This window comes from Alkalilacustris brevis, assembly GCF_003350345.1.
GTDB classification, from domain to species: domain Bacteria; phylum Pseudomonadota; class Alphaproteobacteria; order Rhodobacterales; family Rhodobacteraceae; genus Alkalilacustris; species Alkalilacustris brevis.
Genome location: NZ_QNVJ01000100.1, coordinates 1 through 43,613, shown reverse-complemented (window position 1 = coordinate 43,613; position 43,613 = coordinate 1). Strand labels below are relative to the sequence as shown.

Genomic DNA, 43,613 nt, shown 5'->3' with positions numbered 1-43,613 from the left:
CCCCGGCGGGGCGGCGTAAGCCCCCGGAATGGCAGGCGCTGCCCGGCGTTGCCGCCGGGCGGGTCATTTGCCAACGTGCTGCGTTATACAGAGACCTTGACCGGGTAATGGAGATTGGCGCACTACACTGTCGGGCGAAGTGGTGCGTCGCTCCGGGGCAGGTCCGGGCGACCAGCCTGGGCAGCGTATGCCTGCCCTGACCACACGCACGCCCCTTCCACTTGCACGTCCGCAAGATATGTTTCACTAAGGCGCCAGGATCGGAACACGCCCCGGCTGCTGATCGGGCGCGCCTGCGACGAGGACACAGATGGCCGACGGAACCAATCAGCTCCCCAGCAAACCCACCGAGGAAATCTCGGTCAGGGATGTCTTCGGGATCGACAGCGACATGGTCGTGAAAGGCTTTGCCGAGCGCACCGACCGGGTGCCCGACGACGACCCCACATACAAGTTCGACCCAGACACCACGCTCGCGATCCTCGCCGGGTTCCAATATAACCGCCGGGTCATGATCCAAGGCTATCACGGCACCGGGAAATCGACGCATATCGAGCAGGTGGCCTCGCGGCTGAACTGGCCCTGCGTGCGCGTCAATCTCGACAGCCATATCAGCCGCATCGACCTGATCGGCAAAGACGCGATCAAGCTGGTCGATGGCAAGCAGGTCACGGTGTTCCAGGAGGGCATCCTGCCCTGGGCGCTGCGCAACCCCACCGCCATCGTGTTCGACGAATACGACGCCGGGCGCGCCGATGTGATGTTCGTGATCCAGCGGGTGCTGGAGGCCGACGGCAAGCTCACCCTGCTCGACCAGAACGAGATCATCCGCCCCCACCCCAGCTTCCGGCTGTTCGCCACCGCCAACACCATCGGGCTGGGCGACACCACCGGGCTTTATCACGGCACCCAGCAGATCAACCAGGGCCAGATGGACCGCTGGAGCCTGGTGGCCACGCTCAACTACCTCAGCCATGACGCCGAAACCGCGATCGTGCTGTCGAAGAATCCGCATTACAACAACGCCAAGGGCCGCCAGGAGATCAGCCAGATGGTCGCGGTGGCCGACATGACTCGCTCGGCCTTCATGAATGGCGATTTGTCCACGGTGATGAGCCCGCGCACGGTGATCGCCTGGGCCGAAAACGCGCGCATCTTCCGCGATGTGGGCTATGCGTTCCGGCTGACCTTCCTGAACAAATGCGACGAGTTGGAGCGCCAGACCGTGGCCGAGTTCTACCAGCGCTGCTTTGACCAGGAACTGCCGGAAAGCGCGGTGAGCATGAGCCTGGGGTAAAGCGGGCGGCGCTCGCCTCTCGCATTGATCGGCCTCGACCACTTCCAAACAGAGGGCATGCGCCCGGCCGAGGTGGGCGCGAATGCGCCCGCCTGGGGGGCGGGCGGGCGCATGCCCGGGCCGCAAGCGGCCCAGGCGGGGTGATTATCGCTTCCGGCGCCTTGTTGTTCGTCGCTGCCCAACAGCCATTCGGCAACTTTTCCAGTGTGTCGGCGTCCAATCGTTCAATGGGCTCCAGGCTGGAGCTGAGCCTCTGCTTGACCGAACCAAAAACGAAAAGTGTCTGACTGTTCTTCACTTGCGGCGTTTCGTTACGAGGCTGATGGCAGGGCTAGGCCTTTTTCCCTTCCAGTCGCGAGAATTTGGCTCCATATGAGGAATATGACCAAACCCAACGACAACCCCGCCGATCCGTTCAAGAAGGCGCTGGCCGAGACCACGCGCACCATGGCGCATGACCGCGAGCTGACGGTTTCCTATTCGGTCGATCCGCCGGGCATGTCCTCGGACGCGGTGCGCCTGCCGCAGGTCACCCGCCGGATGACCCGCGAGGAGGTTCTGCTGGCGCGCGGCACCGCCGACGCCTTCGCCCTGCGCCGCCGCCACCACGATGACCGGACCCACGCGCGCTACCTGCCGCAAGGCCAGATGGCGCGCGACCTCTACGAGGCGATGGAGACCGCCCGCTGCGAGGCGATGGGCGCGCGCGAGATGCCCGGCTCGGCCTCGAACATCGATGCGCGCATCGCGGTTGAGGCCGACAAGCGCGGCTATGCCCAGATCCGCGAGGCGGCCGACGCGCCGCTGCCCGCCGCCGCCTCCTACCTGATCCGCCACCTTGCCACCGGCCGCACGCTGCCCGAGGGCGCGCAGAACGTCATGGAGCTCTGGCGCGGCTTCATCGAGGAAAACGCCGGCGATACCCTCGGCGATCTGCGCGAGGTGCTGGGCGATCAGGCCGCCTTTGCCCGCTTTGCCCGCCGGATGATCGAGGATCTGGGCTATGGCGACCAGCTTGGCGACGACCCCGACAGCGAGGATCAGGGCGACGATGCCGAGGATGACGACAGCCCCGACGACGCCCCCGAAAACGCCGACAAGCAGGGCGGCGAAAGCGAGCCCAGCCAGGACGAGGACGACCAACAGGACGAGCAGACCCAGGACGCGTCCCAGGCCGACGTGACCTTTGACGAAAGCGCCGACGAGGAAATGTCGGAAGAGGCCGAACTGCCCGAGGGCGAGGCCCCGCTCGACCCGCCTCCGCCCGCGCCCCATTCCGAGGCCGATCCGGGCTATGCCGTCTTCCTGACCGATTTCGACGAGGAAATCGGCGCCGCCGACCTGGCCGAACCGGCCGAACTGGAACGCCTGCGCGCCTATCTCGACCAGCAGCTCGACCCGCTCAAAGGCGCGGTGTCGCGGCTGGCCAACAAGCTGCAGCGCCGGCTTCAGGCGCAGCAGAACCGCAGCTGGGAATTCGACCGCGAGGAAGGCATCCTCGATGCCGGGCGGCTGGCGCGCGTGGTCGCCAACCCGACCATGCCGCTTTCCTTCAAGATCGAGAAGGACACCGAATTCCGCGACACGGTGGTCACGCTGCTGATCGACAATTCCGGCTCCATGCGCGGGCGGCCGATCTCGATCGCGGCGATCTGCGCCGATGTGCTGGCGCGCACGCTGGAACGCTGCCAGGTCAAGGTCGAGATCCTGGGCTTCACCACCCGCGCCTGGAAAGGCGGCCAGAGCCGCGAGAAATGGCTGGCCGCGGGCCGCCCGCAACAGCCCGGGCGGCTGAACGACCTGCGCCACATCATCTACAAGCAGGCCGACGCGCCCTGGCGGCGGGTGCGCAACAACCTTGGCCTGATGATGAAAGAGGGGCTGCTGAAGGAAAACATCGACGGCGAGGCGCTGGAATGGGCGCATCGCCGGCTGATGGCCCGGCGCGAAGCGCGGCGCATCCTGATGGTGATCTCGGACGGCGCGCCGGTGGACGACTCTACGCTGTCGGTGAACCCCGCGAGTTACCTGGAAAAACACCTGCGCGACGTGATCGCCATGGTGGAGCGCCGCCGCGCGGTGGAACTGCTGGCCATCGGCATCGGCCATGACGTGACGCGCTACTACAACCGCGCGGTAACGATCACCGATGTCGAGCAACTGGCCGGCGCAATGACCGAACAACTCGCCGCGCTGTTCGACAACGACCCCAGGGCAAGGGCACGCTTCGTGGGGATCAGGCGGGCCGTGTGAGGGGGGCGACGGACGTAGGCTGTAGATACAGCACAGACTGACCAGAGCGGCGGCAATGCGCAGGGAGCGGGCTTTGCAAACTTGGGCCGTTTCCCGTGAGCGGCCATTCGCGTGGAGTGCGGAGAAGGTGTCAGAAGAGCCCGTTGCAGACTGCCAGCCAAGTCTCAGATGCTGCAGATGCAGCAGGCTGGTACCCGCCCTTTCCGATCAACTGATGTCGATTCTAACACGGCATTTCACCAGACGACGTCGATCACCCTCCCGTCGCTGTGCTGACACACACCAACGCCACCACTGGTCGTGAAGCCGCTTGAGTCCGCGTACTGGAGTTGGCAGGACAAGGACGAACCGCGTGAGCCCAGCAAGACAGCAACGAAATCTCCGGTCGAGCTAGAACCGACTATCGTTGTGGTGCCGAATGCGCTGGCGCCACCAGACCATGCAGTGCCGAAACCCGTACCAACGGTGGTCCTGGCCCCTCGCATGACTGACTTGCCCTCGAAAGCCTCGCCATCGATCACCGTCCTGAGCGTATCACTGTCCATGCCCTGCTCATAGGAGAACTCGACTGGTTCGCCCGATCCTCGCATCACGCCCTGCATCGTGCCCGAACACGCCATAACCAGGCTGACCGCGCCAATTAAGAAAATATTGCCTGCTACCTTCATGATTGCGTTCCCCCGCGATGCCGCAGCCATTCGTTGTATTTTTCGGAAATCAGTCGACAACAAACTGGGGCAAAGGGCAACCCCGGCAGAAGTCGCATCAACTCGCTCATGGCAGCCCTGCCCCCACACGGCTCTGTTGCCACTCAGGTCGGCCCAAGCTGCACATACAGCAAATGTCCGGAAGGTCCGCAATCTTACCAATTCGCGATCTGCGCCGCGAAGGTCAGCTTTCGCAGATCCGAGCCCGAGGGCTGTGGGTCCGCTCTGGGCTGCCCAGTCGGCTGCACCTGCAGCATCTGAAACTGGCACCTATGACCCCACCGGGCGCGATCCCTGCCGCTGGGGCCCGGTCATCCGAATTGTCAGAAGGCGGCAATGCTCAGCGGGCGTTCCCGCGCGTGGCGGTCGCGCAGCAGGAGGGCCGTCGCTGCCGGAAGGGCGGCGGTGCCGAGAAACATCGCCCCGGCCCCGAACGCATCCGCTGCGACGCCGGCGAGAGCCGGCCCCGCAATGCTGCCCGCCGCCGTGGCGAGAAGGGCCGTCGTGAAACCAAGCGACGGCAACGAAGGAAACAGGCGCTCCGACCAGAAGGCCAGGACCGCGCTTGTCATCATGACATGCAGGCCCTGCAGCCCGGCCGACAGGGTCAGCCCCGTCCAGCTGCCCGGCAAGGCAACGACCAGCGCGACCGAAACCGCCGCGGCCAGCATCACAAGCCGCAAAAGCCACAGCAGGCCGACGGCCCCCTTCACCCGCCCGGCGAAAAGCCCGGCCAGTCCAAAGAAACCATAGAATATGAAGATCAGGGCCGGCGTGGCCGCGAGGGGCACGCCCGGAACGCCGCCGCCGGCCTGCATGTGGTCGGCCGCAAAGGAAATGTAGATTGCCGAAGTCGTCCCGTAGACGAAGGCGATGGCAAACAGGGGCAGCGCCCCGACCTGCAGAACATTGTGCCACCGCCGCTCCGGGCTGGCTTCGGGGTCTTTCTCGACATCACGCAGGGCCGTCCAGTTGGCAATCAGCGCGGCGGCCGCGGCGATCGCGAAGAACGCCCAGCAGGCCCGCCAGGACAAGCCTGTCAGCACCATGGCAAGCGCCGCGAAGCCGGCTGCGGCGACACCAATACTGGTGCCGGTGCTGATCCGCGAAAGTGCCGTCGGCCGGTCCACGTCGCAGACCTTGCGGTGCACTGCGTCGTTGAACGGTGTCCAGGCGAAGCCGGCGCTCGATGCTGTCAGGAACACGCCGACAGCCAGCACCACCAGGTCAGGTGCGAGGGCGACAATCGTCATGCCGACCGTGGCGGCGAGCAGGCCAGACAGCACCGGCGCCGCCGGCCCCCGCCGCTTGAGCAGGACCTGCGCGACCAGAAGCCCGAGAAAGAATCCGAGGAAGCCGAGACTGGACACGAACCCGACCGCCGAGGTCGACATCGAGAATGCCGACCTGAACTCCGGCACGAAGAGGCCGAAACCGATGCGCCCGGGGCCGAAACCGATGGCGGTTGCGGCGAAACCGGCGGCGGAAAGGCTGTAGAAATAGGTGATGACATTCCTCCGCGTTTGCCCGGCGACCCATCGGCAAGGTTCCTGACTCCAGTGTGGGTTCGCTTGCCATTCCGGGCAATGGGGCGGCCAGCGAATTACCGGCTTCGCCCCCCTGTGCGGCGGGCCTTTGCGCCGCCCGTCAGGGCCAGGAGGCAAATGAGCCGGGCTCGTCGGGGCGCCGGACATCCTTGTTGGCCTTTCGGAACCGGCCCGGCGGCAGGCCCGCGCGCTGCCGGAAGAACCGGTTGAAATAGGCCGGGTCGGAAAACCCCAGCAGAACGGAGATCTCGTCGGTCTGCAGGGCGGTGTCCAGCAACAGGCGACGGGCCTCGGCCATCTGCCGGCTGTGGATCAGCTGTTTCGGCGTCATATCGAACGCCCTGAAGACCGCACGGTTGAGCCGGTCGCGCGTCACGCCGAGCGCGTCGGCAATCTCGGCCACGGTTGGCTGGTCGCGCAGCCGCAGGTCGATCTCGACCCGAAAGCGCTGGGCAAGGTTTCCGGTCGTGGCGCCCGCGCGTTCGGGGTCGTGCTCGCGCATCATGCGCCACAGGGTGATCGTGATCAGCCTGATATGCGAATCGATCTCCTCGCGCGCGCCGGGCTATTCCGGCGGTGGGCCTACCTTTCTTTGCGATGGAGCAGGGCGAGGTGATGTCCACCACGGCCGAGCCCGCCAACCTGCTGGCAAACAAATGGCATCTGGTCGAGTCGGGAGAAATCTCCGTTCTCGGCTTCCTCGGGCTTGAGACCGTGGCAGGGCTTGAGGACTACCCGAACCTTCTCGACCTGATCGACGAGGACAACCTGGCCCGCGGGCAGGCCCTGGCCGTGGCACAAGCGGCCGGTATCGGGCTGTCGCTGATCGCGCCTCCGGGCGTTCCGGAAGACCGCGTCGCCTATCTGCGCGGCGTGTTCGAGGCGACGATGAACGACCCCGACCTGATCGCCGAACCGGCCGAGCGCAGCATCCCGGTCAACTACGCCTCGGGCGAGTGGCTGCAGGAATTTCTTGCAAGCGCGATGGAAGTCGATGACTCGGTGCGCGAATGGTTCGCCAGCCTGGTTGACTGAGAACCGGAACTGACAAATGCCTGGTGGGGGGGGCGTTTCCGCCCCCCTTTCCTGCCCTTCCGGCGCAGCCTTCAACACCTTGCGGGAGTTCGATCTGTGACCCCTGACATCCTTCAGGCCATGGGCGACGCGGTCGCCACGCTCTTTCAGTGGTGCATGTTGTCCTATCTGTTTCTCGGCGCGGTGATCGGCACGCTGCTGGCCGTGCTTCCAGGTGTGGGCGGGCTGATGGGGCTGGCACTGCTGCTGCCTTTCACCTTCTCGATGCCGGCGGGCGAGGCCATCATCTTCATGATCGCGGCGCTTGCGGTCATGTCCACCGCCGACAGCATGGTCACGGTGCTGGACGGCTACCCGATGGCCAAGAGGGGCGAAGCGGGGCGCACAATGGGGGCGGCCTTCACCTCATCGGTGCCGGGGATCATCCCGGCGGTCGACCCGACGGTGATACCCAGGCTGGTCTATTCCTACAGCACGATGGCCACGCGCGGCAATAGCAGCTTCGGGCAGGGCGACGTGCGCGGGGTGATCGCCTCGGAATCGTCGAACAACGCGACCGTGGGCGGCGCACTTCTGCCCACCGTGGCGTTGGGCGTGCCCGGTTCGGCCCCGACTTTGCCGCCATTGCACGGGCCTCGCGGGCGCTAGGCCTGAAGGCCACGAGCCACGAGGAATTCAAGGCGGCGCTGGCCGAGGCGCTGGACCACGTGCAACACAGGCGCGGCCCGGCGCTGATCGATGCGGCCATCCGGCCCGAATGAAACCTGGCGCTGGCCGTGCGGGGCAAAGGCCATGCGGAGCAAGGGACGGGCGGGGGCAAAGGCCAACGACCGGCGGCACCTGCCCGCAAGCCCCCGCCACCACCTGACCTAAGGGCAGGCAGGCGTAGCTTTGCTTGACAGAAATCCGAAATAGGCGAAGGGTGAAAGCATTGGCCGGGCGCCGGAAATTTCCGGCCCGAGGGCCTCCCCCACAGCAAGGCGGCCTTGCGTAAATGGCCGGTTTCGACAACAGGGAGATTTCAATGTCAGTAGCTTCCCACTTCTTTGCCCCCACCCGGCTGCGCACAGCCAGCCTGATGGCCGGCGCCGCGCTTGCGCTTGTGCTCTCGTCGGTCAGCGTGGATGCGGAAACGCTGCGCTGGGCCCGCGTGGGCGACGCGCTCACGCTTGACCCGCACGCCCAAAACGAAGGGCCGACGCACACGCTCAACCACCACATCTATGAAACGCTGGTGGGGCGCGCCATCGACGGCTCGCTCGTCCCGCGTCTGGCGACCGACTGGTATATCGACGAGGCGGACGACACGGTCTGGGTGTTCGAGATCCGGCAGGGCGTGACCTTCCACGAAGGCCAGCAACTGACAGCCGAAGACGTGGCCTTTTCGCTCGACCGCGCGCGCACCACGCCATCGGGCATGGCGGCCCTGCACGCCGCCGTGCAGGAGGTGACCACCGATGGCGATTACACCGTGCGTGTGCGCATGGCCGGCCCCGCGCCGCTTTATGTGCAGAACCTGACCAACACCTTCATCATGAGCCGCGAATGGGCCGAGCAGAACGCGGTGGAAACGTCGCAAAACTTTGCCGCGGGTGAAGAAAACTACGCCGTGCGCAACACCAACGGCACCGGCCCCTACCGCATGGTCGAGCGTGACCCCGAGGTGCGCACCGTGCTGCGGGTGTTCGAGGACCACTGGGACGACGCGCCCGAAGTGACCGAGATCATCTACACCCCCATCACCGAGGCCGCGACCCGCGTTGCCGCGCTGCTGTCGGGCGAGGTCGATCTGGTGCAGGACGTGCCGGTGCAGGACATCGCGCGGCTGGAGCAGACCGACGGTGTGCGCGTCGTGCGCGGCCCCGAGAACCGCAACATCTTCTTCTCGTATGACATGACGTCGGAACAGCTCGCTTCGGCCAGTGTCGATGACAACCCCTTCGCCAAGCCAGAAGTGCGCGAGGCAATGGCGCTGGCCATCGATCGCGACGCGATCCGGCAGGTGGTGATGCGGGGTGAATCGCAGCCCTCGGCCGCGCCGCTGCCGCCCTTCGTCAATGGCTGGACGGAAGAGATGCACGCCTATGGCGCGCCCGACCAGGACCGCGCGCGCGCGCTGATGGCCGAGGCGGGCTACGAGAGCGGCTTCTCGGTCGATCTGCACTGCCCGAACGACCGCTACCTCAACGATGAAGGCATCTGCCTCGCGCTGGTGGGGATGCTCGGCCAGATCGGGATGGACGTGAACCTGGTTTCGCAGAGCCGGACGCTGCACTTCCCGCTGATCGAGAACTGGGAGACCGACTTCTATCTGCTGGGCTGGGGCGTTCCGACCTTCGACAGCCAGTATGTGTTCGACTTCCTGGTGCATTCCCGCGGGGGCGCCTATGGCGCGTTCAACGGCTCGCGCTATTCCAACCCGGAGTTGGACGCGAAGATCGAGGCGCTGGCCACGATGACCGACCTGGACGCCCGCGACGCGCTGATCGCGGAAATCTGGGACGAGGTGATGGAAGAACGCATCTTCCTCAATGTCCACAACCAGGTGCTGGCCTATGCCATGCGCGACGGGATCAACCTTGCGGTACATCCCGAGAACCAGCCGCGCATGACCGAAGTCAGCTTCGACTGAGCCCTGGGCTGTAACGCCGGCCCGCGCGCCTGACTTGCGCGCGGGCTTCCCGGCGGCGCGGCTGCCGCCAATGCCCGGACCGCCAGAGGCACCACTCATCCAGATCGGGGGCCACCGGCAATGCTGGCCTATATCCTGCGCAGAATCCTGCAATCCGTCATCGTCATGCTTGTCGTGGCGCTTGTGGCGTTTTCGCTGTTTCGGTTCGTGGGTGATCCGGTCTCAACCCTTGTGGGGCAGGAAGTCACCATCGCCGAGCGCGAGACACTGCGCGACCAGCTTGGCCTGAACGACCCGTTCCCCATGCAGTTCGCCAGTTTCATCGCGCGCGCGGCGCAGGCGGATTTCGGCATTTCCTACCGGTTGCAGCAGCCGGTGATGGAACTGATCCTCGCGCGCCTTCCCGCGACGTTGGAACTGGCGCTGGTCTCGGGCCTCTTCGCGTTCTTTTTCGGCGTGACGCTCGGGGTATATACGGCGCTGAACCGACGCGGCTGGACCTCCAGCGCGATCATGACGGTCTCGCTGATCGGCGTGTCGCTGCCCACCTTCCTGATCGGCGTGCTGCTGATCTGGGTATTCGCGGTCGAGCTTCAGTGGCTGCCCAGTTTCGGGCGCGGCGAGGTGGTCGATCTGGGCTGGTGGCGCACCGGGCTGCTGACCCCTTCGGGGCGCGCCTCGCTGGTGCTGCCGGCGATCACGCTGGGGCTTTACCAGCTCACGCTGATCATGCGGCTGGTGCGCGCCGAGATGCTGGAGGTGCTGCGCGCCGATTACATCAAGTTCGCGCGGGCCCGCGGCCTGTCGAACCGGGCGGTGCACTTCAGCCATGCGCTCAAGAACACGATGGTGCCGGTCATTACCATCACCGGGTTGCAGCTGGGCTCGATCATCGCGTTCTCGATCATCACCGAAACCGTGTTTCAGTGGCCGGGCGTGGGCGCGCTGTTCATCAACTCGGTGCGCACGGTCGATGTGCCGGTGATGGCGGCCTACCTCATGCTCATCGCGCTGATCTTCGTCGTCATCAACCTGATCGTCGATCTGCTCTATTTCGCGATCGACCCGCGGCTGCGCATCGACAGAAGCGCCGTGCGGCACTGACGGAGGATTGACCATGCCCCGACCCGGCCATTCAGACGCGCCTTCGGACCAGGCCACCGCGCCGCAGCCTTCCGGCACCACCCAGGCACGCCCGCAAGACACGTTGCGCCGCGCCTGGGACAGCGACCTTGCCTATTCCTTCCGCACCTCGCCGGTTGCGCTGGTTTCGGGGGTCGTCGCGCTGCTGATCATCCTCGCGGCGGTCCTTGCGCCCTGGCTTGCGCCACAGAACCCCTACAGCACGCGCGATCTGATCCTGATGGATGGCTTCACCGCGCCGATGCAGCCCTCGCTGCTGGGTAATGTCTATCTGCTGGGCACCGACGACCAGGGCCGCGACGTGCTTTCGGCGATCCTTTACGGCGCGCGCATCTCGCTTTTCGTGGGCTTTTCCGCAGTGCTTTTCGCGATGGTGCTGGGGATCACGCTGGGGCTGGTCGCCGGGTATCGCGGCGGCTGGGTGGACGGGCTGCTGATGCGGATTGCCGATGTGCAGCTCACCTTTCCGTCGATCCTGCTGGCCCTGCTCATATTCGGGATCGCGCGGGGGATGATCCCGCCCGCCTACCGCGAGACGATGGCGATCTGGGTGCTGATCGTCGCCATCGGCCTGTCGGACTGGGTGCAATATGCCCGCGTGGTGCGCGGCGCCACAATGGTTGAGAAAAACAAGGAATATGTGCAGGCCGCGCGCGTGATCGGTGTGCATCCGGCGCGGATTCTCACCCGTCACATCCTGCCCAACGTGATGGGGCCAGTTCTGGTGATCGGGACGATCGGGCTGGCCCTGGCCATCATCGCCGAGGCGACGCTTTCGTTTCTGGGCGTCGGTGTGCCGCCGACCACGCCTTCGCTGGGCACGCTGATCCGCAACGGGCAGAGTTACCTCTTCTCGGGCGAGTGGTGGATCCTGGCCTTTCCGGCGGCCGCGCTGCTGGCCCTGGCGCTTTCGGTCAACCTGCTGGGCGACTGGCTGCGCGACGCGTTGAACCCGAGGCTGAGATGACGTTGTTCCGATCGCCCCATGTTCCGCCCGTGCCGCAGGCAGGGGCAGCGCCCGACCGCCCCTCCGGGCGGGCGCTTCGCTTCCGCCCGCGGGCGGGCGCCGCCTGTGCGACCCGCAAGCTTGCGCTGGGGGGGCGCCGACGGGAGCCATGCCCATGACCGAACCCCTCCTCTCCGTCCGCGACCTTGTCGTCGAATTCCCCACCCGCCGGGGCACCCTGCGCGCGCTCGACCGGGTGTCCTTCGACATCGAGGAGGGCGAGGTGCTGGGCATGGTCGGTGAATCGGGGGCAGGCAAGTCGATCACCGGCGCGGCCATCATCGGCCTGATCGAGCCGCCGGGGCGGATTGCCGGCGGCGAGATATGGCTGCGCGGCGAACGTATCGACACCTTGCCGCCCGAGCGGATGCGCCGCATTCGCGGCAAGCGGATCGGCATGGTGTTTCAGGATCCGCTGACATCGCTCAACCCGCTTTTTACCGTGGCCGAGCAGATCATCGAGACCATCCGCACCCATCTGGATATGGGGGAACGCGAGGCGCGCGAGCGGGCCATCGCGCTGCTCGACCAGGTCGGCATCCCCGCCGCCCGGCGCCGGATCGACGACTATCCGCACCATTTCTCGGGCGGGATGCGGCAACGTGTGGTGATCGCGCTGGCGCTTGCCGCCGAGCCGGAACTGGTGATCGCCGATGAGCCCACGACCGCGCTTGATGTCTCGGTGCAGGCGCAGATCATCGACGTGCTCAAGGAGATGTGCGCCAGCCGCGGCGCCTCGGTCTTGCTCATCACTCATGACATGGGCGTCATCGCCGAAACCGCCGATCGCGTGGCGGTGCTCTATGCCGGGCGGATGGCCGAGATCGGGCATGTGCAGGGTGTGATCCAGAACGCCGAACACCCCTATACGCGCGGACTGATGGGCTCCATTCCCACGCTCACCCAGTCGGCCGACCGGCTGGTGCAGATACCCGGCGCCATGCCGCGGCTCAACGCGATTCCCGATGGCTGCGCATTCAACCCGCGCTGCCCGCAAGTGTTCAACCGCTGCCGGGTGGAACGGCCCGAACTGCTCGATCGCGGCAATGGTCGCCGCGTGGCCTGCTGGCTCTATGATGAAGCGGGGGTGTCGGGGCCGGGTGAGACTGCGGGTGAAAGGACAGGGTCGCAAGATGGCTGACGTGACGGCGGCATCCGACGTGCTTCTCAAGGTCGAGGGGCTGACGCGCTACTTCGATGTCTCGAAACCCTGGCTCAACCGCGTCATCGAGCGCGAAGCGAAGCAATACCTCACCGCCGTCGCCGATGTGAATTTCGAGATCCGGCGCGGCGAGACCTTTGCCCTGGTCGGCGAAAGCGGCTCGGGCAAATCCACCATTGCCAAGATGGTGGTGGGGCTGCTGCCGCCATCCGAAGGCCGGATCGTTTTCGACGGCACTGCAATGAGCGGCACCGCCGGCGCGCAGATGCGCAAACTGCGCCGCCGTTTCCAGATGATCTTTCAGGACCCTTTCGCCAGCCTCAATCCGCGCTGGCATGTGGGCGACATCATCGCCGAGCCGATTCGCACCTTCGGCCTTGCCCGTGGCCGCGAGATGCGCGCCGAGGTGGCGCGCCTGCTTGAAACGGTGGGCCTTTCGGCCTCGGACGCGGGCAAGTTCCCGCACGAGTTTTCCGGCGGGCAGCGCCAGCGCATCGCCATCGCCCGCGCGCTGTCGTCGAGGCCCGAATTCATCGTCTGCGACGAGCCGACCTCGGCGCTTGACGTTTCGGTGCAGGCGCAGATCCTCAATCTGATGCGCGATCTGCAGGACGAGTTCGGCCTGACCTACCTGTTCATCAGCCATGACCTGAGCGTGGTGCGCCACATGGCGAACCGGATCGGCGTGCTCTATCTCGGGCGGCTGGCCGAGGTGGCCGACGGCAAGCAGCTTTTCACCGCACCCCAGCACCCCTACAGCAGGATGCTGCTCGACGCGGTGCCCGACCTTGCCATGACGGGGCGGCGCCGCAAGCCGGTGGAAGGCGAAATCCCCAACCCGATCAACCCGCCGCCCGGCTGCAGCTTTCATCCGCGCTGCCCCTACGCGAATGCCCGCTGCAGGCAGGAGGTGCCGCGCATGATCCGACGCGGCAGCAGCGAGGCCGCCTGCTTCGCGGTCGAGGAAGGCCGGATCTGAGCCGTCGGGCTTGCGCCGATGCGGTCAACCGGCCATCACACCCGCGCGCACCTCGGCCTCGCAATGGGCGGCCAGCGCCTTGCGGCCGCTGAAATCGGCCACCCGTGCGGGCGTGTGAAAGGTCAGCCGCACCTGTCCCCCGCGCGGCGCGGCCGCCATCGCAACCAGATGCGGCATCAGTGGCATATCCCCCCACCAGCCGTGAAAGCGCGTGTCTCGCCCCGGCGGCGCCGAATAGCGCAAGCTGACCGGCTGCACATGCAGGATGTCGCGCAGCCCGTGTTCGAAGAAGGCGGCAAACAGTGTGCTCTTGAATGGCAGCACCCGCTGACCATCAGTGCTGGTGCCCTCGGGAAAGAACAGCAGCCGGTGATTGGCCCGCAGCCGGGCCTCGAATATCAGTTTCTGCAGCTTCGCCTCGCGCCCCGAGCGTTTGATGAAAACCGTGCCCGTGGCCCGCGCCAGCCAGCCGATACCGGGCCAGCGCGCCACCTCGGACTTGGCGACGAAATAGACCGGCTGGGTGGCGTTCAACACGAAGATGTCGAGCCATGAAGCATGGTTGCACACCAGCGCGCCACGCACCCGCATCGGCTGCCCCGCAACCCGTAGACGCAGCCCCAGGATCAGCAGCGCCGCCTTGCAGACAGCTACGGTGATCCAGGGCGTGACCGGCCTGCGCAAGCCGCAGATCGGCCGCTCGGCCAGCCGCAGCACCAGCATCAGTACCAGCCCGCCGAACACCACGGCGGCCAATGCCACAATCCGCGGTCCCGCCCGCAGCCAGCCTGCCGCCGTGGGCGGCGGGGGCAGCGGGGCGCCCTCGGGCGGCCGCCAGGTGCTCACCGCGCCGTCCCCCGCGTGCTGCTTTCGCGGCGGCGGGTGTAATAGCCACGGTAGCGCTCCGACATGGCTGCGGTATCCATCAAGAGGCAGACATCGGTGGTGTTGAAGGCATGGTCGATGAAGGCCCCCTCGCCCACGCAGCCGCCCAGCCGCAGATACGCCTTTATCAGCGCGGGCATCTGCGCCAGCGCCGCGCGGCGGTCCACCGCCTCGGGGGCAAGCAGATCCATCGGCTGGAAATGCTCGGGGCGTGCGCGCACCCGCAGCGCGGGCGGCGCCAGATGGTTGTGATGCAGATAGGCCAGCGGCTGGCGCAGCGCCGCAATGTCGGTGCCATGGAAGCTGGCCACCCCGAACAACACCTCGATTTCGCGTTCCAGCACATAATCGGAAAGCGCGTTCCACAGGTAATACATCGCCGTGCCGCCGCGATAGTCGGGATGCACACAGGAACGGCCCAGTTCCAGCAGCCGCCGCCCGGTGGCACGCAGGCGGGTCAGGTCATACTCGTCTTCAGTATAGAAACGCCCCAGCGCCTGCGCCCGGTCATGCGGCAGCAAACGGTAGACACCCACCACGTGCTCGAGCGCGGCGGCATCGCGCCTTGTGTCGATCAGAACGAGGTGATCGTAATGCGGATCGAAACTGTCGCGTTCGAGCCGCCGGGCATGATCGACCATCGGTCCATCACCGCCCAGTTCGGCCACGAATACCTCGTATCGCAACCGCTGCGAGGCCAGCAGATCCTGTTCATCGCTGGCCAGTCGCAACTGGAAATGCGGGTCTTCGCCGATCATCCAAGGTGCTCCGCTCGTGCCATTTGCCACTGCTTGGCAGGGTCTAGGCGGGGGGGCAGGCCATTGCAACATCCGAAATCAAGAAGGTTTTGCGCGCGTGGCCGCAGCGTTTAACATTCCCTTAACCTCGATCCGGTTCAGTCTGTCTCGTCCGTCACGATCAGGAGTGCCACAATTGCCCCGTCAATCACCACCTTGCCCTCTTCGCGGAAATTGACCGTTATGCGCCCGTTGATATTGGATTGCACCTGCCCCACCCCCCAATCCGCCCGCTCCGGGTGGCGCACCAGCATACCGGGTTCAAGTATCGCGTTGAGCGCCTGGTTCATGTCATCTCCGTTCGTGGCTGCCGCGGGGCACCGGTGACAATGCGCGGCGATTTCGACGATCATAAAGCAATTTCAAGTCAGGTGGGATCACCGAACAACCCGGAAATCGCGGCCAGCCCGAAAATTCCGGCAGTTTGGTCTTTCAACGAAAACCCGAATGACCGTGGCGCAACAGGGGCCGATCTGTCTGCCGCCGTGGCCGCGCGCATCCTGCACGATCTGAGCAACCCGCTGGGCGCGGTTGGCAACGGGGTCGAGCTGCTGCAACTCAGCCGCGATGCCAGCCTCGGCACCGCGCCCGGCATGATGCCCGATACCGCGCCCGAGATCACGCTGATTGCCGACGCCATGCGCCGCGCCTCGCAGCGGATGTGCCTGCTGCGCCTCGCCTTCGGCACCGCGCAGCCGGGCCAGACGGTAAGCCAGCGCGAGATGGACGAGGCCCTGGCCGCGCTCCCGCGGCTGGAGGCCGGCTGGCCGGCCCCCGCAGGCGGGCTTGAACGGGCGCGCGCCCGGCTGGGGCTGCTGGCGCTGCTCTGCCTCGACTCAGCCCTGCCGGCAGGCGGTGTTGCCCGGATAAGCGATAGCGCCACGGGGCTGGCGCTGGCCGCCGAAGGCAATGCGCCGCCCAACCTGCCGCCGCAACTCTGGGAGCCGTTGATCCAGGGCGGGATGCCCGCCACCACCGGCCCGGGCGAGGTGCATTTCACGTTGCTGGCGCAGACCACGCGCAATCTGGCCATGCAGATCACCCTGGCCCGGGAAGGGGCCGCGCTGACACTCACTCTGCTGGAAAACCCGCCCGGCACCTGAGGGGCGGGGGCCGGGTCGCGCAATGCGGCCGCAGCGGCGGCGGCGCGGCACTTCAGCACTTGTTGCGTTGAATCGGACTCGTCCGTTCCGGCCAGAGGGCATGCGCCCGCCGTCATGCCGCAGCCACACCTCCGGCATGACAGGGCGGGTGGGGGAAACCGATCAACCGCGGGCACGCCATGACCTCGGCAAAAAGCGGCCCGCGCCGCGCGCATCGCGGGGGCCGCTCTTCCTGCGTCGCAGGCGCTTGTGCTTTCGCTCACTTTCCGACGGGCGGCGTGCCGTGGGTGTGGAAGGTCTCGATGGTCTTCAGCCCCCAGGCCTGGCCTTTCTTGCGGTCGGCCTCTGTCCAGCACACCGGCTCCCAGTCGGGCGCGAGGACCAGCCGCGCGCCGGCATTGGCCAGTTCCACGCGATTGCCCGCAGGCTCCCAGACATAGAGGAAGAACGTGCCCTGGATGGCGTGCTTGTGCGGCCCTGTCTCGATATGCACGCCGTTTTGCAGGAAAATGTCGGCGGCGCGCAGAATATCCTCGCGCTGGTCGGTGGCATAGGTGACATGGTGGAACCGGCCATGCCCGCCGCCGTGTTCCTCGGTGCAGGCCAGGTCATAGGACTTGTTGTTGACGGTGAACCAACAGCCGCCCAGACGGCCATTGTCGAGCTGGATGTATTCCGTCACGCGGCTGCCCAGGCAGGTTTCCATGAAGCGGCGAAACTCGGTCACATCCTCGGCAAGCAGGTTGAGGTGGTCGATTCGGCGCGGCGCCGCGCCGGTAAAGGCACTGGCGGTGTTCTTCAACGCCGGCGCATCCGCCGCATCCGGCTCGGCGCGGCGGGTGTCGTAATAGATTTCAAAGACATGGCCGAAGGGGTCTTCAAACCGGAAGGCCCGCCCGTGTCCCTGGTCACCCTCGTTCCAGCCATGCACCTTGTAGCCCGAGCCTTCGATGATCTTCACCCGGCGCTCAAGCGCCTGCGCGCTGGCGGCGCGATAGCCGATATGCCCCACGCCGGTGGTGTGGTGCCGCGTCAGCTTGAGCGTATGATACTCATAGTCATCCCAGGCCCGCAGCCAGGCGCTGCTCTCATCCTGTCCGGACAGTTTCAGCCCGTAGACACGGGTAAAGAAATCCAGGCTTTCGTCGAACTTGTCGGTATACATCTCGACATGCGCCAGATGGGCGATATCGAAGGCGGGGTTGGTCGGCTTTGTCATGGCGTCATTTCCTTTGCGCCTTGCTGCTTGGTCGGACCGGCCACTCGCGCAAAGCTTGTCGGTGACTTTCGGTCGGCGCCAGCCGACCGAACGGATAACCGGGCAGGGTCACAGCCGCCGGCCCGCGATGGCCGGCCAAGGCCGTCTGTCGACGCGACACCGTTCGCCTGTTCCGAACGCCCGGCGCGCAGGGCGCACGCAGCACGAGGGGATCCTGAACGCCACCTCCTGCCTTCTTGGGTCCGTCATGCCAAAGCCTGGCGCGATGTTCAAATCAGAATACCGCCCACAAAAATAAGTTGAAGCTATGAGCCTTCTTCGACAGCCAGGCGGATGCTCCTGATTTCTCAGCAATGAAACTATTGCTCATCACAAATGGATCAAAACTCCTTTCGCACATATTCTCAAGAAAACCGCAATGGAAACAGAGATCGCCGAACTGCCCATGCCCTGGACCTTGGCGCGGCGGCGTAATCGGTTAGGCTGCAAGGCGGGGGGCTGACCATGCGCATAGCAAGCTTCAATGTCCAGAACCTGCGGCTGCGCCATATCGGCCAGGGCGATGACGCGCGGCCCCGCCTGGATGGCGCGCGCGACGGCGACACCCCGGAAGATACCGGCCCCGGCGCGCGCGCCCTCGATGCCGCCGACCGGCGCCTGACCGCGCAGGTGATCGCCCGCACCGATGCCGATGTCATCTGCCTGCAGGAGGTGTTCGACCGCGCCACGCTGGATCACTTTCACGATGAATTCCTGCGCCCCATCGCGCGCGCGCCCTGGCCGCACCGCGTCTGCCTGCCGGGCAATGACGGGCGCGGGCGCGATCTCGCGGTGCTCAGCCGCCGCCCGCTGGACGAGGTGCAAAGCCATGCCCATTTGCATCCCGCCGATCTGGGGCTGGCGCTGCCGCGCGGACAGCGCCCCGAAACCCCGCTCTTCCGGCGCGACTGCCTGCTTGTGGGAATTGGCGCGATCACATTGTTCCTGTGCCATTTCAAAGCCCCCTACCCCGACCCGGAAACCGCCTGGGAGGTGCGCCGGATGGAGGCAGAGGCCGTGCGCCGCCTGATCGAGCAACGCTTTGCCCCCGCGCCGGCGGTTCACCTGTGGCTGATCCTGGGGGATCTGAACGAGCCATTGACCGAACCCACGGGCAACCGCGCGATCGCGCCGCTACTTGCGCCGTTCAGCGCCGATCTGATGGCGCGGGTGCCGGCTTCGGCGCGGTGGTCCTACCTGCTGCCGGAAGCGCCGATCTACTCGCGCCCCGATGTGATGCTGGCCTCGCCCGCGCTGGCACGGCGCTGGCCCGATGCACGGCCCGAGATCCTGCGGCACGGCATGGGCCGCGAAGTGGCGCGCCACGAAGGCCCGCGCCTGCCCGGCGTGGGCGAACACCGCCCCCATGCCTCGGACCACGCCGCACTGGTGATCGAATTGCCGGGGCTTTGACCGCCGCACGCAGCTCCAGAACCACACAGCCGCTTGCCCGGCGCCCAATGCGGGCGGGCGGCGGTCGGGGAATCCATGGCAGCGAAATCCGCGCCTCGTGCAGCCTGCCAGCGGCGCTCTCGGCCCGGTTCCCGCAAAATCCGGCCTTTTTTCGGCCCCGTTCGCAGCCTAGGAAAAGGGGCGCGCTGCGCAAGGTGACAGGTGTCGCGATCAGGCGCGGCGGGAAATGTATTATGTGTGACCGGGCACCCCCGGAGGGATCGAATGATGACACATCGCGCAGGCAAAACGGCAGCAGGCACCCCAGGGCAGCAGGGCACCGCATGAACAGGCGCCCCGACATCACCCTTTGTAAAGACCCCGGCCCCCGGCTGCTGAGCGTGATCCTGAATTACCGAACCGCCGAAATGACACTTCACGCCGCCGAGGCCGCACTGCAGGCGATGGAGGGCATCGCGGGCGGCCTTGTGATCGTCGACAACGCCTCGGGCGATGGCTCGTTCGAGAAGATCAGCGCCGAAGCCGGGCGCAGGGGCTGGACGCGCGGCGGCCGGGTGCGCGTGATCGCGGCGCCGCATAATGGCGGCTACGGCGCGGGCAACAACCTTGGCATCCGGGCGGGCCTGCCCGATGGCACACAGCCCGATTACATCTATCTGCTCAACCCCGATGCCTTTCCCGACCCCGATGCGATCCGCAAGCTGCTCGACGCGATGCAGGCCGATCCCGCGCTCGGGCTGACGGGAAGCTACATACGTGGTGCCGATGATCGCCCGCACCGGACAGCCTATCGCTTTCACTCCATCGTCAGCGAGTTCGAGGGCGCAGCCCGGCTGCGTCCGATCAGCTGGATGCTCGCACGGCATAAGGTGGCACCCCGGGTCCCGTCTGCGCCCTGCCGGGTTGACTGGGTGCAGGGGGCAAGCCTGATGATCCGGGCACGGGCGCTGCACGACACCGGGCTGTTCGACGAAAATTTCTTTCTCTACTACGAGGAGACCGATCTCTGCCGTCGCGCGCAGGCGGCCGGGTGGGCAGTTGGCTACCGCCCCGAAAGCCGGGTCGAGCATATCGGATCGGTCTCGACCGGCATAAACACACGAACACAGCGGATACCCGGCTACTGGCTGGATTCGCGGCATTATTATTTCCTGCGCAATCATGGCCGCGCCTATGCGGCAGCCGCAACGATGGCGCATATCGCAGGCGGGCTGCTGTGGCGGCTGCGCATGGTGCTGACGGGCCGCCGCCGGCGCGATCCGCCCCGCCTGCTGCTGGACATGGCCGCGCACTGGCTGCGCCACGGGCTGCGCCGGCCGCCCCCGCCCCGCATTCCCGCCTTTCCTGGCCCGCGGGGCAGCGGCGCATTTGCCCCGCCGGCGCGCCCGGCCCCGGCCACACGACGCAAGACATGATACCATTTCCGCTTGATCACTTCGGCAAGCACGAGCGGCGCTCGGCCCCCACGGGGTGGGCGAGAAGCGCCCGCCCCGTACGGGGGCGGGACGGGCGCTGCCCGTGCTATGCACGGGCGGGACATCGCCGCCGACGGTGCCGAACGGATCAGGTAGATCTGGTATGAGCCGTTTCTCCTGCCCGCTGGGACGTGTTGCGTTGAATTGAACTCGTCCGGCTCCGACCAGGGGGCATGCGCCCGTCCGAGGCGGGCGCGGGCCGGCACGACGCATACGGGCCTTTCAGCCCAGCTCCACCGCCACCACGGCAAGGCAGTCGCCGATCTGCACAAGGCCGGGATAATGCCGGGCGGCCAGAATCCCGTCGCGCGGAGCCTCGCAGATCATCGGGGTCTTGCCCGAATGGTTGGCGCGCCAGATCCGCGCCACCGGTTCACCCGCCCGCACGGGCTCGCCCAGATCGACGAGGAACTCGCAAAGCCCCTCCTGCTGGGCGAAGAGAAAGCAATCCTCGGGCATTTCCAGGCGCCGCCCCGGGCCGGGCGTGGGCGTGCCGGGCAGGATGCCGGCGTGATGCAGCAGGTTGCGTGCGCCGCGTTTGGCGATGCCTGCGCTTTCGGCGGTTGCGGTGCCGCCGCCGCGCAGCTCAGTCGTGACAAAGACCTTGCCCTGGGCCTCGGCCTCGGTGTCGAGCATGCCGACATTGTCGATTTCGAGCATCTTCATCGTCCAGGGCGCGCCAAAAGCCTCGGCCGCGGCGGCGCAGGCGGCCTCCTGCGCCTTGTCGGCCAACACATGCGAGGCGGCGAAGGGCAGGAAGTCGAGCGTGCGCCCGCCGGAGTGGAAATCCAGCACGATATCAGCCTGCCCGATCAGATGCGTGGCCACGAAATGCGCGATCTTCTGCGTCACCGTGCCATCGGCGCGGCCGGGGAAGCTGCGGTTGAGGTTGCCGCCATCCACCGGCGAGGTGCGCCGCCCGGCCAGAAAGGCGGGCTGGTTAAGCGTGGGCAGGATGATGACGCGCCCGCTGATCGCCTCCGGCTCAAGCGAGATCGCAAGGTCATGCAGTGCAATCGGGCCTTCATATTCGTCGCCATGGTTGCCGCCGATGAACAGCGCCGTCGGCCCCTCGCCCCCTCGTATCACCGACATCGGGATCATCACCGAGCCCCAGGCGCTGTCATCGCGCGAATGCGGCAGGCGCAGGTGCCCGTGATGCTTGCCGGGCCGGTCGAGCGGGATTGTGGGCGTGATCGGGCTCTCGGCCATGGGGCTCAGTCCTTGACGAAGATCTTGCGCGGGGTGTTGCACAGGCATTCGGCGCCGTGTTCGGTGATGGTGATGGATTCGGTGATCTCCAGCCCGCCATCCTCGAGCCAGAGCGCCGGCATGAAGTGAAAGGTCATGCCGGGCTTGAGTTCGGTCATCGCGCCGCGGCGGAACGACATGGTGCGCTCGCCCCAGTCGGGCGGATAGCTCAGCCCGATGGAATAGCCGCAGCGGCTGTCTTTCTCGAAGCCGGCCTTGTTGAGCGCGGCGTTGAAGGCATTGGCGACATCCTCGCAGCGGTTGCCGGGATAAGCGCGTTCCAGCCCGGCCTCAGTGGCTTCGAGCACCGCCTCCTCGGCGCGCAGGAAATGTTCGGGCGGCTTGCCGAAGAACAGCGTGCGCGACTGCGGGCAATGATAGCGCCGGTGCGCGCCGGCGATTTCGAAGAAATTGGCCTCGCCCCGGCGCAGGGTGCGGTCATCCCAGGTGAGATGCGGCGCTGTGGCATCGAGCCCCGAGGGCGTGAGCGGCACGATGGCGGGATAATCGCCCCAATGCCCGTCGGCGCCCTGGATCGCGGCCTGGTAGATATCGGCGACCAGTTCGTTTTTCTTCATGCCCGGCTCGGCCCGCTCCACGATCACCTCGTGCATCCGCTCGACGATCCGCGCGGCGCGGCGCATGTATTCCAGCTCCGAGTCGGACTTGACCGCGCGCTGCCAGTTCACCATGCCGGTGGCATCCTCGAACCGGGCCTCGTGCAGGTGATTGACCAACGTCTGATGGGCCGCGGCCGAGTAGTAGTAATTGTCCATCTCGACGCCGATCCAGCCGGTGTTCCAGCCCCGGTCGATGATCTGGTAGGCCAGCGCCTCCATCGGGTGCTTCTGGGGGTTCTGCACATAGCTGTCGTCATAGCCGACGACTGAATCGGTTTCCTTCATGAACACCGTGCGCAGGGCACCGGCGGCATCCATGTCGCGGCCCCACCAGATGGGCTCGCCCTCCATCGGCAGCAGCACCGCCTGGTGCACATAGAACGACCAGCCGTCATAGCCAGTGAGCCAGGCCATGTTGGATGGGTCGGTGACAACCAGCAGGTCGATCCCGCGCCCTTCCATCTCGGTGCGGGTCTTGGCGATGCGGGCCCAGTATTCGGCATCGGTGAAATTCGGGTTCCAGGTGGTCACGCAAAGAATCCTCGCCAATGGGGCCGCGCGATGCGGCCCCTCAACGCAACAGACAGGGGGCGCCGGGTGAGCGTGCGCATCCCGGCTCCCCTATAGCGTTGCGCCGATTTCCTGTAACGCGTCAAGGGTTGCGGCAACAACCTGATCGCATTCGGCACGGGTGATGCACAAGGGGGGCGCAAAGCCGATGATGTCGCCCTGCGGCATGGCACGGGCGATGACGCCGCGCGCGGCCATCGCGGCGACGATGCGCGGCGCGACCTTTTCCTCCGCGTCGAAGAAACGGTGCGCCTCGCGGTCGCGCATCAGTTCGACGGCGGCCATCAGCCCCTCGCCGCGCACATCGCCCACATGGGGGTGATCGCCCAGCGCCTCATGCAGCGCCTTGTTGAAATAGGCGCCGGTGTCGCGGGCATTCTCGACGAGGCCCAGATCGTCGATCAGCTTGAGGTTGGCCACGCCAGCCGCCGCGCCGATCGGGTGGGCCGAATAGGTCCAGCCATGGCCGAAGGGGCCGAACTTGTCGGCGCCCTCTTCCAGCACCTTCCAGACCTTTTCGCTGACGATCGAGCCCGAAAGCGGCGCATAGGCCGAGGTCAGCCCCTTGGCGATGGTGATGATGTCGGGCTCGATCCCGTAATGCGTGCTGCCCATCATCGTGCCCAGCCGGCCAAAGCCGGTGACGACCTCGTCGGCGATGAGCAGGATGTCATGCTTGCGTAGGATCGGCTGGATCGCCTCCCAATAGCCGGCGGGCGGGGGCACGATGCCACCCGTTCCCAGGATCGGCTCGCCGATGAAGGCACCGATGGTGTCGGCGCCCTCGCGCTCGATCAGGGCCTCAAGCTCGGCCGCGCAATGGGCGGAAAACTCGGCCTCCGACATGTCGCGGCGCGGGCGGCGGAAGTAATAGGGGGCCTCGGTATGGATCACCTCGTCCATCGGCAGGCCAAACTTGTCGTGAAACAGCTTCAGCCCCGTCAGCGAGCCGGTAATCAGCCCCGAGCCGTGATAGCCCCGCCACCGCGAGATGATCTTGCGCTTTTCGGGCCGGCCGAGGACGTTGTTGACATACCAGACCAGCTTGACGTTGGTTTCGTTGGCATCCGATCCGCCCAGCCCGAAATAGACTTTCGACATGTTGGCAGGCGCGCGATCCAGGATCATCTTGGCCAGTGTGATCGAGGCTTCGGTGCCATGCCCCACATAGGCGTGGTAATAAGCCAGCTTGTGCGCCTGCTCGGCGATGGCCTCGGCGATCTCGGGGCGGCCATAGCCGACATTGACACAATAAAGCCCGGCGAAAGCGTCGAGCAGCCGGTTGCCGTCACGATCCTCGATGAACACGCCCGACCCGCCCGCGATGATCCGGCTGGGGGAATCGCCACGCGCGTGCTGCGCCAGGTGGGTCGAGGGATGAAGGAGATACGCGCGATCCCATTGGTCGAGTTGATCGTTGGTGAGCATGGGCGCCCCTCCTTGCTGGCTGCTGTCGCGATGGCATGAAAACGGGCGGGCCGGGGCGGCCCGCCGGCGCCAGCATAGGCCGCGCGGGAAAGATTGTGTTTCTGTATTCCGCACGCGGCGCAGAAGAAGTTGCTGGCGGGGCCAGAGGGCCGGCGCGCAGGGGTCAGGCCTCGCCCCCTGGATCGGCGGCCTTCATCAACTGGTCAAGCGGGGGCGGCGCGCCTTCCTTGACCGGTTTGGTCACGACATAGGTGTAATAGCGCGCAACCTTGCCATCCGCCAACAGCCCCTCCATGAAACGCTGGTAGCTGTCGATATCGCGGGTGACGATCTGCATCAGATAGTCGAACCCCCCGCCAAGCGCCCAGCAGCCGGTGATTTCCGGCTCGGCGGCGACGCGGGACTCGAATGTCTGGAAACTGTCGGGCGTGTGGCGGTCAAGCTCCAGCGTGACGAATACGACAAGATGCGGCGCGATGGCCTTGAGCGCGATCCGCGCCTGATAGCTTTCGATGATGCCCGAGGCCTCGAGCCGTTTGAGCCGCTCCCAGGCGGGCGAGGTGGACAGGTTGATCCGCTTGGCCAGCTCGGCCTTGGGGATCCGCCCCTCGCGGGCCAGAACCTTGAGGATCAGCAGGTCTCGGTCATCGAGGCGCAACATCTGGAGGCCTTTTGCGGATCATGAATTACGTTTCGCTAACGGAAAAGACCGCAAAACCCCGCCAAGGGCAAGCGTTTGCGGGATCGAGCCAATGGATACACGGCCGGCGCTCATCCACGCCATTGCCTCACCCGGGTGCGGGCCGCGCGGCGCGAGCCAGCCTTGGCAGGCAGCCCCGGCACCGCCTGCGCAGAATCCCGCCCTTGCGTCCCGCGCCCATAATGGCCCAAAGGGAAGGTGAGACCCACGCGCCACCCGAAAAGGCAATTGGCCCATGACCGACAAGACCCCCGAGGGCGACCGCATCGCCAAGGTTCTGGCCCGCGCCGGTGCAGCCTCGCGCCGGGGCGCCGAGGCGATGATCCTGCAAGGGCGGGTGGCCGTGAATGGCCGCGTGATCGACAGCCCCGCGCTGAATGTCGGGCCGCGCGACAAGGTCACCCTCGATGGCAAGCCGCTGGCCGCGCCCGAGCCTGCGCGGCTCTGGCTCTATCACAAGCCCACGGGTCTTGTGACCAGCGCCCGCGACGAAAAGGGCCGCGCCACGGTGTTCGACAACCTGCCCGAGGGGCTGCCGCGGGTGATGCCGGTGGGGCGGCTCGACATCAACTCCGAGGGGCTGCTGCTGCTGACCAATGATGGCGCGCTCAAGCGGGCGCTTGAGCTGCCCTCGACCGGCTGGCTCAGGCGCTACCGCGTGCGGGTGAATGGCACCCCCGACGAGGCCAGCGTCGCGCCCCTGCGCGAGGGCATCACCGTCGAGGGCGAGAAATTCCAGCCGATGCTGGTCAGCATCGACCGCCAGCAGGGCGCCAACGCCTGGCTTACCGTGGGCATCCGCGAAGGGCGCAACCGCGAGGTGCGCCGCGCGATGGAAGCGGTGGGGCTGGTGGTGAACCGGTTGATCCGCATCTCCTATGGGCCGTTCCAGCTGGGCAAGCTGGACGCCGGCGCTGTCGAGGAGGTGCGCCCGCGCGTGCTGCGCGAACAGATCGGCGAGAGGCCGGGCATCGACCTGCCCGCGCCGCCCGCCGAGACACCTGCCACGGGCAAGCCCGCCAGGCGGGGCAAACCGGCAGCCAAAACGTCGGGCAAACCGCTGGGCAAACCGGGCAACAGGCGCAACGCCGAAAGCGGGCAGCCCATGGGCGCAGGCGGCGCAAGGGGCAGCAAGCCCGGCAAGCCCCACGGCCCCGGCACGGCCCCACGACGCGGGCCCGCTGGCGCCGGCAGCCGCCGGCCCACATCGCCCAAGCGCGGCCCGCGTGACGGCAAGGGATAACTTTGCGCCCACCCGGAAAGCGGCTAGTCTGGCGCCACGCGGCAATATGAGTCGCACGGTCAGGCAAGAGAGTATGATGAACGCCCCCATGGAGATGGAGCACGAAGACGTCCTGCGCATCAAGCTCGAGGTTCTGCGCCGCGAACACCGCGATCTGGACGACGCGATCGCCGCACTTCAGGCCAAGGGCACCTCGGACCAGCTGACCCTGCAGCGTCTGAAGAAGAAGAAACTGCGCCTGAAAGACGAGATCTCCCGGATCGAAGACGAACTGACCCCGGATATCATCGCCTGAGTGCCTTGCCGCGCGAGCGCCTGTGTCTATAGTGCGCGGCGAACGGCCGGGGCACCGCACCCAGCATGGCCGCAGCACGGAACGGCAAGGGAATACAGCCAATGACTGATATCCGGGTCGGACTCATCATGGGCAGCCAGTCGGACTGGCCCACCATGCGCGAGGCCGCCGAAATCCTCGAAGCGCTGGACGTGCCCCATGAGCGGCGCATCGTCTCGGCGCATCGCACGCCCGACCGGCTTTGGGACTATGGCAAGGGCGCGGTGGGCCGCGGGCTGAAGGTGATCATCGCCGGGGCGGGCGGTGCGGCGCATCTGCCAGGCATGGTGGCCTCGAAAACCCGGCTGCCGGTGATCGGCGTGCCGATCCAGACGCGCGCGCTTTCGGGAGTGGACAGCCTTTATTCCATCGTCCAGATGCCACGCGGTTTCCCGGTCGGCACGATGGCGATCGGCGCGGCGGGCGCGGCCAATGCCGGGCTGATGGCCGCGCAGATCCTCGCGCTGGAAGACCCGGCGCTGGCCGAACGGCTGGAGCGCTGGCGCGCCGAGCTTTCCGCCTCGATCCCCGAGGAGCCGCGAGATGAGTGATGCGCCGCTCGCGCCGGGCAGCACCATCGGCATCCTCGGCGGCGGGCAGCTTGGCCGGATGCTCGCGCTGGCGGCGGCGCGGCTGGGGCTGCGCTGCCATGTGTTCGAGCCTGCCGCCGATTGCCCCGCCGCCCATGTCTGCGCCCGCCACACCGCCGCCAGCTACGATGACAGCGCGGCACTTGAGGCCTTCGCCGCCGGGGTGGACGTGATCACCTACGAGTTCGAGAACATCCCGGTGCCCGCGCTTGACGCGCTTGAAGCGATGCGCCCGATCCGCCCCAATCGCCGCGCGCTGGCCATCAGCCAGGACCGGCTTGAGGAAAAGCGCTTTCTTCAGGGGCTGGGGCTGACGGTGGCGCCCTTCGCCCCGGTGGAGGACGCCAGCAGCCTGAAGGCGGCACTGGCGCGTATCGCCCCCCCGGCGATCCTCAAGACGCGGCGGCTGGGCTATGACGGCAAGGGCCAGGCACGGATCATGGCCGCAAACGAGGCCGGCACCGCGCTGGCCGCGCTGGCAGGCGCGCCCGCGATCCTGGAGGGGTTCGTGGATTTCACCTGCGAGATTTCTGTCATCGCCGCGCGCGGCACCGGCGGCGAGGTTGCCTGTTTCGACCCGGGCGAAAACCGCCACGAGGGCGGCATCCTGCGCCACACGACCGTGCCCGCCGCCATCCCCGCCACAGTGCAGACCGATGCGGTGCTGCTGGCCGGGCGGATCCTCAATGCGCTCGATTATGTGGGGGTGATGGGGGTGGAGTTGTTCGTCACCGCGCAGGGGCTCTTGGTGAACGAGATCGCCCCCCGCGTGCACAATTCGGGCCACTGGACGCAATCGGGCTGTGCGGTGGACCAGTTCGAACAGCATATCCGCGCAATTGCCGGCTGGCCGCTGGGGGACGGGCGGCGGCACACAGATGTCGAAATGGAAAATCTGATCGGCGACGATGTGACCCGCGTGCCGCAGATCGCCCGCGAAAGCGGCGCAAGCCTGCATCTCTACGGCAAGGCCGAGGCGCGGCCGGGCCGCAAGATGGGCCATGTGAACCGGGTGCGGGCACGCACGCCCTGACCGGGGCCACCAGGTGGCAAGGCCGGGCCGCCATCTGGCCGGCAGGCAGGTGCCATTCCCACCCGTGCCGGGTGATGAGCCGGGGCAGCGACAGGCCGCGGAATGGCGCTCCCCCGGCGGCGCAATGAGGCGCTTTATCCCCGCGAAACCCGCATGACCTGCTAGCCATGCGCCTGCATCCACAAGATCGCCAGGTCGCGGGGACGGCCTGGCGATGGCGCGGCGGGCCTGCGGCCCTTTATTCCGCGCCAGGGCCTCCGGCGGGGATATTTTTACCAAGAAGAAGGACAGCCTCGCACTTTCGGGAAGCGAAGCAAGCGGCGGCGCGGCCTTCAGCGCACCTTGAGCGTAGCCAGCCCGATGGCGGCAAGGATCAGCGAGATGATCCAGAAGCGGATCACGATCTGCGGCTCGGCCCAGCCCTTCTTTTCGAAATGATGGTGGATCGGCGCCATCAGGAAGACGCGCTTGCCGGTGCGTTTGAAATAGATCACCTGGATGATCACGCTCAGCGTCTCGAGCACGAACAGCCCGCCGACGATACCCAGCACGATCTCGTGCTTTGCGGCCACGGCAATGGCGCCCAGCGCGCCGCCCAGCGCAAGGCTGCCAGTATCGCCCATGAACACCGCAGCCGGGGGCGCGTTATACCACAGAAAGCCCAAGCCCCCCCCGATGAGCGCAGCGCAGAACACCAGCAATTCGCCAGTGCCGGGGACATAATGCACATCGAGATATTCGGTAAAATCGACCCGCCCCACTGCGTAGGCGATCACTCCCAGCGCCGCCGCCGCGATCATCACCGGCATGATCGCCAGCCCGTCCAGCCCGTCGGTCAGGTTCACGGAATTGGCCGCACCGACGATCACGAAGACGGCGAAGGGCACGAAAAACCAGCCAAGGTTGATCAGCACATCCTTGAACACCGGCACCGCAAGCTGGCCCGAAAGCGCGGGCGGGTGCAGATACATCGCAGCCACCGCCGCCGCCAGCCCGATGACCAGCCCGATCGCCAGCCGCAGCTTTCCCGGCACGCCCTTGTGGTTGCCCTGGCTGACCTTGGCGTAATCGTCGGCGAAACCCAGCAGGCCGAAACCCGCCGTCACCAGCAGCACCAGCCAGACATAGGGGTTGTCGAGCCTGGCCCAGAGCAGGGTCGCCGTCATCAGCGCCCCCAGGATCAGCACGCCGCCCATGGTGGGGGTGCCGGCCTTGGAAGTCAGGTGGCTTTCCGGCCCGTCGGCGCGGATCGGCTGGCCGTTGCGCTGGCGCCGCCGCAGCAGGTTGATCAGCGGCGGGCCAAAGACAAACCCGAAGACCAGCGCGGTAAAGAAGGCAGCGCCCGCCCGGAAGGTGATGTAGCGAAAGAGATTGAAAACCCCGCCATCTTGGGCGAGTTCGCTCAGCCAGAAAAGCATTCCATCCGTCTCCCGGTCATTCGGAGCCTGCCGCTTGGCCCAGATTGCGCAGCGCGTCAACCACGCGCGCGACGCGGCTGCCCTTGGATCCCTTCACCAGAACCACATCTCCGGCGGATATCAGCCGGTGAATGCGTGCGGCCAGGGCCTCGGGCGTCGTGGCGCACATCCCGCGCCGCGCCTCGGGCAGGGCCTGCCACAGATGCGTCATGCGCGGGCCGACGCAATGCACCAGATCCACATGCGCAAGGGCGGGATGCGTGGCAATGGCGGCATGTTGCGCGGCCTCGTCCGGGCCGAGTTCGAGCATGTCGCCCAGGATGGCGATGCGCCGCCCCGGACGCGGCGCGGCGGGCTGGCCGGAAAGCCGGCGCGCACGTTCGGTGGCCGCCTGCACAGGCGCGGCCCCCGCCCGGTAACGCGGCCCCGGCGACAGCCCCGCCAGCATCTCGAGTGCGGCGCCGAGCGAGGCAGGGTTGGCGTTATAGGCATCGTCGATCAGCAGAAAGCCCGCTTCCTCGGCGGTGTCGAGATACAGCCATTCGCGCCGGCCCCGGCCCGCGGGCGGCGACCATTCCGCCAGGTCCAGTGCCGCCAGCGCCAGATCGGCGCCCGCTGCCTGCACTGCGGCCAGCGCGCCCAGCGCATTCATCGCGAAATGCCGCCCCGCGCCGGGCAGCTTGAACAGGATCGCTTGCCCGCCCGCGGCCCGGGCTTCGGCGACCAGAGCCTCGGGCAGGTCGCGCAGCGCGCTGAGATGGAAATCCGCCGCCGCGCCCTGCCCGAAGGTGCATATGCGTGCCCCCGCCTGGCGCGCGGCCTGCATCAGGATCGGCGTGGTTTCCAGATCAGCGGGCAGGACCGCCGTGCCGCCGGGCACCAGCCCCTCGCATATGGTGGCCTTTTCGCGGGCGATGCCCTCAAGGCTGCCCAGCGCTTCGAGATGCGCGGCGGCGACGGTGGTGATCAGCACGACATGCGGGCGGGCAAGGCGCGACAGCGGCGCGATCTCGCCGGGGTGGTTCATGCCGATCTCGATCAGGGCGTACTCGGCATCGACCGGCATCCGCGCCAGCGTCAGCGGCACGCCCCAATGGTTGTTGAAGCTGGCCTCGGCGGCATGGACGCGGCCCTGCCGCGCCAGCATCACGCGCAACATCTCCTTGGTCGAGGTCTTGCCGACCGAGCCGGTGATGCCGATCACCCGCGCGGACGCGCGCGCCCGGCCGGCGCGGCCCAGCGCCTCGAGCCCGGCCAGCACATCGGGCACGATCAAGAGCGGCGCATCCTCGGACACGCCCTTGGGCCGGTGGCTGACCATCGCCGCGGCCGCCCCGCGCTTCAGTGCCTCGGCCACGAAGTCATGCCCGTCGCGCACGGCCTTGAGCGCCACGAAAAGATCGCCGGGGGCAAGGCTGCGCGTGTCGATCGACACGCCGGTGGCCGACCAGTCGCCCTGCGCCTGCCCGCCGGTTGCGGTCGCGGCCTGCGCGGCTGTCCAGAGCGCGGTCATCGTGGCGCCCCGTTCAACGCGGCGACTGCGATGCTGGCCTGTTCGGCATCGTCGAACGGGTAGACCGTGCCGCCGACGATCTGGCCCGTCTCGTGCCCCTTGCCGGCGATCAGCAGCGCATCGCCTGGACCCAGCGCATCGACACCGCGCAAGATCGCCTCGGCCCGGTCGCCCACGTCATGGGCCTCGGGGCAGGCGGCGAGGATGGCGGCGCGGATATCGCCGGGCGGCTCGGAGCGCGGGTTGTCATCAGTGACATAGATGATATCGGCATGTTCGGCGGCGGCCGCGCCCATCATCGGGCGTTTGGCGCGGTCCCGGTCGCCGCCGGCGCCGAACACCACCACCAGCCGGCCCAGCACATGCGGGCGCAGGCTTTGCAGCGCGGTCGCCAACGCAGCGGGCGTGTGCGCGTAATCGACGAACACGGGCGCGCCATTGGCGCGGGTGGCGACATGCTGCATCCGTCCGCGCACGCCTTCCAGCCGGGGCAGTTGCGCGGCCACGCGCGCGGGCTCTTCGCCCGTGGCGATGGCGAGGCCCGCGGCCACCAGCACATTCTCGGCCTGAAACGCCCCGATCAGGGCAAGCCTTTGCTGAAACACCTCGCCCTGCCAGGCGCAACGCAGGATCTGGCCGGTGGGTTCGGGCTGCTGCGCCAGCAGGCGCAGATCGGCGGCCTCGGCGCGGCCCACGCCGATCACTCGCTGGCCGCGCGCCGTGGCGCGCCGGGCCAGTTCGGGCCCCCGCGGATCGTCGAGGTTGATTACCGCCGCGCCATCATCGGGCAGAACCCGGGTAAACAGCCCGGCCTTGGCGTCAAAGTAATCGTCAAGATCGGCGTGATAATCCAGGTGGTCTTGCGACAGGTTGGTAAATCCCGCCGCCGCCAGCCGCACCCCGTCGAGCCGGCGCTGCGCCAGCCCGTGGCTGGAGGCCTCCATCGCGGCATGGGTCACGCCGGCCTCGGCCATCTCGGCCAGCAGGCGGTGCAGGGTGACAGGCTCGGGCGTGGTATGGGCCAGCGGCGCGGAAAAGGCCCCTTCCACGCCGGTCGTGCCCAGATTGGCCGCCGCATGGCCCAGCCCGACCCAGATCTGGCGCGTGAAGCTGGCGACCGAGGTCTTGCCGTTGGTGCCGGTCACGGCGACCATGGTCTCGGGCTGGCGGCCGAACCAGAGTGCCGCGGCATAGGCCAGCGCCTGGCGCGGATCTTCGGCCACGATCACCGGCACCTGCGCCGCGCGCAGCTCGTCGGCGGCCATCGACGCGCCTTCGGCATCGGTCAGCACCGCGCCCGCCTGCATCCGCAACGCATAAGTGATGAAGCCGCCGCCGTGAAAGCGGTTGCCGGGCAGCGCGGCGAACAGATGGCCGGGCTTGACGTCGCGACTGTCCACGGCAAGGCCGGTGATCGCGGCCTCGGCCCCCTCGCGCGCGGTCAGGCCCAGATCGGCCAGCGAAACCGCGCCCTGGGGCCGTTTTCCATCGGTGACACCGCCCATGCCTGCCCTTTCGTTTCCGGTTCGCGCGCCTCAGTTACGCGCGCTGCTGCGCACGGGTGTTATCGCATCCGGTGCGGGGCGCGCAATCTGTGGCCGCAATCCCAGCAGCGGTGCCGTGCGGCGGATGATCTCGGCCGCCACGGGCACTGCCGTCCAGCCCGCAGTGCGGCGCGGCTCGGCGCCGGAGGTTTCGACCGGCTCGTCCAGCGTGACCACCACAACATATTTCGGGTCATCCATGGGAAAGGCCCCGGCGAATGTGGCGATCACCTTGCCCTCTTCATAGCCGCGGCCCTGTGCGCGCGGCTTGTCGGCGGTTCCGGTCTTGCCTCCCACGGCATAGCCGGCCACCTCGGCGAAACTGGCGGTGCCCTCTGTCACCACACCGCGCATCAGCTTGCGCATCGCCGCCGATGTCTCGGGCGAGATCACGCGCGGCCCCGGCTCGGCGCGGGGGCGATGCACCAGCGTGGGCGTGACGCGGGTGCCGCCATTGACCAGCGGCGCATAGGCCGCGGCCAGATGCAGCGGGCTGGAGGAAAGCCCGTGCCCATAGGAAATGGTCATGGTCGAAAGCTCGGACCAGTTCGGCGGCACGAGCGGCCGACCGCTGGGCGCCTCGCTCAACTCCACGGGGACAGGCGCCAGAAGCCCCAGCTTTTCAAGGAATTCGCGCTGACGCTCGGCACCGATCTGCTGCGCGATCCGCGCGGTGCCCACGTTGGAGCTGTGCACGAACACCTCCCACAGCGGCTGCGAATTCCCCCGGTGCCGGTAATCGGTGATGCGAAAGCGCCCCCAGGTGAGCGGCTGGCGGGTGTCGATGGGCGTCTCCAGGTCAATCAGCCCCTCGTCCAACGCTTGCGCCACCGCAAAGGCCTTGAAAACCGAGCCGAGCTCATAGACCCCCTGCACCGCGCGGTTGAACAGCGGGCTGTCGGCAGCGTCGCCCTCGGCCAGCGGCAGCGGGCGCGCGTTGGGGTCGAAATCGGGCAGTGAGACCAGCGTGACGATCTCGCCGGTGCGGGCATCCATGATGATCGCCGTGCCCCCTTTGGCGTTGAGCATACGCACACCACCTTCAAGCACCTCGCGCGCGGCCGATTGCACCGTCAGATCGAGCGACAAGCGCAAGGGCGTCGCGGCGGCGGCCGGGTCGCGCAGTTCGGCATCGAAGGCGCGCTCGACCCCGGCGACGCCGATCACCTCGGCCGCGCGCACATCCTCGCGGCCGAAACTTGCACCGCCCAGCACATGCGCGGCCAGCCGCCCGTTGGGGTAAAGCCGCATCTCGCGCGGGCCGAACAACAGGCCCGGATCGCCGATTTCATGCACCTGCTGGATCTGCTCGGGCGACATGCGCCGCTTGAGCCACATGAACTTGCGCCCCGGCGTGGTGAACTGGCGCAGCAGGGTTTCCTCGCTGAGGTCGGGGAAGATCGCCGCCAGCTCGCGCGCGGCGCGGGGCGGGTCGATCATCAGCGGCGGCTGGGCATAAAGCGAATGGGTCACGAGGTTGGTGGCCAGCACCCGCCCGCGCCGATCAACAATATCGGCGCGGCCCGCGCTGATCGCCGCGCCGGCACTGGCGGCAACGCGCGGCTCGCGCGGCTCGCTCGCGGCCTCGATCCCCATGCGCGCGCCGACCAGCGCGAAGGCCCCGAAGAACACCAGAGCCAGCACCAGAAGCCGCCCTTCGGCGCGGGCGCGCGCCCGGTCGCGGCGCTGTTCATTACGCAGGCGCAGGTTCTCGCGCTCGATCGCGTCGGGGTTCTCGCCCCGGCGGCGGGCATCCAGGATACGGGCAAGCGGGCGCAGCGGGGTGCGGATCATCCGTCATCCTCCCCGGCATGAAGCTGGCCGATCACTTCGATCGGGCGGCGCAAGGCAACGGGCGGCGGCGGCGGATAGGCGACCTGGTCGATCTCGCCGAACTGTTCGGACGAAAAGGGCATCAGGCCAAGCTCGTCGTAATTCAGGTGCACCAGGTCGCGCAGCCGGGCCGGGCGGTTGAGATAGGCCCATTCGGCGCGCTGCACATCGAGCGCCTCGCGCAGGGAGCTGATCTCGCGATGAAGGCTGCGCATCTCGGCCACCGATTGCTGGGTAAGATGGGTTTCGCGATAGGCCCAGAAGGCCAGCCCGATGACCGCCAGAGCGGTAATGACATAGACGAATCCACGCATTAGCGGCGTCTCTCCTGTGGCAGTTGCGGCAGGCCCAGCGCATCACGGTCGGCCGGGCCGGCAGGGGCATCGGTGCGTCGCGCCACCCGCAGCCGGGCCGACCGGGCACGCGGGTTGGCGGCGATCTCTTCCTCGTCGGGCGCGATCGCGCGGCGGGGTTGCAGGGTGAAACGGGGGCGGGTGGCCTCGGGCTCGGGCTGAAACCGACTGGTGCCGGGGCCGGTGCCCGAACGCTGCTGCAGGAAGCGTTTGACAACCCGGTCTTCCAGCGAATGAAAAGTGACGACCGCCAGCCAGCCCTCGGGCCTGAGCGCGCGTTCCGCCGCCTCGAGCCCCGCGACAAGCGCGCCGAATTCATCGTTCACCGCGATGCGCAGCCCCTGAAAGCTGCGGGTGGCTGGATGGATCTGCCCCGGTTTGGGGCGCGGCAGGCAGGCCGCGACGATCTCGGCCAGTTGCAGAGTCCGGGTGATCGGCGCCTCGGTGCGTGCCCGGCAGATGGCCCGCGCGATCCGGCGCGAGGCACGCTCTTCGCCGTAATGAAACAGGATATCGGCCAGTTGCCCCTCGGGCGCGGAATTGACCAGATCGGCCGCAGAGTCGCCCTGCCCGCTCATACGCATGTCAAGCGGGCCGTCCTTGGCAAAGGAAAAGCCCCGCTCGGCCTGGTCGATCTGCATCGAAGACACGCCCAGATCCAGCACGACCCCATCCGCCGGCACGCCGGCAAGCCGGTCGAGATTGGCGAAATTGCCCTCGACCAGGCGCAGGCGGTCACCGTATTCACCAGCCCAGGCCTGCGCCATCGCGTAAACCGACGGATCACGGTCGATCCCGATCACCTGATCCGCGCCGGCCTCAAGCAGCCCGCGCGCATAGCCGCCCGCGCCGAACGTGCCATCCACCCAGACCCCGCGCACCGGCGCCACCGCCGCCAGAAGCGGACCAAGCAGAACCGGAACATGGGCAGAAGCGGCGCTGTCGGGCGACGCCGGCATCAGGGCGTTTCCTTCTTCCCGGGCAACAGTGAAAGCGGATCGAAATCTTCGGGGAATTCCTCGAGCCAGGCCTCGGTGCGGGCGACTTCCTCGGCCTCGTAGGTCTCGGGCCGCCAGATGTGAAAGCGATCGCCCGAGGCAATGAAAAAGGCCTCGCCCTCAAGCCCGATCTTCTCGCGCAGTTTCTGCGGCAGGACAACGCGGCCGTCTTCATCCACCTGGGTGGGGTGGGATTGACCGTGAAACAGCCGCTCCAGCATCTTGCGCTCGATCGAGCCGCGCGGCAGCTCGTCGATCTGGCGGTCGATCTCGTCGATCGCCTCGATGGTGTAGCATTCAAGGTATTTGCGGCGGTGGTCGCCATAGACGATTACCAGGTTGGGGCGCTGGCCGTCGGTCCAGTCAGGGTCGGCGGCTTCGATCACGCGGCGAAACAGGGCCGGAATCGACACCCTGCCCTTGCTGTCCACCTTTTGGTGAAATTCGCCTCTGAATCTGCGCGCCACTGCCTTGCGGCTCCTCGCCAGCCTGTGCCCTCGTCATTCGTTTTTCGCCCCCCGCGAATGAAAACAGCGGATTGGGCTGCTGCCACTGCCCAATCCGCCGCCCTCGTCCCATTTCTGGGCTGCCCGACTGCACACGCCACCTGGGGGGATGTCTGCTCGCTTGCGCGCCGGATCTTGTCGTCACGATGAAATCGGGGAGCCTGTATGAAACCTGACTTCGGGTGCCTGTGGGGTCTTTTCGCCCCTTCTTCCCGTCCCATCGTGCATACAGGGATGACACGGGATTTCATGGTAATCAATGGAAAAGTTCACTCGCAAAGCCAAAAACCGGAATGAAGTACCAAAAGGATGGCATCGCATCGCAATAAAATATCACAGGAAACTAGCAGGTATAGCGTCACGCTGCGCGGCAGCCACCACATATCGCGCACTGGCTGACCCCGCCCGGATATCCCGTCATTTCCCGAAAAACACACCCGATAGAGCAACTACGCAGGTGAATCTCACGGAATTCCATGCGAATCCGCCCGAATCACAGGGGCGTGCGCGCCGCGTGATTCGGGCGTGATCGGGCTGGTTCCATGAAATCCCGGACGCGGCTCCGGCAGCCTTCGCTGCGCGCCGGGGTGGCCGCTCAGGCCATCCCGCCCGCGACCAGCCGCCGCGCCAGGGCCGCGTAGGCTTCCGCCTCGGGGCCATCGCCGGCAGCCACCGGCGTGCCCGCATCGCCCGAAACCCGCACATCCAGGCTCAGCGGCAGCGCCCCCAGAAACGGCAGGCCCAGCGTCTCGGCCTCGGCCTGCACACCGCCATGGCCGAACAGATGCGCCTCATGCCCGCATTCAGGGCAGACATAGGTGGACATGTTCTCGATCAGCCCCAGCACCGGGGTCTTGAGCGTCTTGAACGCATGCAACGCCTTGCGCGCATCCAGCAGCGCCACATCCTGCGGGGTCGAGACCACGATCGCCCCGGTCAGTTGCGTGCGCTGGCAAAGCGTAAGCTGCACATCGCCGGTCCCCGGCGGCATGTCGACGATCAGCACATCCAGCTCGCCCCAGCGCACCTGCGTCAGCAACTGCTGCAATGCCCCCATAAGCATCGGGCCGCGCCAGATCACCGCCTCGTTCTCGGGCAGCATGAAGCCGATCGACATCAACGTGACGCCATGCGCGTGCAACGGCAGGATCACCTTGCCATCGGGCGAGGCCGGGCGGCGGTTCACACCCATCATCCGCGGGATCGAGGGGCCGTAGATATCGGCATCGAGCAGGCCCACGCGCCGCCCCTGCCGCGCCAGCGCCACCGCCAGATTGGCCGAAACGGTCGATTTTCCCACCCCGCCCTTGCCCGAACCCACGGCGATGATGCGGTCGATCCCGGCGATCTTCTGGGCGCTGTTGTCACCTGTGGGATGGCGGCCGATCTTGAGGCTTGGCGCCTCCTCGCCCCTGGGCGGGGCCTGACGGGCCTGGGGCGCGGGCTTGGCCGGACCATGCGCAGTCAGCAGCGCCTGGACAGCCTCGACACCGGGAAGCGCACGCAGCCGCGCCTCGGCGTCGCCGCGCGCGGCTTCAAGCGCGCGCGCCTCTTCGGCGCTGGGGGCCTCGATCACGAAACGCACGCCCCCCCCGTCGATGGTGAGCGCACGCACCAGATCGCGCGATACAAGTGTCCCGCCCCCGGGCAGATCAACCTTGTCCAGGGTTTCGAGAATCGTCTCGCGCGTCAGGCTCATGGCCGCTTCTCCACAGTTGGTTTCGCCTCTTCGGGCTATTTCGGCCCAATCTCCGGCGACGGCAAGGGCAAAGGCGGCACGCAGCTGCCCATTTCCCGGGCAGGCTGCACATGGCGCGGGCAATTGACCCTGCGTCGCCATGCACTTGCCGCATGGCAGCATTGCACCTTCTCGGGATTGTGCAAGCGCAGCAAATGGCTATCTTCAATCCCAACGAAGCGCGGCGGCCAACCCATCGGACCCCGAGCAACCGAAAAGACAGAGAAACGCCATGACCTATGTGAACGACACCCGCCTTGCCAACACCAGCGCCCCGAGCGCCCGGCCCGCCCTGTTGCGCGCCGCCGGTGCGGTGGCTACCTTCTTCGCGGGGCTCGCCGACAGCTGGCGGCGCCATCGGGTCTTCGCCGAGACCTACGAAGAGCTGAACAGCCTTTCACAGCGCGAACTCGACGACATCGGAATCACCCGCTCGATGATTACCCGCGTGGCGTTGGAAGCGGCGTTCAAGGATTGAACAGGTTACAGAAAACCCTCTCCTCCTCCCTGGGTTTTCTGTCATTGGCGGTGGCACGTCTCCTCCTCCTCCCTCGTGCCACCGCCCCTTTGATACAGGGCGCATGATGCCCTGAAAGAGCTGCGAAAGATCCTTCTCCTCCTCCCTGGGATCGATCGCTGACACGAGCGAAGGCGCCTCCTCCTCCCTGCGTCCTCGCTCACCGTCCTGGCCACGCGCCGGGATGACATGCGCGAAGCTCCTCTCCTCCTCCTCCCTGGGGGCACGCGCAGAAAAAGACGGCGGCACCCCCTCCTCCTCCCGGGTGCCGCCGTTTTTTTTGCCTCAGCGCTTTCCGCCCTGCTTCACACACCACAAGAGACCCCGTCCGCGCGCCTCTGGCCAGCGGGGGCCTGCGGCGCGGATATTTTCTTCACAGTGAAGGGGCGCGGCGCGCCGGAAAGTTCGATGTTTCACAAGATCCGGCTGTGGCAGCGGTTTGACCGCTTCCGCAAAATGGCGAAACGCGGCACGCATTCACTGTGGAAAAATATCCGCGCCGCAGGCATCGGTGCGGCAGCGCCGCACCGATAACCGGCGCAAGTAGGACAAGGCGACGCTACCCTACTCGGCCGCCTTCGCCTTTGCCTGTTCGGCCTCGATCTCGGCAGCGCGGCGTTCGACCTGTTCGACGATGTGGTCGATCATCCGGTCGTTCGACATCTTGTGGCTTTGCTTGCCTGCCAGATAGACCATGCCGGAACCGGCGCCGCCGCCGGTAAAGCCCACATCGGTCATAAGTGCCTCGCCGGGGCCGTTGACCACGCAGCCGATGACAGAAAGGCTCATCGGGGTCTTGATATGGGCAAGCCGCTCTTCCAGCGCCTCGACGGTCCTGATCACGTCGAACCCCTGGCGCGCGCAGGAGGGGCAGGAGATGATGTTGACCCCGCGGTGGCGCAGCCCCAGGGATTTGAGAATCTCATACCCCACTTTCACCTCTTCCACCGGGTCGGCGCTCAGGCTCACCCGGATCGTGTCGCCGATGCCCATCCACAGCAGGTTGCCCAGCCCGATGGCCGACTTGATCGTGCCGGTCATCAGCCCGCCCGCTTCGGTGATACCCAGGTGGATCGGCGCATCGGTCGCTTCGGCGAGGCTCTGATAGGCCGCCGCCGCCAGAAAGACGTCCGAGGCCTTCACGCTGATCTTGAACTCGTGAAAATCGTTCTCCTGAAGGATGCGGATATGGTCGAGCCCGGATTCGACCATCGCCCCCGGGCAGGGTTCGCCATATTTTTCCAGCAGCTGCCGCTCCAGACTGCCGGCATTCACACCGATACGGATCGAGCAGCCGTGATCACGGGCTGCCTTGATCACCTCGCGCACGCGCTCGGGCGCACCGATATTGCCGGGGTTGATGCGCAGGCAGGCGGCGCCGGCCTCGGCGGCCTCGATCGCGCGTTTGTAGTGAAAATGAATGTCGGCGACGATCGGCACCGGGCTTTCGCGCACGATCTCGCGCAAGGCGCGCGTGCTGGACTCGTCCGGGGTGGAGACGCGCACGATGTCCGCGCCCGCCTCGGCGCAGCGGGTGATCTGGGCCACGGTGGCCGCCACATCCGAGGTGTCGGTATTGGTCATGGTCTGCACGGTGATCGGCGCATCGCCGCCCACCGGCACTGGCCCCACCATGATCCGGCGGGATTTCCGGCGATCGATATTGCGCCAGGGTCGGATGGGGTTATGCGACATGAACACGGGCCTCGGGTGGAAGAACTGACCCAGACATAGGGCTTGCGCCGCGGGGCGGCAACCGCCGCATTGCAGGCGGGTCAGTTGCCGCCGCCGGCCTCGGCCACATCGACCATACGCGCAAGGTCGGGGTCACGCCCCAGATCGGCCAGCGCGAAGCCGTCGCGCAGCGCCTCGGCCGAAAGCGCGATATTATCGGCGATATTCGCACCCGGTGCCGCGGGGCCGAAGGTTTCGCCATTGACCACGAAATAGACCGAGCCGGAGTTGCCCGCCCGCAGGCGCGCCGGTTCTTCGGTTTGCGCCACTTCATAGCGTTCGCCCGCATCGAGAATCTGTTCGAACAGCACTGTGCCATCCGCCGCGCGCACCCGCACCCAGGAGGGGCGCACCGCCAGAAGCTCGACCTGCGGCGGGCCCGCCTCGACAACCTGAACAGTATCCCCTTCGCCGCTGGCACGGGCAGCAACCTCGGCGGCGATGCGCTCGGCCTCGTCGTCAATCTGGTTGCCGGCCGAACGCCGGGCAAAGGCGCCTTCGCTGCGGCGGGGATCGATGGCCGAAATCGGCCCGTCACGCGCCACCATCACCGGCGCATCGAGCGCGGGCGGCCGATAAAGCCGGTTGAGCGCGTCACCGCCACCCATCGCCACACCGGAGGAGGGCGCCTCGGGCAGCCCATCCAGCACGGCGCCGCCGATCGGGTCTAGATCGGCCAGCACGCCAGGAGCCTCGTCAACCGGGGCGAGCTGCACGCGCTGCACCTCCTGAAAGACCGACCAGCCACCGTAGCCGATGGCCCCGATCAGCACCAGCAGCACCGCCAAGGAGCCGACGGCGCCCGGTTCGATCCGGCCGTACCAGGGATCCACCTTGGGGATGAAGGTGCCCGCCGCCAGCGGATCGCGCGGCTCCTGCGCGCGCGGCGGTGCCTTGCGTTCCGGCGCGGGGGTGCGGCGCAGGGCCTCGGCCGCCATGCCGTGCACGACACTGAAATCGGCCTCTTCACAAAAGCGCTGATAGGCCCATTCCGGGTCCATCCCCAGATAGCGGGCATAGGACCGCACATAGCCAGCGATGAAGCCCGGGGTCTCGAACGCGGCGACATCGCAGTTTTCGATGGCTGCGATATAGGTCGCCTTGATCTTGAGTTCGCGCTGGACATCAAGGAGCGACTTGCCGATGGTCGCCCGCTCACCCCGCATCAGATCGCCGAGGCGCAGGTCGTAATCGTCAAACCCCCGAGGTTTTTCCGATTTCTGGGTCGAAGGAGTTTCCCTTCGTCCGATCATCCGCCCTGCCCCTTGCTTTCAGCTTCTGTGACGGCATCCGCCCAGGGGATTCGCCGCATCGCTCATATAGCGGCAAGGTTACCACAAGGCTATTTTTTTTAAACCCGTTTCATCGTCAGGCAGAAAGCTCGGCACGATTCAGCGCACAATATGACCAGAGTTCGTCAAGCGCCGAGACAAGATGCTGTGTCATCCTGGCGTCATGCACCGGCGAGGGCGTAAAGCGCAGCCGCTCGGTTCCGCGCGGCACGGTGGGGAAATTGATCGGCTGCACATAGATGCCGAAATCGCTCAGCAATCGGTCGGACAGCATCTTGCAATGCACCGGGTCGCCCACGATCACCGGCACAATATGGCTGCCGTGATCGACCAGCGGCAGCCCCAGCCCCTTGAGACGCAGCTTCAGCGCAGCCGCCTGGGCCTGGTGCTGCTCGCGCAGCGCATGATCCCCCTTGAGATGCCGCACCGAGGCCGCTGCGCCGGCGGCCACCACCGGCGGCAGCGATGTGGTGAAGATGAAGCCAGGCGCATAGGAGCGGATCGCATCGGCCATTTTCGCGCTGGTGGCGATATAGCCGCCCATCACGCCGAAGGCCTTGCCCAGCGTGCCGTTGATGATGTCGATGCGGTGCATCAGGCGATCACGCTCGCACATGCCGGCGCCGCGCGGGCCATACATGCCCACCGCGTGCACCTCGTCGATATAGGTCAGCGCGCCGAATTCATCCGCCAGATCGCAGATCTCGGCGATGGGGCCGAAATCGCCATCCATCGAGTAGATCGACTCGAACGCGATCAGGATCGGCCGCCCCGGGCGGATGCCTTCCAGAATCTCGCGCAAATGCGCCAGGTCGTTGTGGCGGAAGATGTGCTTTTCGCAGCGGCCGTGCCGGATGCCCTGAATCATCGAGGCATGGTTCAACTCATCCGAGACGATCACCAGGTCGCGGAATATTTGCGGCAGCGTCGAAAGCGTCGCGTCATTGGCGATATAGGCCGAGGTGAACAGCAGCGCCGCCTCCTTGCCGTGCAGATCGGCAAGCTCGGCCTCCAGCGCCTTGTGATAGACCGTGGTGCCCGAGATGTTGCGCGTCCCTCCCGAGCCCGCGCCGGTCGTGTCCAGCGCCTCGTGCATCGCCTCCAGAACGACCGGATGCTGCCCCATTCCCAGATAATCATTGCCACACCAGACCACGATATCCTGCTCGGTGCCGTCAGGGCGGCGCCACACGGCGCGCGGAAACTGGCCGCGCTTGCGCTCGATGTCGATGAAGGTGCGGTAACGACCTTCATCATGCAGCCGCTGAATGGCGGCATCGACGGCGTGCGAATAATCCAAGGCTCTCTCCCGGGCTTTCCGGCTGGGTATGCCTACCTTATAGCCATTCCACGCGCAGACAGAAAGGGTTACATCGCAAGTATTGATGCGACCTTGCGGCGCAGCAGCCTCTCCGCGAACTTCGCCCTCCTCGCTGCTCTTGCGCGGGCAACAGGGCACATCCCCACAAACGCCCTCGCGATACGGCAGAAACGCCGGTCTTCGGTGCGGCTGCGCCGCACCGGTGCCTTCGGCAAGGATATTTCCACACAGTGAATTCCAAGGCGCGCCCCATCCCTTCACTGTGAAAAAAATATCCGCGCCGCAGGCCCCCGCCGGCCAGGAGCGCGCGGGCAGGCACTTAGCAGGCTGCTGAAGAAGGTTCCCGGATCATGCGCAAGCGGGAAACTGTTCCTTGTCTTTACGT

40 protein-coding genes and 1 pseudogene are annotated in these 43,613 nt (G+C 66.8%); 19 read left to right on the top strand and 22 right to left on the bottom strand.

The genetic code is table 11. The features are described 5' to 3' along the window. Positions 1-310 precede the first annotated feature (310 nt). Together cobS and cobT are read left to right on the top strand one after the other, a co-directional pair. Positions 311-1,297: a cobaltochelatase subunit CobS gene (gene cobS, locus DQ229_RS15910; protein ID WP_114967254.1), complete on the top strand. Its 987-nt coding sequence runs from the start codon at positions 311-313 to the stop codon at positions 1,295-1,297. Between the two features lie 381 nt (positions 1,298-1,678). Further along, on the top strand, positions 1,679-3,550 hold the full coding sequence (gene cobT / locus DQ229_RS15905) for a cobaltochelatase subunit CobT (RefSeq protein WP_114967253.1): 1,872 nt from the start codon (positions 1,679-1,681) through the stop codon (positions 3,548-3,550). 236 nt (positions 3,551-3,786) lie between these two features. Here cobT and DQ229_RS15900 read toward each other — a convergent pair whose 3' ends face one another. From DQ229_RS15900 to DQ229_RS15890, 3 genes are all read right to left on the bottom strand, one after another. Further along, entirely contained in the window at positions 3,787-4,218 is a 432-nt protein-coding gene (locus DQ229_RS15900; protein WP_155326543.1) for a hypothetical protein, read from the bottom strand. Between the two features lie 362 nt (positions 4,219-4,580). Further along, positions 4,581-5,951 carry an MFS transporter gene (locus tag DQ229_RS15895; protein ID WP_114967251.1) on the bottom strand — a complete coding sequence of 457 codons (1,371 nt, stop codon included), beginning with the start codon at positions 5,949-5,951 and terminating at the stop codon, positions 4,581-4,583. Further along, positions 5,905-6,306, bottom strand: coding sequence for a helix-turn-helix domain-containing protein (locus tag DQ229_RS15890; RefSeq protein WP_238381161.1), 402 nt, complete (start codon positions 6,304-6,306; stop codon positions 5,905-5,907). The genes DQ229_RS15895 and DQ229_RS15890 overlap by 47 nt, the downstream gene beginning before the upstream one ends. 74 nt (positions 6,307-6,380) lie before the next feature. On the opposite strand from DQ229_RS15890, the gene DQ229_RS15885 reads away from it, so the two are divergent. The 8 genes and pseudogenes from DQ229_RS15885 to DQ229_RS15850 all read left to right on the top strand — a co-directional run bounded on the left by DQ229_RS15885 (position 6,381) and on the right by DQ229_RS15850 (position 13,761). Further along, positions 6,381-6,839 (top strand): type 2 periplasmic-binding domain-containing protein, encoded by a 459-nt coding sequence (locus DQ229_RS15885; protein WP_238381159.1) that lies wholly within the window; start codon positions 6,381-6,383, stop codon positions 6,837-6,839. Positions 6,840-6,959: 120 nt separating this feature from the next. Next, a pseudogene (locus DQ229_RS15880) lies at positions 6,960-7,442 on the top strand (tripartite tricarboxylate transporter permease); the annotation flags it as partial. Further along, a complete protein-coding gene (locus DQ229_RS17050) occupies positions 7,379-7,600 on the top strand; it encodes a thiamine pyrophosphate-dependent enzyme (RefSeq protein ID WP_114967257.1) in 222 nt (73 codons plus the stop codon). The pseudogene DQ229_RS15880 and the gene DQ229_RS17050, both read left to right, overlap by 64 nt. A 263-nt stretch (positions 7,601-7,863) precedes the next feature. Further along, a complete protein-coding gene (locus DQ229_RS15870; protein WP_338014185.1) occupies positions 7,864-9,471 on the top strand; it encodes an ABC transporter substrate-binding protein in 1,608 nt (535 codons plus the stop codon). Positions 9,472-9,591: 120 nt separating this feature from the next. Then, positions 9,592-10,575, top strand: coding sequence for an ABC transporter permease (locus DQ229_RS15865; protein WP_114967246.1), 984 nt, complete (start codon positions 9,592-9,594; stop codon positions 10,573-10,575). A gap of 13 nt (positions 10,576-10,588) precedes the next feature. Further along, positions 10,589-11,581: an ABC transporter permease gene (locus tag DQ229_RS15860; protein ID WP_114967245.1), complete on the top strand. Its 993-nt coding sequence runs from the start codon at positions 10,589-10,591 to the stop codon at positions 11,579-11,581. 154 nt (positions 11,582-11,735) lie between these two features. Beyond that, entirely contained in the window at positions 11,736-12,761 is a 1,026-nt protein-coding gene (locus DQ229_RS15855) for an ABC transporter ATP-binding protein (RefSeq protein WP_114967244.1), read from the top strand. Then, positions 12,754-13,761 (top strand): ABC transporter ATP-binding protein, encoded by a 1,008-nt coding sequence (locus DQ229_RS15850; RefSeq protein ID WP_114967243.1) that lies wholly within the window; start codon positions 12,754-12,756, stop codon positions 13,759-13,761. Before DQ229_RS15855 ends, DQ229_RS15850 begins: the two co-directional genes overlap by 8 nt. 24 nt (positions 13,762-13,785) lie before the next feature. Here DQ229_RS15850 and olsA read toward each other — a convergent pair whose 3' ends face one another. The 3 genes from olsA to DQ229_RS15835 all read right to left on the bottom strand — a co-directional run bounded on the left by olsA (position 13,786) and on the right by DQ229_RS15835 (position 15,733). Then, on the bottom strand, positions 13,786-14,607 hold the full coding sequence (gene olsA, locus DQ229_RS15845) for a lyso-ornithine lipid O-acyltransferase (RefSeq protein ID WP_238381155.1): 822 nt from the start codon (positions 14,605-14,607) through the stop codon (positions 13,786-13,788). Then, positions 14,604-15,404, bottom strand: coding sequence for an L-ornithine N(alpha)-acyltransferase (gene olsB / locus DQ229_RS15840; RefSeq protein WP_114967242.1), 801 nt, complete (start codon positions 15,402-15,404; stop codon positions 14,604-14,606). The genes olsA and olsB overlap by 4 nt, the downstream gene beginning before the upstream one ends. A 137-nt stretch (positions 15,405-15,541) precedes the next feature. Next, entirely contained in the window at positions 15,542-15,733 is a 192-nt protein-coding gene (locus DQ229_RS15835) for a DUF3553 domain-containing protein (RefSeq protein ID WP_114967241.1), read from the bottom strand. An 81-nt stretch (positions 15,734-15,814) separates the two neighbouring features. On the opposite strand from DQ229_RS15835, the gene DQ229_RS15830 reads away from it, so the two are divergent. After that, positions 15,815-16,546 carry a histidine phosphotransferase family protein gene (locus DQ229_RS15830; protein WP_162300901.1) on the top strand — a complete coding sequence of 244 codons (732 nt, stop codon included), beginning with the start codon at positions 15,815-15,817 and terminating at the stop codon, positions 16,544-16,546. Between the two features lie 259 nt (positions 16,547-16,805). Here DQ229_RS15830 and DQ229_RS15825 read toward each other — a convergent pair whose 3' ends face one another. Beyond that, entirely contained in the window at positions 16,806-17,765 is a 960-nt protein-coding gene (locus tag DQ229_RS15825; protein WP_114967239.1) for a VOC family protein, read from the bottom strand. 504 nt (positions 17,766-18,269) lie between these two features. On the opposite strand from DQ229_RS15825, the gene DQ229_RS15820 reads away from it, so the two are divergent. Then, entirely contained in the window at positions 18,270-19,217 is a 948-nt protein-coding gene (locus DQ229_RS15820; RefSeq protein WP_114967238.1) for an endonuclease/exonuclease/phosphatase family protein, read from the top strand. A gap of 323 nt (positions 19,218-19,540) precedes the next feature. After that, positions 19,541-20,632 (top strand): glycosyltransferase family 2 protein, encoded by a 1,092-nt coding sequence (locus DQ229_RS15815; RefSeq protein ID WP_114967237.1) that lies wholly within the window; start codon positions 19,541-19,543, stop codon positions 20,630-20,632. Between the two features lie 282 nt (positions 20,633-20,914). Here the strand turns inward: DQ229_RS15815 and doeB are convergent, their stop codons facing one another. The 4 genes from doeB to DQ229_RS15795 form a co-directional block, all read right to left on the bottom strand. After that, positions 20,915-21,904 carry a N(2)-acetyl-L-2,4-diaminobutanoate deacetylase DoeB gene (gene doeB / locus DQ229_RS15810; RefSeq protein ID WP_114967236.1) on the bottom strand — a complete coding sequence of 330 codons (990 nt, stop codon included), beginning with the start codon at positions 21,902-21,904 and terminating at the stop codon, positions 20,915-20,917. A gap of 5 nt (positions 21,905-21,909) precedes the next feature. Further along, positions 21,910-23,094 carry an ectoine hydrolase DoeA gene (gene doeA, locus DQ229_RS15805; RefSeq protein WP_114967235.1) on the bottom strand — a complete coding sequence of 395 codons (1,185 nt, stop codon included), beginning with the start codon at positions 23,092-23,094 and terminating at the stop codon, positions 21,910-21,912. A gap of 90 nt (positions 23,095-23,184) precedes the next feature. Beyond that, entirely contained in the window at positions 23,185-24,561 is a 1,377-nt protein-coding gene (locus DQ229_RS15800) for an aspartate aminotransferase family protein (protein WP_114967234.1), read from the bottom strand. 163 nt (positions 24,562-24,724) lie between these two features. Further along, on the bottom strand, positions 24,725-25,219 hold the full coding sequence (locus tag DQ229_RS15795; RefSeq protein WP_238381163.1) for an Lrp/AsnC family transcriptional regulator: 495 nt from the start codon (positions 25,217-25,219) through the stop codon (positions 24,725-24,727). Between the two features lie 277 nt (positions 25,220-25,496). Between DQ229_RS15795 and DQ229_RS15790 the strand changes: the two genes are divergently transcribed. The 4 genes from DQ229_RS15790 (at position 25,497) to DQ229_RS15775 (ending at position 28,461) form a co-directional block, all read left to right on the top strand. After that, a complete protein-coding gene (locus DQ229_RS15790) occupies positions 25,497-26,504 on the top strand; it encodes a pseudouridine synthase (protein WP_114967232.1) in 1,008 nt (335 codons plus the stop codon). 76 nt (positions 26,505-26,580) lie between these two features. Beyond that, complete coding sequence (locus tag DQ229_RS15785; RefSeq protein ID WP_114967255.1) at positions 26,581-26,799, top strand: YdcH family protein; 219 nt, start codon at positions 26,581-26,583, stop codon at positions 26,797-26,799. 101 nt (positions 26,800-26,900) lie between these two features. Continuing rightward, a complete protein-coding gene (gene purE, locus DQ229_RS15780; protein WP_114967231.1) occupies positions 26,901-27,389 on the top strand; it encodes a 5-(carboxyamino)imidazole ribonucleotide mutase in 489 nt (162 codons plus the stop codon). After that, complete coding sequence (locus DQ229_RS15775; RefSeq protein WP_114967230.1) at positions 27,382-28,461, top strand: 5-(carboxyamino)imidazole ribonucleotide synthase; 1,080 nt, start codon at positions 27,382-27,384, stop codon at positions 28,459-28,461. The genes purE and DQ229_RS15775 overlap by 8 nt, the downstream gene beginning before the upstream one ends. Positions 28,462-28,793: 332 nt before the next feature. On the opposite strand, the gene mraY is transcribed toward DQ229_RS15775, so the two are convergent. From mraY to DQ229_RS15735, 8 genes are all read right to left on the bottom strand, one after another. After that, a complete protein-coding gene (mraY, locus tag DQ229_RS15770) occupies positions 28,794-29,879 on the bottom strand; it encodes a phospho-N-acetylmuramoyl-pentapeptide-transferase (protein ID WP_114967229.1) in 1,086 nt (361 codons plus the stop codon). Positions 29,880-29,895: 16 nt separating this feature from the next. Further along, positions 29,896-31,392 carry a UDP-N-acetylmuramoyl-tripeptide--D-alanyl-D-alanine ligase gene (locus DQ229_RS15765; RefSeq protein WP_114967228.1) on the bottom strand — a complete coding sequence of 499 codons (1,497 nt, stop codon included), beginning with the start codon at positions 31,390-31,392 and terminating at the stop codon, positions 29,896-29,898. Beyond that, the gene (locus DQ229_RS15760) at positions 31,389-32,897 is read right to left on the bottom strand and encodes a UDP-N-acetylmuramoyl-L-alanyl-D-glutamate--2,6-diaminopimelate ligase (RefSeq protein ID WP_114967227.1); all 1,509 of its coding nucleotides are present in this window, start codon (positions 32,895-32,897) and stop codon (positions 31,389-31,391) included. Before DQ229_RS15760 ends, DQ229_RS15765 begins: the two co-directional genes overlap by 4 nt. Before the next feature lie 30 nt (positions 32,898-32,927). Further along, a complete protein-coding gene (locus DQ229_RS15755; RefSeq protein ID WP_114967226.1) occupies positions 32,928-34,730 on the bottom strand; it encodes a peptidoglycan D,D-transpeptidase FtsI family protein in 1,803 nt (600 codons plus the stop codon). Beyond that, positions 34,727-35,083: a cell division protein FtsL gene (gene ftsL, locus DQ229_RS15750; RefSeq protein WP_114967225.1), complete on the bottom strand. Its 357-nt coding sequence runs from the start codon at positions 35,081-35,083 to the stop codon at positions 34,727-34,729. The genes DQ229_RS15755 and ftsL overlap by 4 nt, the downstream gene beginning before the upstream one ends. Beyond that, positions 35,083-36,081, bottom strand: coding sequence for a 16S rRNA (cytosine(1402)-N(4))-methyltransferase RsmH (gene rsmH, locus DQ229_RS15745; RefSeq protein ID WP_114967224.1), 999 nt, complete (start codon positions 36,079-36,081; stop codon positions 35,083-35,085). The genes ftsL and rsmH overlap by 1 nt, the downstream gene beginning before the upstream one ends. Then, positions 36,081-36,587: a division/cell wall cluster transcriptional repressor MraZ gene (mraZ, locus tag DQ229_RS15740; RefSeq protein ID WP_114967223.1), complete on the bottom strand. Its 507-nt coding sequence runs from the start codon at positions 36,585-36,587 to the stop codon at positions 36,081-36,083. Before mraZ ends, rsmH begins: the two co-directional genes overlap by 1 nt. 634 nt (positions 36,588-37,221) lie before the next feature. After that, on the bottom strand, positions 37,222-38,325 hold the full coding sequence (locus DQ229_RS15735; RefSeq protein WP_114967222.1) for an Mrp/NBP35 family ATP-binding protein: 1,104 nt from the start codon (positions 38,323-38,325) through the stop codon (positions 37,222-37,224). Between the two features lie 271 nt (positions 38,326-38,596). Between DQ229_RS15735 and DQ229_RS15730 the strand changes: the two genes are divergently transcribed. Together DQ229_RS15730 and DQ229_RS16940 are read left to right on the top strand one after the other, a co-directional pair. Continuing rightward, positions 38,597-38,842, top strand: coding sequence for a DUF1127 domain-containing protein (locus DQ229_RS15730; RefSeq protein ID WP_114967221.1), 246 nt, complete (start codon positions 38,597-38,599; stop codon positions 38,840-38,842). Positions 38,843-39,289: 447 nt separating this feature from the next. Continuing rightward, positions 39,290-39,415 carry a hypothetical protein gene (locus tag DQ229_RS16940; RefSeq protein WP_274378858.1) on the top strand — a complete coding sequence of 42 codons (126 nt, stop codon included), beginning with the start codon at positions 39,290-39,292 and terminating at the stop codon, positions 39,413-39,415. Positions 39,416-39,445: 30 nt separating this feature from the next. Here the strand turns inward: DQ229_RS16940 and ispG are convergent, their stop codons facing one another. The 3 genes from ispG to hemA form a co-directional block, all read right to left on the bottom strand. Continuing rightward, positions 39,446-40,576 carry a flavodoxin-dependent (E)-4-hydroxy-3-methylbut-2-enyl-diphosphate synthase gene (ispG, locus tag DQ229_RS15725; RefSeq protein WP_114967220.1) on the bottom strand — a complete coding sequence of 377 codons (1,131 nt, stop codon included), beginning with the start codon at positions 40,574-40,576 and terminating at the stop codon, positions 39,446-39,448. Positions 40,577-40,656: 80 nt separating this feature from the next. Continuing rightward, positions 40,657-41,868 carry a helix-turn-helix domain-containing protein gene (locus DQ229_RS15720; RefSeq protein ID WP_114967219.1) on the bottom strand — a complete coding sequence of 404 codons (1,212 nt, stop codon included), beginning with the start codon at positions 41,866-41,868 and terminating at the stop codon, positions 40,657-40,659. A 115-nt stretch (positions 41,869-41,983) separates the two neighbouring features. Continuing rightward, positions 41,984-43,207, bottom strand: coding sequence for a 5-aminolevulinate synthase (gene hemA / locus DQ229_RS15715; RefSeq protein WP_114967218.1), 1,224 nt, complete (start codon positions 43,205-43,207; stop codon positions 41,984-41,986). Positions 43,208-43,613 lie beyond the last annotated feature (406 nt).

Coding starts and splice junctions, on each gene's coding strand:
- cobS (WP_114967254.1), top strand. CDS start 311: ATGGCCGACGGAACCAATCAGCTCCCCAGCAAACCCACCGAGGAAATC.
- cobT (WP_114967253.1), top strand. CDS start 1,679: ATGACCAAACCCAACGACAACCCCGCCGATCCGTTCAAGAAGGCGCTG.
- DQ229_RS15900 (WP_155326543.1), bottom strand. CDS start 4,218: ATGAAGGTAGCAGGCAATATTTTCTTAATTGGCGCGGTCAGCCTGGTT.
- DQ229_RS15895 (WP_114967251.1), bottom strand. CDS start 5,951: ATGTCCGGCGCCCCGACGAGCCCGGCTCATTTGCCTCCTGGCCCTGAC.
- DQ229_RS15890 (WP_238381161.1), bottom strand. CDS start 6,306: ATGCGCGAGCACGACCCCGAACGCGCGGGCGCCACGACCGGAAACCTT.
- DQ229_RS15870 (WP_338014185.1), top strand. CDS start 7,864: ATGTCAGTAGCTTCCCACTTCTTTGCCCCCACCCGGCTGCGCACAGCC.
- DQ229_RS15865 (WP_114967246.1), top strand. CDS start 9,592: ATGCTGGCCTATATCCTGCGCAGAATCCTGCAATCCGTCATCGTCATG.
- DQ229_RS15860 (WP_114967245.1), top strand. CDS start 10,589: ATGCCCCGACCCGGCCATTCAGACGCGCCTTCGGACCAGGCCACCGCG.
- DQ229_RS15855 (WP_114967244.1), top strand. CDS start 11,736: ATGACCGAACCCCTCCTCTCCGTCCGCGACCTTGTCGTCGAATTCCCC.
- DQ229_RS15850 (WP_114967243.1), top strand. CDS start 12,754: ATGGCTGACGTGACGGCGGCATCCGACGTGCTTCTCAAGGTCGAGGGG.
- olsB (WP_114967242.1), bottom strand. CDS start 15,404: ATGATCGGCGAAGACCCGCATTTCCAGTTGCGACTGGCCAGCGATGAA.
- DQ229_RS15835 (WP_114967241.1), bottom strand. CDS start 15,733: ATGAACCAGGCGCTCAACGCGATACTTGAACCCGGTATGCTGGTGCGC.
- DQ229_RS15825 (WP_114967239.1), bottom strand. CDS start 17,765: ATGACAAAGCCGACCAACCCCGCCTTCGATATCGCCCATCTGGCGCAT.
- DQ229_RS15820 (WP_114967238.1), top strand. CDS start 18,270: ATGCGCATAGCAAGCTTCAATGTCCAGAACCTGCGGCTGCGCCATATC.
- DQ229_RS15815 (WP_114967237.1), top strand. CDS start 19,541: ATGAACAGGCGCCCCGACATCACCCTTTGTAAAGACCCCGGCCCCCGG.
- doeB (WP_114967236.1), bottom strand. CDS start 21,904: ATGGCCGAGAGCCCGATCACGCCCACAATCCCGCTCGACCGGCCCGGC.
- DQ229_RS15800 (WP_114967234.1), bottom strand. CDS start 24,561: ATGCTCACCAACGATCAACTCGACCAATGGGATCGCGCGTATCTCCTT.
- DQ229_RS15790 (WP_114967232.1), top strand. CDS start 25,497: ATGACCGACAAGACCCCCGAGGGCGACCGCATCGCCAAGGTTCTGGCC.
- DQ229_RS15785 (WP_114967255.1), top strand. CDS start 26,581: ATGAACGCCCCCATGGAGATGGAGCACGAAGACGTCCTGCGCATCAAG.
- purE (WP_114967231.1), top strand. CDS start 26,901: ATGACTGATATCCGGGTCGGACTCATCATGGGCAGCCAGTCGGACTGG.
- DQ229_RS15775 (WP_114967230.1), top strand. CDS start 27,382: ATGAGTGATGCGCCGCTCGCGCCGGGCAGCACCATCGGCATCCTCGGC.
- mraY (WP_114967229.1), bottom strand. CDS start 29,879: ATGCTTTTCTGGCTGAGCGAACTCGCCCAAGATGGCGGGGTTTTCAAT.
- DQ229_RS15765 (WP_114967228.1), bottom strand. CDS start 31,392: ATGACCGCGCTCTGGACAGCCGCGCAGGCCGCGACCGCAACCGGCGGG.
- DQ229_RS15760 (WP_114967227.1), bottom strand. CDS start 32,897: ATGGGCGGTGTCACCGATGGAAAACGGCCCCAGGGCGCGGTTTCGCTG.
- DQ229_RS15755 (WP_114967226.1), bottom strand. CDS start 34,730: ATGATCCGCACCCCGCTGCGCCCGCTTGCCCGTATCCTGGATGCCCGC.
- ftsL (WP_114967225.1), bottom strand. CDS start 35,083: ATGCGTGGATTCGTCTATGTCATTACCGCTCTGGCGGTCATCGGGCTG.
- rsmH (WP_114967224.1), bottom strand. CDS start 36,081: ATGCCGGCGTCGCCCGACAGCGCCGCTTCTGCCCATGTTCCGGTTCTG.
- DQ229_RS15735 (WP_114967222.1), bottom strand. CDS start 38,325: ATGAGCCTGACGCGCGAGACGATTCTCGAAACCCTGGACAAGGTTGAT.
- DQ229_RS15730 (WP_114967221.1), top strand. CDS start 38,597: ATGACCTATGTGAACGACACCCGCCTTGCCAACACCAGCGCCCCGAGC.
- DQ229_RS16940 (WP_274378858.1), top strand. CDS start 39,290: ATGTTTCACAAGATCCGGCTGTGGCAGCGGTTTGACCGCTTCCGCAAA.
- ispG (WP_114967220.1), bottom strand. CDS start 40,576: ATGTCGCATAACCCCATCCGACCCTGGCGCAATATCGATCGCCGGAAA.
- DQ229_RS15720 (WP_114967219.1), bottom strand. CDS start 41,868: ATGATCGGACGAAGGGAAACTCCTTCGACCCAGAAATCGGAAAAACCT.